Origin of the sequence: Chrysiogenes arsenatis DSM 11915 (genome assembly GCF_000469585.1) — a bacterium.
In the GTDB taxonomy this organism is placed as follows: domain Bacteria; phylum Chrysiogenota; class Chrysiogenetes; order Chrysiogenales; family Chrysiogenaceae; genus Chrysiogenes; species Chrysiogenes arsenatis.
In genome coordinates, this window is sequence record NZ_AWNK01000008.1 from 1 (window position 1) to 57403 (window position 57403).

Below are 57403 nucleotides of genomic sequence, written 5' to 3' on the forward strand. Positions count from 1 at the left end.
CCATAGGTCATAAAAGGTTTTTCAATGAGTGGCAGTAAGCCCTGAATATGTTCGTCGTCAAAAGATGTTGAAGCGCAAAGATTATGTTGGCAAACAGGCAAAACGACTTAAAGACGGTTCACTCAACCCGAACTATGTCGAGGGCAAGCATTACCCGATCATTCTGGGAGGGGAATAAGATGTCTGAAGAACAGAAACCAAAACCGAAATTCACCCCCGAACAGCTTGAAGAGCTGAAAAAAGCTGCTGCTGCCAAGAAAGCGGCCGCTGCCGCCAGTGGCGAAGCTGCTCCTGCTTCTGCAAGTGCTTCTGAAGCGCCTGCCGAAGCAGCGACTCCCGCGCCAAAGCCGGAAGCTCCAGCATGGCTGGCTGGCTTTATGCAAGGATTTGACGGGACAGAATATCAAGGAACGGATGCCAATCAGTGGCATATCGTCACCATCACGCCCGACCAAGTGGTTGCTTTCTGCACCAATCTAAAAGCCGGTGGCTTCGACTTCCTCGACTGCCTTTCCGGTGTTGAGTACAAAGAGTGCTTTGGCACCGTGCTCCATATCCACCGTATTGCCAATAAGTGGCAGCTCTGTGTGCAATACCGCACGGCAAACAAGAATGAGCCAGTGACATTGCCTTCCGTCAGCGCCATCTGGCCAACGGCTGATTGGCACGAGCGCGAATCGTTCGACCTTATGGGAATCCGCTACGCTGGTCACCCTGACCTGCGCCGCATCCTCTTGCCGGACGATACCGTAGGGCACACGCTCCGCAAAGACTTTGTTCCGAATACCGACGGGAGTTTGAAAGTATGACCACAACACCCTGTGCAACACCTTTGCCCCCGCAGGTCATCAAACACGACTACGAAAGTGACATAATGACCTTGGCCATGGGGCCACACCACCCTTCGACCCACGGCGTTCTGCAAATTATGCTGAAGCTTGATGGTGAAATTGTGGTGGAAGCAGAGCCGGTTATTGGCTTTCTGCACCGCTCTATGGAAAGAATGGGTCAGGAGCGTCCGTGGATTCAATACATCGCGGCACTGAACCGTTTCGACTACCTGGCAACCATCCACTCCGAAATGCCGTACTGCGTCGCCACCGAGCGCATCGCTGGCCTCGAAGTTCCCGAACGGGCACAGTGGATTCGTACCCTGATGATGGAACTCAACCGTATCCACTCGCACCTGCTGTGGGTCGGCACATTCCTACTCGACATGGGTGCAACGACGATTGTTATGTATGCACTCCGCGAGCGCGAACTGATTCTCGATATCTTCGAAGAAATCACCGGCATGCGGATGATGAATAACTACACCCGCATTGGCGGCGTCCGTTACGACATCACGCCGAAGTCTGTCGAAATGATTCGCGCCTTTATCAAGAGCTTCCCGCAAGCACTGAAAGATATGGACGCCATTATTACCGGCAACCCAATTGTCCGTACGCGTCTCATTGACAAAGGGGTGCTAACGCGTCAACAGGCATTGGATTTCGGCGCTGTCGGCATTGCGTCACGCGGTTCCGGAGTCGACTTCGACCTGCGCCGTGACCGTCCCGACTTTGCCTACGATAAGCTTTCCTTCAAAGTTCCTGTGTACGATTCAGGCGACAACTTTGCCCGCTACATGGTACGGATGGTGGAAATGGAAGAATCACTCAAGATGGCGGAACAGTGTATTGACCTGATGCCCGAAGGGCCAGTGCAGTGCAAAACCAAAATCGGGCCCATGTGGAAAGCTCCGGCCGGCGAAGCCTACGCTGAAGTCGAGTCGGCACGCGGCATTCTCGGCACATATGTTGTTTCAGACGGCGGTGCCACACCGATGCGGACGAAACTACGTGGTGCATCTTTCACCAACCTTCATGCCTTCGCGCAAACGCTGGTTGGCATTAACATTTCGGAAGTCGTCATCCTCCTCGGATCGTATGACGTTGTTCTTCCTGAAATCGACAGGTAGGAGTAGGGCATGTTTTTTACCTTTACACAAGCATGGCCCCTCTGGGCGCAACAACTGTTTTACGCCATTGTTCCGGTCGTTCTGATGATCGCGGTGGTTATGACTTCGGTTATCCTCTTTGTTTGGTATGAGCGCCGTTGGTTGGGAGTCTTGCAGCATCGCTTTGGACCAAACCGCGTCGGGCCGTTCGGACTGCTCCAATTGATTGCCGATGCCGTCAAAATGATGACCAAAGAGGACATCATGAACCGCGAGGTTCACAAAGTACTCTTTACGATGGCTCCGATCATTACGATGAGTTCCGCCTTGATCGCGTGGGCGGTTATTCCGTTCGGCGAAAACATGATTATCAGTAATATCGAAACAGGGATTTTCTTCCTTTTCGCCATTGCCGGCATGGGAACGTTTGCCACGATTATCGCCGGTTATGCCAGCGCCAACAAGTGGAGTACCCTTGGGGCGATGCGCGGCGTTGGTCAAGCAATCAGTTACGAAATCCCCCTGCTCTTTTCGGTCGTGCCAATCTTCCTGATTGCCGGATCGTTCAACCTGCAAGACATCGTGTTGCAGCAGCAAGGGTTCTGGAATATCTGGAAGCAGCCATTAGCGTTCCTGCTGTTCTATATCTGTATGACTGCCGAAGTAAACCGGACGCCATTCGACCTTCCTGAATCGGAAAGTGAATTGGTTTCTGGATTTAACACGGAGTATTCAGGGTTTAAGTTTGGTGGCTTTTTTATGGGCGAGTACATCGCTTCTGTCACCATGTGTGCCCTGCTGACGCTGCTCTTCTTTGGTGGCTGGTACTTACCGTTTGCCAATATCGAAGTGATTAACGCACTTCACACTGGCACCATCGGCTACCTTATCAACCCCATTGTGTTCCTGGCGAAGACCTATTTCTTCTTTGGTATTACCGTATGGGTGCGGGCAACACTGCCACGGGTAACGATCGGGATGCTCCTGAGCTTTGCCTGGAAAGGGCTGATTCCGCTGACGATTTTGAACATTTTTGTTACCGGCTTAGTCCTGTACATTCTAAGGTAGGATAACTATGGCTCATCATGATGAACATGCAACGATAGAAGCGCCCGCAGCCAAAACTGGCGAATGTGTTTCGATGATCAATACGGTGTTCGCAGGTGCCAAGGCGATTGCGACCGGAATGAAAACGGTACTCAAGTACGCTGGTGGCCCCCGCCCAACACGCGAATATCCCGAAGTTGTCCGTCCGCTCGCCGAGCGCTCGCGTGGACGTCTCTACTTTATCGAAGAAAAGTGCATTGCCTGCAATATGTGCGTCAAGGCGTGCCCGATCGACGTTATCCATCTCGAATCGCACCGCGAAGACCGTGAAGTGGATGGCAAAGTCAAAAAAGTTCCCGTCATCGACAAGTACACCGTCGATATCGGCGAATGTATCTCTTGCGGTTTGTGTGCCGAACACTGTCCAACCGACGCGGTTTTCCAAGCGCATGAGTACGAAACGGCCTACTACTACAAAGAGCTTTTTGTAATGAATAAGGATGAACTGGCTATGACATTTCCAGAGTTCATCGCTAAGAAAAACCGGGAAATGAAGGGGAAGTAGACGTATGGGTGACTTTATCTATCATCTCGTGTTTTATCTCCTGGCAGCATCTATGTTTGCCAGCGCGCTTGCGATGATTTTTGTCCGCAACATTGTCGCCAGTGTTGTCTGTCTGGTCGGAGCGTTCTTGGGTGTGGCCGGATTCTTTTTCCTGCTCAACGCCGAGTTTATTGGTGTCGTCCAAATCATGGTTTATGCCGGAGCACTGTCGCTTTTGATCGTGTTTGCGATCATGCTGACCGATCCGAAAGATCACGAAACCGAGCGGCCAAAACTGAACAACATCCTTGCTGGCCTCGTAGTCAGTGGTGCCTTGTTCCTGATTATGGTCTGCGCCATTTCGACGGCTGAATGGAAGATTTCTGATGCGGCTCCGCTGCTAGAGCGCACCGCAGTTTACATTGGTGTTCAGTACTTCACCGATTACATTGTGCCGTTCTACCTTGCCGCGATTATCCTTTCGATGGCACTGACTGGCGCTATTGTTCTGGCGAAGAAGGATGAGGAGGGGGATAAATGTTAAGTGTAACTCTGAATCATTTCCTCTACGTCGCAACAGCGATTTTTTGCCTTGGGATTTTTGGTATTATCGTGAGCCGCAATGCGGTCAAAGTGCTCCTTTCGATCGAAGTGATGTTAGCCGGGGTCAACATGGCGTTTATTGCTTTTTCGCGCTATGTCACGCCAGATACGCTGGAAGGGCAGATGATTACCATTTTCATCCTGACGGTCGCCGCTGCAGAAGCCGCGGTGGGGCTGGCTATCCTCTTGGTCGTGTATCGCAACTACCGGACGGTAGACATGTCCAAATTCAATTTGCTGAAGTGGTGAGGTACCTATGATTGAATTTGCCATATCGAATGCGTGGCTCATTGGCGTCATGCCGATCCTTGCTGGGTGTATTGCCCTGTTACTGGTTCGTCCGTGGCCAAAGCTGGCGCACACTGTGGTCATCATCCCGTCGGCCTTTGGCTGGGCGCTCGCCACTTTAGTTTTGGCCGGAGCGTTTCTGGGCTATGACCTTTCTTCTTCACAGTGGAGTTATCGCCTGCTGACTACCGGCGATTTTGATCTGAACTTTGGCATTGCTGTCGATAACCTGACGGCCATGATGCTCTTTATCGTTATGACAGTCAGTACGCTGGTGCAGCTGTTTTCTACCAAGTACATTGAAGGCGACAGCGGCTATTCCCGCTTCTTTGCATTCCTTGGCTTGTTTACTTCGTCGATGCTCGGACTGATTCTGGTTGACAACCTCCTTGGTCTCTTCATCTTCTGGGAGCTTGTCGGGGTCTCCTCCTTCCTGCTGATTGGTCACTGGTTCCAAAAACCATCGGCAGCAGCCGCGTCGAAAAAGGCCTTCATCACCAACCGCGTCGGGGACTTTGGTTTCCTGATCGGGATTATGATTATCTTTGCCGTGACTGGCACGTTAGATTTTGCTGAACTTCGCGAGGCCATTGTCGTGGGCGATCTTTCCGGCTGGATTTTGACAGCGGCGGGGATTGGGATATTCTGCGGTGCTATCGGGAAATCGGCTCAGTGGCCATTACACGTGTGGTTACCTGATGCGATGGAAGGTCCAACCCCAGTATCAGCGTTGATCCACGCGGCCACGATGGTTGCCGCCGGGGTCTACATGGTTGGGAAAATCTACTTCCTGTTCGAAGCTTCGGCCACCACACTCCAGTTCATTGCGTGGATCGGTATCATTACCGCCTTCCTTGCTGCTTGTATTGCTGTTGTGCAGTACGATATTAAAAAGGCACTGGCCTACTCTACGGTATCGCAGCTTGGCTTTATGATGTTTGCCCTTGGCATGGGGCCAATCGGGTACGCCGCCGCACTCTTTCACTTGATGGCGCACGCCTTCTTTAAAGGGATGATGTTCCTTGATAGTGGTTCGGTCATCCACGGCTGTCACCACGAACAGGATATGCGCTACATGGGCGGTCTGCGCAAAACCATGCCGTTTACCTCCATCATCATGTTGATCGGCTGTTTGGCGATTGCTGGTATTCCTCCATTCGTCGGCTTCTTCAGTAAAGATGAAGTATTGGCGGCCGCCTTCGCGATGAACCCATTGATCTATGTCATGGGGACACTCACCGCAGGTCTGACGGCCTTCTATATGTTCCGGATGTACTTCATGACTTTCCACGGCGAATACCGTGGCCACGCCCATCCGCATGAGTCTCCTTGGCAAATGACAGTACCACTGGCGATTCTTGGCTTCTTCACCGTCGTTGCGGGCTTGCCAGCGCTGCCACACTTCTGGGGTGGACACAGCATGATTGCTGACTTCCTGCACTACATGCCGGTCAGTGGCGAGCCGGTTACGCTCCACCTGAATGTGCCAGTTATGATTATCGCAACGCTCACCAGCGTGGTCAGCATTGTGGTGGCCTACTTGATGTACGTTAAGGGGACGATTTGCCCTGAGAAGATGAAGCAGCGCTTCAGCTACCTGCACAATTTGTTGACGTACAAGTTCTACTACGACGAAATGTACGGCGCATTGAGCAAGTATGTCGTGCTGGGCATCGGTAAAGCGAGCTGGTGGTTCGACCGCACTATCATTGATGGCGCGGTAAACCTGATCGGCAGCGTTACCTACTGGTGTGGCGGTCGCGTGCGCCTGCTGCAGACCGGCTCAATTCAGACTTACGTTTCAGTACTCGTACTTGCCGTAGCGGTTATCGCCGCTGTACTGCTGGTATAGGAGGGGAAAGCGAATGTTTATCAATCCAACCGAACTCAATACCCTGACGCTGACGGCTTTGATGGTCATCCCGATCATCGGCGCGCTGATCATTGCGTTGCAGGGAAAATCGGAAAACACCAAAGCCCCTCACTACATTGCGGCGGCCACCACGTTTACCGTTTTCGTCCTTTCCGTGGTCATGGCATTTTCTTACTGGCCGTATGCTGGTGGCGAGAATCAGTACCTTTTCCGTGATACTTGGAACTGGATCCCATTCCTGAACACCAGCTATGACGTAGCCGTCGACGGCCTTTCGCTACCGATGGTTGTCCTCACTACGTTCCTGATCTTTATCTGTTCACTCGCTTCGTGGAACATCGCCGACAAACGTCCGAAGCTCTACTTTGCGCTGTTCCTCTTCCTTGAAACGGCTTTGATCGGCGTATTTACTTCGGTTGATATGCTGCTCTTCTTTGTTTTCTGGGAATTAGAACTGATCCCGATGTACTTCCTGATTGGTATTTGGGGTGGCCCACGCCGCGAATATGCATCGTATAAGTTCATCCTGTACACCGTGCTCGCTTCTGCGGGGATGTTCATTTCGCTGCTGGCGATCTACTTCTACGCTGGCGCATACAGCTTTGACTACATCACCGTATCGCAAAGCGGTATTCTGCGCGATCTGAGCATGTTCGTTCAGGTTCTGCTCTTCCTTGGCTTCTTCCTCTGCTTTGCGGTCAAACTGCCGGTGGTGCCACTGCACACATGGTTGCCAGACGCACACGTTGAAGCACCAACGCCGGTATCAGTACTGCTGGCTGGTGTCCTGCTGAAAATGGGCGCCTATGGACTGTTCCGCTTCAACTTCGGCTTATTCCCTGAAGCGACACAATATCTGGCAACGCTCCTTGCCGTGCTCGGTGTGATCAATATTGTCTATGGTGCCTTCCTTGCTTTAGCGCAAACCGATATGAAAAAGGTTATCGCCTACAGTTCGGTTTCGCACATGGGCTTTGTCCTGCTCGGCCTTGCAAGCTTGAATCACATGGCGTTTAACGGTGGGATTCTGCAAATGTTTGCTCACGGCACCATCACTGCGATGATGTTCCTTATGGTCGGCGTGGTGTACGATCGCGCCCATACGCGCGAAATCGCGAAACTTGGCGGCTTGGCACAGCAAATGCCAATGGCTTCTGCCCTGTTTCTGGTTACGGCGTTTGCGGCAGTCGGTGTCCCTGGTTTCAACGGCTTTGTGGCAGAAGTGCTGATTTATGTTGGCGCCTTCCAAAGCTTCCCGATCCTCACGATCATTGCTGTGTTGGGGATTATCCTTGGTGCCGCGTATATGCTCTGGCTGCAAGAGCGGGTCTTCTTTGGGCCACGCAAAGCAGTGTGGAATGGGTTGTCTGATATGAATGGGTTAGAAAAATTTAATATGATCGCCTGCCTCATTGTCGTTTTGATTACCGGCATTCTGCCGTTCCTCATCATGGACATTATCAACCCGGCGACAGTTCAGCTCCTCGGGCTGTTAGGTTAGGAAGGGGGACACTATGACACATCACACCGATCTCGTAATTATCTTCCCTGAACTGCTCGTTGTGGCGGCAATCTTTATTGCCACCGTTGCCGACCTGTTCATCAATAGACAGAATAAGTTAGCTGTCGGCTACATGGTACTGCTCGGCATGGTGGGCGCACTCGTCACCCTGATTGGGCTCAGAGAGTATTCGACAGCGTTTAACTTTGCCGGCATGTTTGAGCACACCGGCTATTCATGGTGGTTCCGCATCATGATTTTGTCCGGCGGTATTCTGACGCTTATGATGTCATTTATTTACGCCCAAGAACGTCACACCAAACAGGGTGAATACTACTACCTGATTGCCATTGCCACCCTTGGCGGGATGGTACTGGCTGGTTCTGGCAACGTGGTTTCTCTCTTCCTTGGGCTGGAAATGCTGAGTATTACCTCGTATGTTCTCGTTGGTATGCAGCGCGGCAAGCCAATAGCGGCCGAAGCATCGTTTAAATACATGCTCTACGGCGCGATTTCTTCCGCCGTGATGCTGTTTGGCTTTGCTCTGATTTTTGGTATGACAGGCACCCTGAACATTGCCGAAGCAGGCGCTTCGCTTGGACTGCTCCTCGAAGGGCATTCCAGCATGGCAGCAACACTGGCGATGATTATGGTTCTGGGCGGACTGGGCTACAAACTGGCCGTTGTTCCGTTCCACCAATGGTCGCCGGACGTGTACCACGGGGCATCGTATCCCGTAACCGCGTTCCTGTCAGTCGTCTCCAAAATTGCCGGTTTTGCGATCGTCATCCGTCTGGTTGACTACGTCTTCATGGGTTACGGCCTCGAAGTCATTGCCAGCCAATGGGCACTGGCCTTCGCCTTTATGGCAGCGGCCAGCATGATTATTGGTAATATGGCGGCGCTTGTACAAAGCAACGTGAAACGGATGCTGGCTTACTCCAGTATTTCACATGCGGGATATGTCTTGGTTGGTATCGTCGCCTTTATGGCCACAAATGACCTCCCTGCCGGAGTGGCGTTCCTTGATGGCGCAACGGCGACGGTATTCTACCTCTTCGGTTACCTCTTTATGAACATCGGTGCCTTTGCTGGTCTGATGCACTTTAGCCGGATGGTTGGAAGCGCTGAAACGGCGGATCTAGCCGGTCTGGCGAAAAAGAGCCCACTGGTGGCTTTTGTCACCGCGTCTTGTCTAGTCAGCTTGGCTGGGTTGCCGCCCTTTATCGGCTTCCTTGCGAAGTTCTACCTCTTCGGTTCTGCGGTACAAAGTGGCTATGTCTGGCTCGCCATCATCGGTCTGATCATGAGTATCGTGTCGCTTTACTACTATGCGCGCGTTATCAAAACATTGTACTTCGATGAACAAACTTCTGAAATTCGCAATGCCACGACTTCGGGGTCTGGCGTATCCGCCGCTCTTGGGTTTAGTTTTGCGGGGATGTTGCTCTCGATGTTCTTTGCCGAGCCGATCATCAACATTATCCGTTGGTCGATGGAGCGGTTGTAAGCATCTTGAATTCTTGATACCATTGACAAAGCCCCGGAGTGTATGCTTCGGGGCTTTGCTGTAAATACGCAAGGGGGAACGACGATGCAAAGAAAAATGAACTCCCAGGGTGAACTGTACGACGAACTGCGAGCACTCCTGGCCAATGACCGCGAAAAGCTCATTCTGGCACACTACCCTGATGGCATTTACCTGGAAACCGCTGCCGAAGCGACGGTGGATCAGTATGCCCTTCCACTCAGCGAATACACCAATCGACAAATTGTTCTGGCGTATCCATTGATGCAGCAAAATCTCTCCCTCGCAGAGATTCGTGCGAGGATCACTCATGAGTAGCATGGACCAGCCACGCTGCGCCGTGGCACAGGAATACGGTGTCGACGTTTGGAGGCTTGCCATGGAAACGCTGGGCAACGAACGCGAAGTCTACCTAAAAGGGCTTGATTGGTGGAATGAATTTGCTACCGAACATGGATTTGGCTATGTCAACGAAGAGAACGAGTTTGTCCGCACCAAACCAATGCCATAGGAGGAACGAACACATGAGCGCATCATTAGTCGGCAAGAAAGCCTTTATCACAGGTGCCAGCAGCGGGATTGGGCTGGCCTGCGCCCATGCGCTTGCGAAGGCCGGCGCCAAGCTGCTACTCTGCGCGCGCAATCAAACCAAGCTTGAAATGGTCGCGGCTGAACTCGCCAAACAGTATGGCACGCAATCGTTTGTGCTGCCACTTGACGTCTGTCGTCGCAGCGACGTTGCCACAGCGCTAGAAAGCCTTCCGGCAGAATGGCAAGCGCCGGATATCCTCATCAACAATGCGGGACTCGCACTTGGGTTAGAAAAGCTGCATGAAAACAGCATCGACGATTGGGAAACCATGATCGACACCAACATCAAGGGGGTGCTCTATCTACTGCGCGGTTTGGTTCCGGGCATGATCGGGCGTGAAGCCGCCACGGTCATCAACGTTGGTTCGACGGCTGGTCGCGGCGCGTACCCCAATGGTGCCGTCTACTGTGCCTGTAAAGCCGCGCTGCGCATTATCACCGATGGCCTGCGCATGGATACCATTGATACGCCCCTTAGAGTCAGTATTGTCGAACCGGGGATGACGGAAACCAACTTCAGCAATGTCCGCTTTCACGGCGACACCGAGCGTGCCAAACAGGTCTATACGGGGCTGAAACCACTCACGCCAGAAGATGTTGCCGAAGCGGTGCTGTTTATGGCCACCCGCCCGGCGCACGTGCAGATTCACGATATCATGATGTCGCCCACGCATCAGGCGAGTGGCGGGATGATTTATCGCGTGACCAAATAAAAAAAGGCGACCGGTAGGTCGCCTTTTTTAACTATCCTAACCGTTCTTTGACCGCGGCGACTTTGCCTTCCAGCGCTCCGGTAACACCAACTTTATCGTCGATCTTAATGGAAGTGGAAACGCGCCCAGAATACTGCCGCATGTTCATGTGACACGTTTGTATCAGGGCAAAAACCGCTTCCGGCTCCCCTTCTACAATCGTCCCCATCGCGTGCAGTTCATACTTCAGCCCGCTCTGGCGGATGATTTCCAGCGATTTCGCCACGTATTCAGAAAGTTGTTTCCCCCCTTTATCGAGGGGGGTAATCGAAAATTCCGCTAACATCACAACACCTATTCGATATGGGTCGTTTTGATGTGGAGTTCGCGCAGTTGCTTGTCGTCAACCAAGCTTGGCGCGTCGGTCAGGACGCAGGTTGCTTTCTGCGTTTTTGGGAATGCAATCACGTCGCGGATGGAGTTGGTGCCAGAAAGGATCATCGCTACGCGGTCGACCCCAAAAGCAATCCCGCCATGCGGTGGCGTACCAAAGCTGAGAGCATCAAGCAGGAATCCAAACTTGGCACGCGCTTCTTCTTCGCCGATGCCAAGCAGGCTAAACATGGCCGACTGCACTTCTTCGCGGTGAATACGGATGGAGCCGCCACCAATTTCAAAGCCGTTCAAAACAAGATCGTACGCTTTAGCACGGCACGCGCCCGGATCGGTTGCCAGCAGTGGCACGTCTTCGTCCATCGGGGAGGTGAACGGATGGTGCATGGCGTTCCAACGCTTAGCATCTTCGTCATATTCGAGCAGTGGGAATTCGGTGACCCACAAGAAATTGTATTTGCTATTGTCGATCAGATCGAGGCGCTGTGCCAGCAGAGAACGGAGGCGGTTCAATGAATCGGCTACTACTTTTTTGGTGTCGGCCATAAAGAATATGCAGTCGCCGACGTTCGCGCCACAACGCTCAACGATCGCTTTCAACGTCGCTTCGCCCAAGAATTTAGTAATTGGGCTTTGGTATTCGCCGTTTTCTTTCACTTTAATGTAAGCCAGACCTTTGGCACCAAAGACGGTCAATTCCTTCGTCATATCGTCGATATCTTTGCGGCTCAGTTCGCCACATCCAATACCGTTGATCGCTTTGACCTGTCCGCCATTATCAAGTGCATTTCTAAACACCTGAAAGCCAGAATAATCGAGATCAGAAAGGTTGATCAATTCTAATCCGTAGCGCGTATCCGGCTTATCGCACCCAAAACGATCCATAACTTCGGCATAGCTTAAACGCTGGAATGGCGTGGGGATCTCAACACCAGCCACCTGCTTCCAAAGGTAGGCAAACAACCCTTCAATCAGTTCCATCAACTGCTCGCGGTCGATGAAGCTCATCTCCATATCCAGCTGAGTAAACTCTGGCTGACGGTCAGCGCGAAGGTCTTCGTCGCGGAAACACTTGACGATCTGGAAATACTTGTCGTAACCGGAAATCATCAAAAGCTGTTTGAATAACTGCGGCGATTGCGGCAGCGCAAAGAATCGACCAGGGTTGACGCGCGAAGGAACCAGATAATCACGCGCCCCTTCCGGCGTTGATTTCGTGAGTACCGGCGTTTCAATATCAAGGAACCCTTTATCGTAGAGATATTCGCGCATTGCGCGCGTTAAACGGTGACGGTTGATAATATGTTTTTGAATTTCCGGGCGACGCAGGTCGATATAGCGATATTTGAGGCGGACGTTTTCGTTTACTTCCTGATAGTCGTCGATCATAAAAGGAGGTGTTTTGGACGGGTTTAAAATTCGCAGTTCGGTGATGATAACTTCAATTTCGCCCGTTTTCAGTTTTTCGTTGACGGTGCCTTCGGGGCGGGGGCGAACCTTACCAACAGCCGCCAGCACGAATTCAGAACGTACTTGTTCACCCTTCGTATGCGCCTCTGCGACAACCGTTGGATCAAGTACAATCTGCGTCAAGCCATCGCGGTCGCGCAGGTCGATAAAAATCAGTCCGCCGTGGTCGCGGCGACGGTGCGCCCAACCCATCAGGGTTACTTGCTCCCCGATATTGGCGGCCGTGAGTGTGCCACAAGAATGTGTCCGCAGAAGCCCTTGCATGATTTCCATAAGTCGTCTGGTCTCCTTCTCTATAGTCTTAAAACGAAAAAGCAATACGGTTAGTCGCTCACTTCGAGCGCAATAATTTCGTCGAGCGTCGCGGTTTGCTGTTCCCCGCTGGCCATACTTTTCAGGGTGTATGTCTGTGCATTGTACTCGTTTTCTCCGATCAGCACCACTCCCCTTGCGTTCAGGCGATCCCCTTTTTTAAAGATCGCTTTCACGCTCCGGCTTTGCGGATCAATTTCGCAATTTTTGCCGATACGGCGCAAGGCACACTGTAAGCGCAGCGCATGTGCCGCATAGGCGTTGTCAGTATAGCCGATGAAGTAATCAGGCGCCGGCGTACTGGCCGTAATCCCCAGTTCTTTTGCGAGCAAAATCAACCGTTCCAGCCCAAACGCAAACCCAACACCGGGAGTGGCTGGACCACCAATCGTTTCGACCAAACCATCATAGCGGCCACCGCCACCGATGGCATTTTGTGAGCCGAGTTTATCGGTGGTGAATTCAAAAGCCGTGCGCACGTAGTAATCAAGCCCACGTACCATCAGGCTGTTGCGCTGAAAGGGGACGCCAGCAATTTCCAGATAGTGTTGCAGGGCGCTGTAATGGTCGGCACAAGCGGGGCAGCGGTGATCGTCAATGCGCGGCGCATCTTTCACCTGTTCGCGACATCCTGTCGCTTTACAGTCCAGCGATCGCAGTGGATTTTTATCGAGGCGCGATACGCAATTTTCGCACAGGTGGGCAATGCGCTCTTTGAGGTAGGCGGTGAGGGCATCACGATAACCCGGACGGCATTCTGGGCAGCCAATATTGTTGATCTCGACTGCCACCGCTTCGTGAATACCGATAGCACGCAAAAGCTCGTAGCCCAGCGCAACCACTTCAGCATCAACCAACGCTGAGGTTTCGCCGAACACTTCCACGCCAAGCTGATGAAACTGACGATAACGCCCTTTTTGTGGTCGCTCATAGCGGAACATTGGCCCCGTGTACCACAACTTGACGGGTGAAGAAGCCGTATGCAAATTGTGTTCGACAAAAGCACGCACCACTCCTGCCGTCCCTTCCGGGCGCAGTGTCAGCGATTCGTCACCCTTATCCTGAAAGGTATACATTTCCTTACCGACAATATCGGTCGCTTCGCCGATGCCACGGCAGAAAAGTTCCGTTTTTTCGACGATGGGTGTGCGAACCTCGCTATAATTCCAGCGCGCCAGAATCGCACGCATGTTGGCTTCGATATCGCCCCATAACGGGGAATCTTCTGGAAGCAAGTCGCTAAAGCCGCGAATCGCTTTAATGTTGTTGTTTGACATGAGTGGTATCCTTTTAAGTAATATGCACAAATGCATGCAGTTTTGAGTCTTTACTGACCGCGAGATTTCTCGCTTTGCTCGAAATGACACGATATCTATGTCATAGTCATCCTACTCTTGCATGCTTGTCATCTCGAACAGAGTGAGAGATCTCAGCCTTTGCTGTCCACAGCGTATCCAAACCCCTACGCCGAGCACCCTTTCCACTTCTCTTCCATCCAAGTGTTAATCGACTGACGCCGACTCTTCCACGCGTCGGCTTCCAGACGCTCATGGCTGAAGTCTTTGAAGAGCTGGGTCATCAGTTGTTCAACGCGGTTCAGCCAATGCAGCCGTTCAATGAACACCTCGTCGGCATGCTCTTTGAGGATCACCGGGAAGCGCAGCCCACCAATTTGCAGCGTCGCCCCTTTAATGTGAAATGTCGCGACCAGCTCTTCCGTGAACTCCACGCGCACTTTGCATTCCTTCACTTTTTTGCCATCCCACAGCGCCATCGCCGCTTCCGGACTAATAGAAGGATCGCCCTTTGCGAGGCGTGATTCGCGGCTATCGCCCGACTGGTTTTCCAGCAAAATATAGTCATCAATCCAGATATGGATGATCTCGTCCTCAAAGCGGTAGCGCCCTTCGAGAATTTCGCTTTTATGCCACAGCCAGATCAAAAATTCTTTGCCGATAAAATCACTGGCCATGGTTTGCTCCAAACGTTTCGGGGGTAATGTGTTCCAGCGCCCAACTCATCGACGACGTTAGATCGGCATGCTGCATGCGCCATTCGGGGGACATCAAGTGGATAGGGCGCTCAAAAGTCTTCTTGAAAAACTCACTAAACAGATCATTCGCTGCTAAGGCTGTCGCCCCGAAAAAAACCCGTCCCGCCGGAATATCATAGAGGACATCCCACACCTGCGAGCTGGGAAACTGCTGACGGAGCAACGTGCGTCGCACTTGCTCTTTCACAAAAATTTTATCATCGCGAGTCAGTTTTTCTTTCCCTGTTTCTTGTAAGTACTCCTGCTCTTTGTCAGGCAACATCGCCTTGAGCACTTTGGCGGGAACGGTTTTTTTATCAAGCCGGAGTGAAACCAGCAGATGATCGTTGGTAGGAAAGACTTTATCCATCGTAAAATGGTGGTGGAGAAAATTGTGCGGTGAAACCCAACCCAGCGTACTTTCAGCGAACTCAATCTCTTCAAACGGAATAAAGCGGTTTTTCAGCAGCGCCTCAAACATCTGTTCCATGTAGTTAATGCTTAAATCGCCCTCTACCTGGTAGGTGGTATACGTCAGTGAGCCGTGTAAAAATCCCATAATTATGACTTCCAATAGAGTTTTCAGTTTTTTGGGTGCAGCGGGAAAATTACCACAAAAGGAGGGTGAAGATGAAGCGAAATGAGAAAAGCCGCTTGCACCACTCCAGCGGATATCTTACAAAAGCCCATTATCCCACAGGAGGTTCACATGAACTATGCCCTCGACCGCAATTCCACACTGTTTATGGTTATCGACATTCAAGGCCGTCTGGCACAAATCATCAACAACCGCCAAGAAATCATCAAAAATACCACCATTATGATTCAGGGCTGCCACATCCTTGGCGTTCCCGTCTGCTACACCGAACAGTACCCCAAAGGACTGGGCGCGACAGATCCTTTTGTGGCGGAATACTTTCAACCCGACGATGCCCGCTTTGAAAAGATCACTTTCCCCGCCTTGACAGAAGAAGTGGCGGCCTACCTTCAGGAAAAAAACATCCGCAACATCGTCATTGCAGGGATGGAAACCCACATCTGCGTTTTCCAAACCGTGCGCGCTTTGCTGGACGCTGGTTACGGGGTTTTCTTGCTGAAAGACGCTGTTGGTAGCCGTACACCAGAAAATTTTGAGCGTGGCGCTGATTTGGCGAAACACATGGGAGCGGTGGTTACGAGCACTGAAACCGTGCTCTTCGACTTACTTGGCGTCGCAGGCACCCCTGAGTTCAAAGCCATTTCGCAACTCGTCAAGTAATCCGTGCTACCGCTCTTTGATTCTCACGCTCATCTTGGGCGGGTGACGCACTATGATGAGCACTATACTCAAATACCGGTGGTTATCCCCGGCGTGGCCGCGGAAGACACCCGTTTACTGCGCGCTCAATTTCCCTGCGCCCGCTTTGCGACCGGAGTCCATCCGCTTTGGATTGGCAAGGAGTCGTGCCACTTTGCCGACGTGGAAACACTACTCGGCAGTGGCGGCTTCTGCGCCATTGGTGAATGTGGCTTCGACCGACGAGCCGCTGCAAGCTGGGAGATACAGAAGCAGTATTTTTCCCAGCAGATTGCGCTTGCCATTACGTACGATCTGCCTGTTATCGTTCATCTTGTGGGGGGACTGGAAATATTTCTGCGGTGCCACCAAGCACAACCCTTTCGCGGCGTGCTTCACAGTTGCACCCTCGCGCAGGTTCCCCGTTCACTGATCGATGCGCCGGATATCTACTTTGGCTTCAGTGCTCGCCTACCGCAAAACAGCCGAGCCAATCAACTTTTTATGACACTCCCGCTGGAGCGGGTTTTACTGGAAAGTGATGCCGACGAAACGGTACCAGCAACATTACCCATACTCGAGGCAGCCTGCCAACGACTCGCCACCTTGCGCAGTGAAACCGCAGAGCACGTTGCCAACGTGACCTCCCGCAATGCCTATCAACTTTTTGGTGATTGTTCAAAAACTACGCGGTCTTCTTACCCGTGAGCCCGGTGCAACTCCGTGTCGGCACGGTGCTCTTGTAGATCCAGGGCAATTCCGTCAACCTTGCGTTCAAGCGAATCAAAGCGAACCTCTAAGCCATCAAAGCGAGTTTCTAAGCTATCAATGCGCTTCTCCAAACCATCGATCCGTTTTTCTAAACGGATCTCAACATTGTCGATGTGATCCTTCATCGCCTTGAACTGAAAATCTACCAGATCAAACCGCTCATCTGTTTTTTTACTTAGCGCCTGAATCGCGGCATACAGTGCCGAATGCCCTTCTAACACTAAAGAGAACTTTCCGTTAATATCTTCCAGTAAAATTTCCAGATGGTCCTTTTCCATTCGTCACCTCCTGTCCGCCATCAAAGACCACACAAAAACAGCGAAAAAATGAAACTAAAAAGCTAAAATACATGAATTAAATGCAAATGTTACTATATACATGAGTTTCGCTACGCTACAGCCTTCCGCTCGCGCCACATTCCCAGCAGCAGTATCGCCGCTCCCACACTAATCGCGATATCAGCTACGTTGAATGCTGGCCAGTGGTAGCTGCCCCAGAAAAAATCCAGAAAATCAATAACGTAGCTGTGCAACACACGATCGATCAAGTTGCCCCACGCACCACCAAAGATACACACAGCTCCTAAGCGCCCCCAATATTCTGCGCTGGTACGATAGAGATACACGCACACCGCCGTAGCAATCAGCGCTACGGCAACAAAAAACGGGACGCGTATCGATGCATCCCATCCCGCAAACATCCCAAACGCCGCGCCATCGTTATAGACGAGGGTGAAATGAAAAAAATCCTGCAAGACGGGGATCGATTCGCCCAGCGCTAAGTGACTATCAAACCAGTATTTTGTCAGTTGATCAAGGGCGATTAGCACCGCCCCCCAGCCAAAAAATCGACTCATGATTGCAATACTGCCGCACAGCGTGGGCAGAGTTCCACCTGCTGGGCACCGGTTTCTTCGGAATACATCCAACAACGGCTACACTTTTCCCCTTTGGCATGAGTGACGGCGACACGCAGGCCGTTTTCCAGCGGCTCAGTGTTGAGTGCCGGATCAATGGCAATCTGCGAAATAATAAAGACATCGCGTAACTCGGCCAGTGTAAACATCTGGAGAATTTCGTTCGTCGCCAGATCTTTGCCGCATAATGTAACCGCCGCCTCCAGCGAATGGCCGATGACTTTTTCTACCCGCGCGACTTCCAGCGCCTTCATTACATCGCCACGGATTTTCATCAGCTTTTCCCACTTCTGAATAAGCGCCTCGCCCCCCGCTACCGCAGGAGTGGCAGGAAAATCGAGCAGATGCACTGATGTCGCTTTCTGGTCGCCCGGCATAAATCCGTAAATTTCTTCGGCAGTAAAACACAGAATCGGAGCAAGGAGCCTTGTCATACTATCAAGCATCAGATAAAGGACGCTTTGCGCACTGCGCCGTTCGGGCGAATCGGCCTTGGAAGCGTAGAGACGGTCTTTAATAACATCAAGGTACTGCACTGAAAGATCGACACTGCACAGGTTATTGAAGGCGTGATAAATGACGTGGAATTCGTAGCGCGAATAGGCCGAAAGCACTTTCTTTTCGACATTGATGTACCGTGCCAGCGCAAAACGGTCGAACTCCACCATCACTTCCGGTGCCACCAGATCCGTGGCAGGGTTAAAGTCGTAGAGATTCCCCAGCATATAGCGAGCGGTATTGCGGATACGGCGGTACGATTCGGCGAGACGGTTCATGATTTCATCGGAAATGCGCAGATCGTCACGGTAATCTTCGGCAGCAACCCAGAGGCGGAGGATATCGGCACCGAACTTTTTAATAATCTGATCCGGCGCAACCACGTTCCCAACCGATTTGGACATCTTGCGCCCCTTACCATCGAGCACGAAGCCATGCGTCAGCACCGATTTGTACGGCGCCGCGCCGCGTGTTGCCACGGCGGTGAGCAGAGAAGAATGGAACCAACCGCGATGCTGGTCGCTCCCTTCAAGATATAAATCCGCCGGCCATCCTAAACCGCGCCGTTCCATAACCGCTGCATGACTCACACCAGAATCAAACCAGACATCAAGAATATCTTTTTCCTTGCGGAAGCTATCGTGACCGCAATGCGGGCAAGTGGTTCCATCTGCGATAAAATCGCTGGCCGGGCGGTCGTACCACGCATCAACCCCATCGGCTTCAATCGCGGCAGCCGCTTTTTCAAACACCGTCATATCGCTGAGCGGCTCTTCGCACGAGGCGCAGTAGAGCACCGTAATCGGCACACCCCAGAGCCGCTGACGCGACACGCACCAGTCGGGACGGTTGGCAATCATGTTATAAATCCGCTCCTGTCCCCAAGCTGGAATCCACTGCACGTGATCACGAATTTGCGAGAGGGCGTTTTTGCGTAAATCGCCTGTTTCCATAGAAATAAACCACTGTGGTGTGGCGCGGTAAATGACCGGATTTTTGCAGCGCCAGCAATGCGGATATGAGTGCTGCAATTTCGCGCTGCCCAGCAAATAGCCAAGCTCGCTCAGTTTTTCGATAATCAAAGGATTGGCTTTATTGATGTGCATCCCAGCAAAATGGAGCACATCATTTTTCAGAATGCCGTGGTCATCAACCGGATTGTACGGCTCTAAGCCATACCGCATACCGGCAATATAATCTTCCATACCATGTCCTGGCGCGGTATGAACGGCTCCCGTACCGGCTTCCAGTGTGACGTGATCGCCAAGAAGAATCAACGAGGTGCGCTCAGCAAACGGATGATGGCACTCGCGTTTTTCCAACGCCGCTCCTGCAAAACGGGCAACCTCGCGGTATTCAGCAATGCCCCAAATTCCCATCAACTTTTCTACCAACTCTGCAGCGACGATGAGAATTCTGCCACCTACTTCGATGGCGGCGTATTCCAGATCCGGATTCAGCGCCACACCGAGGTTAGCGGGCAGCGTCCACGGTGTTGTCGTCCAAATAACAATGGCGGTTGGGGTGTGCGCCGAGGAAGGAACAAGATCGGTAATGTCAGACGCAACGGGGAACGCCACGTAAATGGAGTGTGACGTGTGATCGTCGTACTCTACCTCAGCTTCGGCCAGCGCCGTCACGCAGTCAGGGCACCAGTAAATTGGCTTCAGCCCTTTATAAAGCGATCCATTGGCCATGAATTTCCCCAGTTCGCGCACAATATCGGCTTCGTACTGGTAGTTCATGGTGAGATAGGGGTTTTCCCATTCGCCCAAGATGCCGAGCCGCTTGAATTCCGTCCGCTGAATGTCGATAAACTTCGTGGCGTGTTCGCGGCACAGCTTCCGTTTTTCAGCGGGAGGCGTCTCATTTTTCTTCTTCCCCAGTGCCTTATCAACCCCAAGCTCAATCGGAAGCCCGTGGCAATCCCAGCCCGGCACATACGGAACATGGAATCCTTCCATAGTTTTTTGGCGAATGATGATATCTTTCAGGGTTTTATTAAGAGCGTGGCCGATATGCGTGTTCCCGTTGGCGTAGGGCGGACCGTCGTGCAGCACAAAAGAGGGTTTGCCGGTGCGGTTCTTCAAAACCGAATTGTACAAATCAACCTGATCCCATTGTTCAAGAATCCCCGGCTCTTTGGCAGGCAAATTGCCGCGCATTTGAAAGTCGGTAACCGGAAGATTAAGCGTGTCTTTAAGTTCCATGAAAGGCGTGCTCCTTTATGTATGCGGGTCGGCATATGAGTTTACTAGCATAGACAAAATTGAGTTCTTGAGTATAGAGAGGCTGACCCGTATTGACAACTACAGAATCGACAACGCATCACCCTAGCATGTCTCGACGGTAATCCCCCGAACAATGTCACACAAGACACTACCGCGCACGAATCGAATCGCCTTTGCCGCTTGCCCTCGAAATACCTTTTTGCGTATAGTGCCACTGACTGTTGTATGGTTGAACAGTGTATTGATGAGCTTTACCCAAGGAGGCCTCTATGCCGTTTATTGAAGATGTTTACGCCCGCGAAATTCTTGACTCCCGTGGCAATCCCACTATTGAAGTTGAAGTTGTCCTGGAAAATGGCGTCATGGGACGCGCCGCTGTTCCGAGTGGTGCCAGCACTGGCTCACGCGAAGCAGTTGAGCTGCGCGATGGCGATGGTGATCGTTACCTTGGCAAAGGGGTAGAAAATGCCGCTGAAAATGTAAATACGGTGATTGCAGAAGCACTGACCGGGATTGATGTACGCGAACAGGCGTTTATCGATAACCTGATGCGCGATCTTGACGGCACCGCGAACAAGAGCAAACTCGGCGCAAACGCCATTCTTGGCGTCAGCATGGCCTGCGCCCGTGCCGCTGCCGAATACTGCGGCATGCCGCTTTATCGGTATATTGGTGGCATGAACTCACGCACACTTCCGGTGCCTATGATGAACATCCTGAACGGTGGCGCTCACGCCGATAACAACGTCGACATTCAGGAATTTATGGTTATGCCAGTTGGCGCACCGAATTTCCGCGAAGGGCTGCGTATGGGAACCGAAATTTTCCATGCTCTGAAAGCAGTGCTCAAAGCACGCGGCCTCAGCACGTCGGTTGGCGATGAAGGCGGCTTTGCGCCAAACCTTGCCAGCAACGAAGAAGCGCTGCAAGTGATCATGGAAGCGATCAAAAAAGCCGGCTACACGGCAGGCGAAGATGTTTTTCTGGCGCTTGATTCTGCCGCCAGCGAATTCTACAAAGATGGTATGTACCACCTGAGCGGCGAAGGTCGCGTGCTTTCTTCGGCTCAAATGGTCGATTTCTATGCCGACCTTGTTGACAAGTATCCTATTATTTCAATTGAAGATGGCCTTGATGAGTCGGATTGGGATGGCTGGAAAGTGCTGACCGACCGCTTAAAAAGCAAAATTCAACTGGTCGGCGACGATTTATTCGTCACCAACACCGAAATCCTTGCCGAAGGGATCAGCAAAGGGATTGGCAACTCTATCCTGATTAAAGTCAACCAAATCGGTACGCTGACCGAAACACTGGATGCCATCGAAATGGCAAAACGCGCTGGGTATACCTGCGTTATTTCGCACCGCAGTGGCGAAACCGAAGATAGCTTTATTGCGGATCTGGCAGTTGCGACCAACGCCGGACAGATTAAAACCGGCTCGGCTTCACGTTCTGACCGCATTGCGAAGTACAATCAATTGCTCCGCATTGAAGAGGAGCTTGACGAAGAGGCGCTGTATCTTGGCTGTGGGGCGTTCTATAATCTCCGCTAAAACCTTGCGCACCCCCTGCCGTTTGCAAACGGCGGGGGGGGGCTGTCGTAGTATTGGAGAGCACATCATGGCAACATCGACACACTACCTCTTGAGTGATGAAAATGATTTCACCGCCACTATCACGACCACCTTCACCCCTTTTTTTCCTTTTGCACTCGCTGGAACAACGGAAATTCGTCACGACTATTTCGACACCTTTGATTGGCGTCTTTTTCGCGCTGGGTATTCGCTGTACGCCGAAAATTCGGCACAGGGCTTTCGTTTCACTCTGCAACGGCTGCAAGGCAAAGAGGTGGCCACAGCCATCTCTTCTGGAGTGGTTTTTCCACAATTTGCCAGCCAATTCCCCGCAGGAACACTTCAACGCAAACTGCAGAAAATCATTGCCAACCGTATTTTGCTTCCGCTTCTCTCTTTGCAGGGAACGGCGCAACAGTGGACGATTGGCGAATGCACAAAACACCCGATCCAGCTTCATGCTATCCATGCGGCATGGCACCTCCCTTCGGCCAGCGAAACACCCGGAAACCCCTTTACGCTCCTTTCGCTTCACTGTCCCGCAGGAGCCAAAAAATCGTTTACGGAACAGGTTCGCGCACTTTTTGATAGCCTGCGCAATGCCACGGTTCTTCCCGAAAATCTCCTCCTGAGCGGGCTGGAATGGTGCCAAGTGTCGGTGCAAAATATCTCGCCTGATATCACTTTCGGCAACGACCCGACCGCTCCAGCCTCCGCAATGGTCGTCCGCACCTTTCAACAACTGCAGCATGTCATGGTGCTGAATGAGCCGGGCATTGAGCAGGGATTGGATACCGAATTTTTACATGATTTTCGTGTGGCGCTCCGGCGTACCCGCTCACTGATAAAAGTATTTGCTGATCTCTTTCCACCAGACCAACTCGGCCAATTCAATCCTCAATGGCGCTGGCTGACGCGCCGCACAGGATTTTTACGCGATATCGACGTTTTCCTTGAAGCCTTTGAAACATATCGCCAAACGGTGCCATCGACACTTGCCGAAGAGCTTCTTCCCTTCCGTGCACTTCTGTGGCAGCGCCGTGATAAAGCGCACTCCATTCTGTGTCGCGCCCTGCGTTCACGCCGCTACCACACATTGATGGAGGGTTGGCGCACAATGCTGGCAGCACAAACACCTGAATCAGACGAAACCATCGCGGCGGTGAGCATTACTCGTCTTGAACAGAGCTACCGCCGTTTACGCCATAAAGGGAAGCTTTACCATGCCGAACCAACGGCAACGTCACTTCACGCTCTACGCCTTGCTGGGAAAAAACTCCGTTACTTGCTGGAATTTACCCTGCCGGTGTATGGCCCGCAGCATCTAGCACCACTCGTGAAAGCACTCAAACAACTTCAAAATGGGTTGGGAGCACTGAACGACCTTGCCGTACACGAACGGCTCATCATTGCAACCGCGCGCCAGATGGAGCTTACCAGACAAGGAAATCGAACCACTTTTATGGCGTTAGGATATATCATGGCTACCCTCGATGGCCTGAATGCCGCAGAACGAGAGCGCATTGATACCCTCTGGAAAAAACTCGCCACGCGCGATGTCCATCGACAATTCCAGCTATTGCTGGCAGAATATAGCCCATCAACTGCCCCTGACTTTGTACAGGAAACAACACCTTCGGAAGGATCTCATGGATAAATTTACCGAAGCTTTGGAAGCGCTTCGACATGGCGACATCGAAAAAGCGCACCATATTTTTGACGACCTTTTGCGTGAAGACCCAAACAACGAACCCGTTCTGCGCAACCTTGCCGGTATTTTCGCACGGATAGGCAAACAGCAGGAAGCCCTTCACTATTTCTTGCGCGCCCATGCTTTACGCCCCGACGACCCGTATCTCTGGGTTGGCATCGGACTGGCGTATGCCCAGCTCGGCGACCGAGAAAAGGCGATGGAATACCTACAAAAAACAGAAAAAAATATCGTCCCTGAAGAGCTGCAACAGGTTGTTGCGACAACTCTGCTGCATCTGCTGGGTTCAACCGCCACGGCAGAACTGCAAGCTGACGCAATCACCCATATGACCAGTGCTTTGCTCCGTCTGGGAAAGCTTTCGCCACGCGAACTGCAACAGATTGCCCGCGATATGATTGCAATCGGCCAGCAAGGGATCGGCGTCAACGACACCGCACGGCGCTACCGCATTCCATCGCTGGAAGGGGATTTTAGCGGACTCGAAGCTCTCTGTTATCTCTACGTTTCCGTCCGCATGGCCTTTCCCGCGGTTGCCATCGGCCTTGATCTTTCAAAAGAATTTGAACTCGCCAAAGGGATGCTTTTTGCGCCGCCCGATCAGGCACAACTCCCCGACGAACACGACCTCTAACCGCCATCAATTGAGACTTTCAGGAGTTTAGCATGACCGCATCACCTCAGGGAGCCAACTGGAATCTGAACGACCTTTACCTTGCGCCGGACGATCCCGCCGTCGCCCGTGACGAAGCCGACGTAAAAACCCAAGCCACCCGACTGCGTGAACGCTATCGCGGCACCATCGCCACGCTGACTCCAGAGCAGCTTTGGGAATGTTTACAGCAGATAGAAAACGTGAATATGACGTTAGGGCGTTTAGGTGCGTACGCGTTTCTCCGCTTCTCCGTGGCGACGGGCGACGAAAAGCGCTCGGCATTCATGGCGCGCATCAACGAATTGTCAACTGCCGTTACCAACGACCTGCTCTTTTTCGAACTCGAATGGGCTGCCCTTGATGACGAAACGGCACACGGCTTCCTAGCGCAATCCGAACACTTGCGTCATTATCAAGCCTTTTTGGGACGCATCCGTACCTATCGCCAACACCTGCTCAGCGAGCCAGAAGAAAGAGTTGCCGCTAAACTTGCCATCACCGGGTCACAGTCTTTCAATAAGTTATTTGAAAAAATTCAGGCCAAAATGACCTACGGTGCGGAAAACAAAAGTCAGGAGGAAGCACTCAGCGGACTCTATGCGCCAGAACGCGAAGTGCGTCAGGCATCGCAAGAGATGTTTACTGCCGGATTGCAAAGCAACTTACATATCATGACCCATATTTACAATGCGATGGCGACCGAAAAAATGGTCATCGATGAAATGCGCCAGTATCCCCATTGGTTGCGCTACCGCAATCTGAGTAATGAACTGGAAGATGAGGCTGTCGAATCGCTGGTCAGTGCTATCACCAGCCGCTACGACATTGTTGCCAACTACTACACACTCAAGCGTCACATTCTGGGTGGCGAAACCCTCTATGACTATGACCGTTACGCACCGATCAGCACAACCACGCCAACCTACGACTGGGACTATGCTGTCCAAGCCGTCTGCGAAGCCTTTGCCAGTTTTTCTCCCCGTTTAGCGGGTATTGCGCAAGAATTCTTCGACAAAAACTGGATCGATTCCAAAGCTGTGCCCGGCAAACGGAGTGGCGCCTACGCCCATCCGGTCACACCGGACACGCATCCCTACCTTTTTAGCAATTTTACGGGTCGTTTGCGCGATATTGAAACGCTTGCCCATGAAATGGGGCATGGCGTGCACCAATACCTTGCGCGCAAACAAGGGTATTTTGGTTCTAACACGCCGTTGGTGCTGGCCGAAACTGCGTCTGTCTTTGCGGAAATGGTGCTCTTCAAACGCGAGTATGCCAAGTTAAGCGATCCACGCCAAAAGCTCGGTATTGTGTGCGGCAAATTGGAATCCATGATTGCAACAGTATTCCGCCAAACCGCGATGAATCGCTTTGAGCATGAACTCCATACCGCGCGGCGCGCTTCGGGCGAACTCTCATCCGAAACGATTTCCGACCTTTGGTACCAAACGCAGCAAGCCATGTTTGGCGAGAGTGTTACCTTAACCGATAACTACCGTATCTGGTGGTCGTATATTCCACATTTCCTGAATGCTCCGGGCTATGTCTACTCCTATGCCTTTGGCGAACTGCTGGTTCTGGCACTCTATGGCCGCTATCAACAGGTAGGCGAACCGTTTATTGACGACTACATCGCATTACTGGAATGCGGAGGAACACTCCCACCTGCCGTCGCCCTGCGCCGCATTGGAATCGACATTGACGATCCTGCGTTCTGGCAACAGGGACTTGCCGCGATTGAAGAGCTTGTCAATGAAGCGTGGGTGTTATATAAGGGGCTCGCTGAATAGTTTACGGCACGACTCCGAATTCACGCATATATTCACAGCTCGATAGAAATGTAAGGAGCGCATTTTCATGAAAACAATTGAAGGAAACCTGATCGCGCAAAATATCCGCGTCGCTATTGTGGCCTCTCGCTTCAACTCTTTTATTACTCAAAGCCTTATTGGTGGTGCAATTGATTTCTTGGAGCGTCATGGTCACGATACCCAAACGACCGAAGTTGTCTGGGTTCCAGGAGCCTTTGAAATTCCATTAGCCGCTCAAAAGCTTGCCGCCACAGGGCGCTACGAAGGGATCATCTGCCTTGGCGCCGTGATTCGCGGTGGGACACCACACTTTGACTATGTAGCGTCGGAAGTGACCAAAGGGATTGCCCACGTTTCACTCCAACATGGTATTCCCGTCGCATTCGGCGTGCTGACTACCGACAGCATTGAGCAAGCCATCGAACGTGCCGGAACGAAGGCTGGCAATAAAGGTGCTGATGCTGCCTCTTCGGTCGTCGAAATGATCAATTTACTCGCCCAGATCTAGTTTCTGAAGGATATAGTTTGCCATTAACTCGCCGCACCCAGCGCGAAAGCGCCTTAAAGATACACTATGCTTTGATACAGACCATCGGCACCTATCGCGAAGACACGATGGAGCTGACGGCCAACCAGTACCATCTTGAGTTAACTGATTTTGTACGGCAATTAGTCAAGGTTTCCTGTGAACGGCACGATGAGCTGAAAACAGTGGTATGGTCGCTGGCGAAAGATCCGGAAATGATCGCCGGACTTGATTTATTGATTATGATTCAGGGGATGTGCGAACTGGAACTCGAACATTCTCCCCCGAAAACGATCATAAACGAGTATATTGAACTGGCAAAACTCTACGGCGCGGATAACGCGTTTAAGTTTGTCAACGTCATACTCAACGCGTTTAAAGATCGCGCACCACATGACTGAAAAAATTTACCGCTGTCGCCTCCATTCACCGGAAATAATCTACGTGAATAACATTCTCGAAGGGCATGAAGGGCTTGGTATTATCCACACGACAGATGAAAAAACCGGAAGTGTCGTTTTTTACACCACTTCAGACACAGAACACGAACTGGCAGCACTGTTGCAATCACTCCAAGCTGAAGGGGTTGACATCGAACTTTTAGACGTTTTAGAACAGTCAACGCTGCTGTAAAGCAGGAAGGGTACTCCCATGGAACCGTTAGAAAAACAAAAGCTCCATAAACTGCTACGCGACATTATCGGATCAGTGAACTCCATCCAATCCCATCACCGCCAAGAGATGGAACGAATTGATAAAAAAATAGAAATTATTATGTTCATTTTGCGCCAACTCGGTGGCTCGGAACGGGTCGAGCGGATGGTGCGCGATGCAAAATTCCAACTCGGGGAATTCAACCTTGGCTCCGCCTTTCACACGGAAATGGAACGTGAATTTCAACGTCTTGAGCGTTGGGTGAACGATGTCTGCGTCCTTGAAGGGATATATCAGACTGATGCTCAATCGTCCGACGATGGGAATTCCAACTCCCCTAAAGGAGAATGACCCTGTGCTACTGATCGGGCAGCTTTTTGTCGTTCTCCTGCTTTTGCTTTGTGTCGCCATACTCATCATCGGGCTTCCCGGTGATGTTTTTTTGTTTGGAATCATGGTGATCTATGCGCTCAGCACGGGAATGGAAACGGTAACATGGAGCAATCTAATCGTACTCGCGTTGGCAGCAGCCGTATCGCAAGGTGGTGAATTTTGGCTTGGATACCGTGTAACGGAAAAAAGCGGGGCGAGTAAAGGGGCGAATATTGCGTCCATCATCCTTGCTATTCTTCTGGGCATTGTGTTTGCGCCGCTCTTTTTTGGCCTTGGCGCACTTCTCGGCGCTCTTTTGGGCGCGTGGCTCGGCGCGTTCGGCTATGAATTTTTCACGACACGAGATATCCGCCAGAGCCTCCGTTCGGGATATGGCGCGTTGACGGGTAAAGTGCTCGGTTTTACACTGAAAATTGGCATCACTGTTTTTATGCTGGTGTATTCAATACAAAATATATTCTGGAGTTAGCCTGTGAGATCGACCATTCGTGACAATATTCGACGCTTTGGCATTGAGAACTGGGGAGCCGACTATTTTGCGGTCAATACGCGTGGCGAAGTGGTCGTGCGCAACGGCGATGATTCCATTGCACTGGTCGACGTTTTGCGCGAAGCCGAAGCGCAGGGGCTTTCGGCTCCCATGATCATGCGCTTCCCTTTTCTGGTGCGCGAACAAATTGAAAAATTCCACAACGCCTTTCGCAATGCCAAGCGAGAGTTTAATTATAAGGGGAAGCATCAGGCGCTTTTTCCAATTAAGGTAAACCAAAATCGTCACTTTATTGAGCGTCTGCTCCATTACGGACAAGAATTTTCGTATGGGCTGGAAGCAGGGACAAAAGCCGAACTTTTTGCCGTACTTGTTTCTGATGTGCCGGAAACGGCACTCATTACCTGCAATGGATTCAAAGATCGGGAATTTCTTGACTTGGCCGTACTTGGCAAGCAAATGGGCAAAGATATTTGTGTGATTATCGAAGGGATAGAAGAACTGACGGGATTGATTGAAATCTATCGCCGTGCAGAAATTATCCCATCCATCGGTTTCCGCATTAAACTTTCCACCCGTGGTTCAGGAAAATGGGAAGCGTCGAGTGGCGACAATGCCAAATTCGGCCTGACGTCAACCGAAATTTTGATCGCACTCGATATTCTGCGCGAACACAATCTCATGGATACGCTCAATCTTTTGCATTTTCACATCGGCTCGCAAATCACCAATGTCCGCACCATGAAGCGGGCGATTAAAGAAGCAGGCATCATCTTCGCCGAAGTCGTCAAGCTTGGCGTCAATATCGAATACCTTAATATCGGCGGCGGCATTGGTGTCGATTATTCTGGCAGCCGTTCGACCAACATGGCCAGTGCCGAGTATAGTGTGGCGGAATTTGCCAACGACGTTGTTTTTACCATCAGCGACGTGTGCGAAAAATTCAAGCTGAAACAGCCGGGAATTGTCACCGAGTCCGGGCGGGTCATTGCCGCCTACCACTCGGTAGTCGTCACCGACTTAGTCGAAATTATGGGCGCCGAGTTTGACCTCTCGCACTACCGCGAAACGGAAACGATGGTAAAACCAGTCGCCGAACTCACCTACACGCTGAACCACATGAACGAACGCAACTACGTGGAGTATTATCACGATGCGATTGAGTTAAAAGAAGAGTTGAAGACGATGTTTACGATGGGATTTTGTTCGCTGGTAGACAAATCTAACGGGGAAATTCTCTTTCAGGAGATCGTCGAAAAGACCATCGAAATTGCCTTTTCTGTTGGGGAAAATTTTGAGCGTGATCCCTTTATGCGGAAATATCTCGCAGAAAAATATCTACTCAATTTTTCGGTTTTCAACTCGGTGCCAGACTCCTGGGCCGTCGGTCAACTCTTTCCGATCATGCCACTCAAGCACCTTGAACGGCCATGCGATAACCTTGGTGTCGTCACCGACATCACGTGTGACTCTGACGGGACGATTTTCCGGTATCAGTCGGAACATGGCGAAAGTGAGTACTTGCCGCTCCATGACGAAATGGACGATTATCCGATTGGCATTTTCCTTACCGGAGCCTATCAAGAGGTATTAGCCAATAAGCACAACTTGCTGGGGCAGATGAGCGAAATTTCGGTCGATATCAATAGCGACGGGAAACTGTCGGTGGTATCAACGGCGCACGGCGATTCCATAAAAGATGTGCTTAATTCAATGTACTATGACGATGCCTTTATCCATTCTCAAGCCAAAAAATGCTTTAAGAAAGTGGACAACCCTAAGCTACACCGCCGCTTTATGTCATACCTGAATAGCTATACCTACATGAAACGGGAGCATAAGCGTGAAGAGTAAACAACTTCCTATCGCTGCTGGTTTCCTTGCGGGAGTTCTCCTCCTCGCAAGCGGCGTGCAGGCCAGCGAGCAGCACTGGAATAGTACGCAAAATCCGGTGGGAATTTCGTGCGCAACCTGCCACTTTGATGGCTACGACTTACTGGTGCGGGGCGAATACCCGCACCATAACCCGCTTGCAGGGCGGCATATGACGCTACTCGATTCGATCCGACACTGCCGCCAAGTGAGCCTCAAAATCGACACTCCCGACAACACCGTGGACTACGCACTCTTTCAATTTATCACGACGCTCAAAGAGTATTACGACCTGAGTCGCTCTTTGGCGAATGAGCCGTAGCAAGCTCGGCAACAAAAAGTCCGGCAGCATGCCGCAGCGCGGAAAATTCATCCACCAGCGCGTCGTGCTGCTCAACAAGCTCTTGCGGAGTTAAACTACCACCAGCGCGCAGCAACGCGTCAAGGTGAGCGGCACGTTTATAAATGCGCATCGCACCGAATGTTCCCCCAACACCTTTTAAACCGTGGGCGACACGGCGCAACTCGTCCCACTCATCGGCATTCCCCATTAAGGGCAACATGCTTTCGATTTTCCCCTCAATATCGACCAGAAAACGTCCAATAAGCTCACGACAGTATTCACTATCGCCATCACACAGCTCTTCCATTTGCGAACGGTCAAAAACCAAAACAGCGTCATCCAGTGCCGCTGTCATGACGCCAGCATGAGGAGCCGAATGAGCTTCTTCTTTACTATGTGCGGAACGACGACCGACCCAGTAGGAAAGAACCAGTACGAGCTTATCGCGTTGAAGCGGCTTGGAAAGATAATCATCCATCCCGGCAGCTAAACACTTTTTATCATCCCCATCAAGTGTGTTGGCGGTGAGCGCGATAATCGGCACGGTATGATTGCCAAACGGCAGCTCCATCGAGCGAACTTTCTGGGTGGCTTCAAATCCATCCATCCGCGGCATCTGGATATCCATCAAAACGAGATCATAGGGGGCACTTTGAAGCGCACTGAGTGCTTCAAGACCATCGCCCGCGATCACTACTTCATGGCCATTTTTGACTAAGAGCCGCTCAGTTATTTCTTGATTGATCAGGTTATCTTCTACCAATAGAATGCGGCCACTGCGAGGCTCAGAGGTTTGCGTCACTTTTGTCTGGATAACATTTTCGGTAGACGCCCAGCCGTCGTGGGGCAAGAAGAGTGCGGTCTCCAAAAATGCCAACAACCCTCTGGCTTTGACAGGACGGAGTAAATTCGGCCAATGACTTTTTTTAGGTGCCAGATGACTGAGTTGTTGCAGCGAGAGCAATACCACAGGAACACACGGAGCCATCGCATCATTATTGACAAGCTTTTTGGCAAAGGTATCATCAAACTCTTTTGGGAAAAGTTCATAATCAATAAAAATAAACGTCATAACCGCAGGGACGCTCTGCTCGCGTTGCTGGCAAAAGGCAGCAACATCGGCACAGCGCGCTGCCGTACAAATAACTGGAATATCGACCCGCTGTAGCAGTTGAGTCAGCGCGCGCCGTTCGCTGCTATCAGGCATAACAATAATGGCATTCTGCGACGAAGTGATCCGTTGCTTCAATGCACTAAAGGGGTCAGCAGCGGGGTACGCTGCCGGCGCAAAGGGGAGAGACACGCGGAATACGGAGCCAACACCAAGCGAACTTTCCACCGCTATCGTGCCATCCATAAGCTCTACAAGCTGTTTACATATCGCCAGCCCCAGACCTGTGCCGCCATATTTCCGAGTTGTGCTGATATCAACCTGATTGAAGGGACGGAAAAGCTCGCGCAGCTTTTCCTCTGGTATACCGATCCCTGTATCACGAACATTGATATCGACAAATGCTCTCCCTTCATGATGGCGCGTCGTCACTTCCACCGTCACCTCACCGGTGTGGGTAAACTTGAGCCCATTGCCGACCAGATTCATGAGTATCTGTCGCACACGAAGGCGATCGGCGCGTGCCATCCAAGGGACATTCGGATCAAACATCGCACAGAGAGAAATCCCTTTTTGGTGGGCACGAACGACCAAAAGATCGATCACCTCTTCGACCAGCTCGAAAAGCGAGAAGTCGGATTCGTCGAGAAGAATACAGCCGGCTTCGGCTTTAGAGAAATCGAGAATATCATTGATCACATCAAGCAGCGCGTTGCCGCTCTTGCGAATCGTTTGCACCATATGCGTTTGATGTTCGTTGAGTGGCGTATCAAGCAAAAGCTCAGACATGCCGAGAATTCCGTTCATCGGCGTGCGAATTTCATGGCTCATATTAGCAATAAATTCACTCTTCGCAAGATTCGCCGATTCTGCCTTCAGCGCCAAATCACTCGCCAGTTTGATCGCTTTCGCCAAGCGAAGATTCAGCAACTCCAGTTGACTCTGCGAAGCAGGATTGTGTTGTTCTGACATACAGGGATCCTTTATTGTACCGGTGCCCACTCGCAATTCGCGATACCATTCGTTATCGCATGCCGTGCAAGCCCTGCTCCCGCTTGTTCATACATATTAAAAACAACCACGCCGAGTGTGTGCAACTCTTCCACTTCTTCGGAAAATTTTGCAATTGCCGCTACCTTACAGTGAAAATTCAAATTTCGCAGCTGATGCGCGGCATACACGTTCCCATGGTGACTAGGCATTGCCAGAACTACCAGCTCTGGAACCGAATTATGGCGTATTTTCGTCCAAAAGTCAGTATCCGTTGCATCGCCAAGCAACACATTTCTGCCATGCTGGCGATGGAAATCAACCCGCTCAGGAGCGTGTTCAATGCCAACAGCCTCTCCATTATACCACGGTGCCAACTCATCGTACGCTCCAGAACCAACCCGCCCCATCCCGATAACGAGTACACGAGCGCTGCCAACATCAATCGGCGCATCATTGGGATGCACCTTCCTGCTTTCAAGCCGCTTCAGCCAAGGGCGCGCCGTCTGATATAATTTTTCGGAATAGGTGTTAAGAGGTGCCGAAAAAGCAAAGCTCAAACTTACGGTGATGGCCATAATCAAAAGCCATTCAGTTGGCAATAGCCCTTGGTGCACCGCAATTCCAGCAACAATCAAACCAAATTCGGAATAATTCGTGAGACTGAGTGTCGACAACATGGTTGAACGGGCGCGTAAGCCAAAACGGCTGATAATAACGTGATAGAGTCCTGATTTAAGCGGAAGTAATATACAGAGCACGATAGCAACCAGTAACATTTCCAGCGTAGGCAAACCCGACATACCGATAGAAAGGAAAAACCCGACTAGCATCAATTCTTTAAAACCAAACAAAGCTTTTGAAATTTCCGACGCTTTCGGGTGCGACGCAATCAACACCCCTAACACCAATGCCCCTAAATCGGGCTTTAACCCTACCAGATGAAACCCTTCGGCACCAACACCCAGCGCGATGAATAAACCGCAGAGCATGAGCAATTCGCCATGTCCCGCCATATCCATCAACTTGAAAAGCAAGGGACGCAACAATGGAAGGAGTAAGACGCTCAGTGCCCAAGGCGAAGGGACTTTTCCCTCAGAAATTGAAAGAAAAACCACCGCGAAAATATCCTGCATAACCAGAATGCCAATAGCGATTTTGCCATAAAAGGCACTCATATCGCCTTTTTCTTCCAGCACTTTGACAACAAAGACTGTGCTCAAAAAAGAAAGGGCGAACGCAAGCAAGAGGAGTGTCGCCCACGAAACCTGCAATAATGGGGTGTCAAACCAATACTGACCAAGCCATAGCAATCCAAAATAGAGCGCCGTTGAGAAGAAAAGATGGTACGTGGCGCTCGCCCAGATTTCGGCTTTAAGCAACCCTTTTACATCGAGCTTTAATCCAATGGAAAACAGTAACAGGGTCACGCCAAGACCCGCTATGAAATCCAGCCCATTGGGGGGCAAAAGCCCTGCCATATTGTATGCAAAACCCGCCAGCAAAAAACCGACCATCGGTGGCAAGCCAATCCGACTAAGGATTAACCCGAATCCAAACGCGAAGCTTACGAGAATAACTAACATGGTATATCTTCGGCGGTGTGGCGATCATCAATCAAAAAACCCTTCTCAGCGGCGTCATTCAAGAGAGCAAGAGCATATTCCCATAATTCAGAAGAAGAGTTGGCAATAACTTGATTTACCTGTTTGGCCTGCGTGAAGCGGATACCATGTTCGCGCCAGCTTTTTCCATCAGTATGATAATTATGCAAAAGCGGCATCAAACGATCAAGCGCACGGGCAAAGCGCGCTTCGGGAGTTTTACCGGTTTCAAACTCAACCCATAGCGCGCGCAACTCGTCGCGCTGGTCTTCCGGCAGCAGTCCGAAGATACGTGTCGCTGCCGCCTGCTCCTTTGCCGCTTTTTCGACCGTTCCCGCCACATCGTAAATAAACGTATCGCCAGCATCAATTTCAACAATATCGTGAAAAAGCATCATTCGCGCGACCGCACAAATATCTGTCCCAGCCGGAGCATGCTCCGCCAGAATCCACGACATCAAAGAGACATGCCAGCTATGTTCAGCTGAGTTTTCAAAACGGCTCGTATCCATAAGATATGAGCGGCGTAAAATACTTTTGAGTGCATCGATTTCGCGCAGAAACGCAATACGTTTCTCTAAACGCGCCAAAGAACTTTCCGACCGTATCGCCGCTGACAGCGTGGCGTGTCCGCTCGTCATTCCAACCTCCCTGCGTGACGCATCACGCCTCTTTTGCATCTTCCGCTAAAACATTTTGCTTGAGCAACGCACATTTCCCCTCAAGGGCTCCGTTCTCTTCGATAATCAGGATACGGTAGGCAATTTCACCTTCTATTAATCCGCCACCTTTGATGACAACTTGATTGGCGCGAACCATACCAGTGACTTTTCCTGAGACGATCACTTTGTCAGCATGGAAGTTTCCCTCGACACAACCACCGGCAATCACGCTGATCGACTGCTTCGCGTAGATGTCCCCTTTGAACTTTCCATCTATCAACACATCACTTTCTGCATGAATTTCCCCAGTAATCGAATCGCGATTGCCGATTATTGTGGGGGTGACGTCTCGCTTAACTTCTTTTTCAGTTGAGAATATCGCCATTTGACCTCCGGGTATGAAAAAAATCTATGAACGTTTGCCAGATTTCCTTGGAGAAAGCGGCTTGGATTCGTGTGGCTCCCCTGATACAGCACTTCGTAGTGAAGGTGGCTCCCTGTCGTTCTGCCAGTTGCGCCCATCAACCCAACGGTATCGAAACGGTTCACCTCATCGCCAATCTCAACAAATATCTCACTTAAATGCGCGTAACGCGTCATAAAACCAAAATTATGATCAATTTCCAGAAAATTACCCGCAATAGGGTTATATCCTTTACCCACAACCACCCCGTTAGCCGTCGTCCGTACTGGCGTACCAACAACATTGGCGATATCATAGGCGTTATGAAACGATGCTTGCTTCGTTACCGGATGGATCCGCACACCATAATCACTGGTAACCCGCCCTTCAGCTGGCCAAGAAAGCGGAATGTCGGCAATAATTTGTTTGCGCAGGGTTACTTCGTTATCAAGGTTATCTATCGCCTGATAAATATCATCTACTGTTAAATCACGTGCCTTACGGATCGAAAGCTGGTGGTCAAGTCGCAGCTCACCTTCAATAGCATAGACTCGCTCGGCAAGGCGCTGAAGCTGTGAACGGGCGAAAGCTAGTTCGCGCTCCATTCCGCGCACACCCTCTTCGCCATTTTCGGTAAAGCGCCGATTATCGGCTCCTTTCAGTAAAAAATTCTCATTGAGGACAACATATTTGGAAAGCTCTTCCTTGTACTGTTCATTGATATTGCGATTTTCTCGCAACGCGAGTTGCGCCATTTCAAGCGAAGTTTGCTGCTTATCATTCACTTCTTGAAGTGACTCAAGGGCATGACTCAGAAAGTCAATTTGTCCACGAAGTTGCGCTGCGGTATCTTCACTATTCCAGTAAAAACGGGCAAACATTATCGCAAGAGCCGTTGCAAAGACTAAATAGAGAAAAACGCCAAAAATAACCCACGAAAAACGACGCCACGAAAGATAGTCACCCTTCCCCGATTCTGTATTAATCAAGAGGTAGCGTTCATCAAAGCGACGTCGCTTGATTCGCGCAAGATTTTGGCTGTGTCGTCTGACCGAGTGTTCTGTACTTTGTGTATGCATAAACCCCAAAACATCATGAGAAATTGATAGAAGGCGACCACATTTATAACCGATGTATACCGAAATAGGAAGGATCGAATGGCAGAAGCAGAATCTATTTGCGACGCCGTGCAAGCTCATGGAGCACGATAGCCGTCGCCACCGCTCCGTTGAGCGATTCGACACCGGGAGCCATGGCAATCGCAACCGATGCGGCACGCGCGACCTCGGGCAACCCTTCCCCTTCAATGCCCGGCAAAACAATACAGGGCGAAGGGAATTGAGCCTGTGACAGCGCCACCCCTTCCGCCGAGAGTGACACGATCATAGTCGGCTCTTGAGCGACAAACTCCTGCAATGTTGGCCCCTGCCAGAAACGAACCCGCATCACCATGCCACTTGAGGCACGAAACGATTTTTGTAGCCACGGATTCGCGGCCTCAGCCAAGAGAATAATATCACGAATCCCAAAAGCCACCGCACTACGGATAGCCATCCCGACATTCTCTGGATCCTGAAACGGAAGCGCCAGCGCATCACCAGCAAAGCATTCCCGCCATGCACCTGAGATCACCGGCAGCGGTGACACCGCAGAAGTACGCACCAATGCCAATGGAGCATTTGTCCCAAAGAGATCAAGCTCCTGAAATAACTCCCGCGAGAGCCAGATGACTTTTCTGTCCTGCCACGCGGCAGGAACGTCCATTGCAGAAGTCGCGATAATACCCTCCACCTGCTGCGGAAAATCACGCAGCAACTCCGCAACGATTTTCGTCCCCGGACACAATGCCAGAGAGTGCTTTTTTATCCCTTTGGACGTGAGCAAACGCGAGAGCATTTTGTACGTTTCATTCGAACGACTTGTGATATTCTCCATACAACCCCTGATAGATCATAGAAAATTGCCCGCGATTTTCGCGTGCGTGACTCCGATTAGAAAACCTCCGGGGGAATACGTCAAGGAAAAGAAATGCACCAGCTCCCATTGCCCACTGTGCTCCACGAAGACAATCATACGATCGTCGTCTATAAACCCAGCGGCATCCCGCTACAACCGGATCAAACGCACGATCTGTCGCTGTACGATATCGTCAAAAACTACCTCAAGCACACCTATCAAAAACAAGGCGATGCCTTTGTTGGGATCGTGCAACGGCTCGACCGCCCTGTCTCTGGTGTTGTCCTGTTCGCCAAAACATCCAAAGGAGCCAGCCGCCTCTGCGAACAAATCCGGCTCCGCCATATTTCCAAGCAATACCAAGCTATCGTGCTCGGCCACCCGAGTCCCCCGTCAGCCACGTTGCACCATACGTTACTTTCCACCGACAGCCACACAAAAGTTGCCGCACAAGGCAAACCCGCCAGCCTGCATTACACCACGATGGCAACCAACCAGACACAAAGCCTACTTCACATTGAACTCCACACGGGGCGAAAGCATCAAATCCGCTGCCAACTGGCCGCTATTGGGCACCCCATCGTGGGCGATCTGCGCTACGGCGCACCACAACCGTGCGCGGATCGTTCTATTGCACTCTGCGCGTGGCAGCTCATGTTCACGCATCCAACCACGAAACAACCTATCAACGTGACCCTTCCACCAGAGCTCCAGCTCCACTTGCCGTAAGCCTGTTGCTCGAAGTAAAAATCAAGATATTTTCATCAAAAAGAAAATAGGCATTGACGCGCTTCTCGAAGTTTGCTAAAAATCCCCCCGTTGCTTTTCTAGCGCCATGAGCGCCAAGCGAAAAGCGATATTCCCTGGTAGCTCAGTCGGTAGAGCAGGTGACTGTTAATCACCCTGTCGCTGGTTCGAATCCGGCCCGGGGAGCCATTACAAAGCAAGCGGTTGACCGGAAACGGTGAACCGCTTTTTTGTATTCCCTCACTGGCAACTGCGTCACTCCCCGTCAAACTCCCAGCTCATCAACTGCGCATCCCCACCATCTCGGTAGTACTTTTTGCGCACACCATCGTCTGTAAACCCACAACGGCGGTACAGCGCCAACGCAGCTTTATTGTTGACGTTTACATCGAGCAATAGCCTATGAATACCACGACGACAGCACACTTCACGAATGTGGTTCATCAAGAGACTCGCAACACCCATACGGCTGTACGACGGATGCACCGCAATGTTATTCAGTTCGGCTTCAGGGGCAATCAGCGAGACAAAAGCATATGCAATCAGCTCTTCGCCCACAAATACGCCGGGGGCGTACGTCACCGACTTTTCCCATTCACCAACAAATGCTTCAAGACTCCATGGGTGAGAAAAGCGTGCTGTTTCAATACTTACAACAGCAGGGAGATGTTCGCGCTTGACCAATCCCACGCGTAGCGAACTCATTTTCCCCTCTCTTCCCGTGCTACTTCCGCTTCAGACTTGCGCATATACAACAGCTCAATGTGGCTGAGCGGTGTTTCTGGATAGTCTGGCGTGAGCTGTATGCATCGACCAGCCCAAAAACCAAGTGGTGGCAACGGAAGGTATTTTACTCTTTTGGCCTGCGTAAAGGTATCGCGATACCGCTCTGGGATCTCGCCAAGCACGTAGGTGTCCGTCGGGATTTTTCCCAGTACCGCTTCAGGCGAAAGGAGACAATCATTTTCCAGTTCAGGAATATTCAAGCCACGACAGTGAAGTTCCCCTTTTCTGGCATCACTCAACACGAGCAACGGAAGCGGAAAATCCCGATAGGCAAACAATAGCGCTGCCAAACGGGAAATGCAGTAGATTTTCAATGGAGAGTTGAACGCCAACCCCTTAACAAACGAACCACCTACTCGCAATCCCGTAAAACTCCCCGGGCCATTCACAAACACGATACCGCGAAGCGCTGCCTGTTGGCACTCCAGCGTTTCCAGCAAAGCATCTATCGCTGATGGGAGCAACAGGGAATGCGTTTGCCCGCCATGCACTTCAAGCGCCGCGTAGGGCGCACCATCACCACCCAAAATCCCTGCTGAAAATGATCCTCCAGAGGTATCAAGCACAAGTAACACGTATTTCACCTTCTAAAAACGTTTTGCCATCACTTCCCAAAGCGTTCCCACGGCTTGCGATACACCGGCTGTTGAGGAATGTCTTTGCCAAAAAAATACTTACGGATCACAAGAAACAGCGTCATAGGCCAGAACGCACCGCTGGTAATCGCAAAAACGCACGCCATACCACTGCTCACCTGCTTTTTTTTCAGCGCATAGACCAGCATAAGCAGGGCACAAATGAGCGCAATAACAAGATAGCCAAGCAAAATATACTCGACCGTACTGGCATAACGAGACATATCAACCGATGGATCCATATTTTTTCTCCTTACATAGGGACACTACGGGGCAAAAAGCCGCATAATAGTTGCAATAACATCGTGATAACGGCCAAAAACAGCCTCTAAAAAATATCGTATGGATGGCAAAAGAATTACCAACACCACAATACCCAGGAAAATCTGGATCGGAATCCCCACCGTCAACAGGTTGATTTGCGGTGCCATCTTCCCGATAATCCCCATCGTCGCATGCTTGATCATAATAATCACCATAATCGGTGCAGAAATCTGAAATCCAAGCACAAAAATCTGTCGCACCAGTTCGCCAAAAACTATGCTAAGCGGCCCGAGCCTCTCAAGGGAAAGCTCCCCCAATGGTAAGGTGCGGTAGCTTTCAAACAAGCCAAAGAGCACCCAATGGTGCGCATTGAACTCCAGAAAAAGTATCATAGCAAAGATATTGAGTATCTGACCAATGATAGGCACCTGAATATTCGTCGTGGGATCAAGCACGTTCGACATACTCAGCCCGACCTGAAAACCGATAATATGCCCCGCAAACATCACAATAGCGAAAACAAAACGACCCGCAAAACCTATCGCAGCGCCCAGCAACACTTCTTTCAAAATGATAAATAACAACGTCAGGAGATCCGGCGCAATCACCACACTTTCCCGTGGAATGGAACTGAACGTCAGAATGACCAGCAACAGGCTTAATCCTGTTTTGACCGTTGCGGGCACTTGCTCGCTCCCAATAACCGGCACCGCGGCCAAAAGCGCAAACGTGCGAATCAGAGCCAGCACAAAGATATAAATCTCTTCAATACTCAGCAGGGCGGGATCGAACAAGCGGCGTTACCTTATGAGATCTGGGATGTTCGTGTAGTGGGTAATAGTAAATGCCGTCAGCATATTGATCATCCACGGCAACGCATACGCCAGACCGAGAATAACGACAACAATCTTTGGGATAAACGTCAGGGTCATTTCCTGAATCTGTGTAGCCGCCTGAAAGATAGAGATAATTACCCCGGTAACCAATCCTAAAACCAACATTGGCGAGGCAATGAGCAGCGCAAGCGTGAGGGAGTGGATCAGTAAATCGGTTACGTACTCTGGACTCATGTCATCGCTCCACAAAGCTGCGTACAATGCTCGACATTACCAGATTCCACCCATCAACCAGTACAAATAAAATCAGTTTGAATGGCAACGAAATCATCGCGGGAGGGAGCATCATCATCCCCATACTCATCAGCGTACTCGCTACGACCATGTCGATAATCAAGAAAGGGATAAAAATCATAAATCCCATTTCAAACGCGGTTTTCAGTTCGCTGATCACAAACGCTGGAACAATCGTAAAGAAATCAACTTCGCTCTTATTGCGAGGTCGTTCCGCGCCACTAAAATGCACAAACAGCGCTAAATCTTTTTCGCGCGTATGCTTGAGCATGAATTCGCTCATCGGCTTGGAGGCATTTTCCAGCGCTTGCTGAGTCGTAATTTCATTCGCCAGATACGGTTGCAGCGCCACGCGATTTACTTCCGTAAATGTTGGCGTCATAATATAAAATGTCAAAAAAAGCGCCATGCCAACGATAATCTGGTTTGGTGGCTGCTGCATCGTCCCCAACGCCTGGCGTAAAAACCCAAGCACAATAATAATACGGACAAATGACGTCATGAGCATCAAAATCGCCGGTGCCAGCGTCAGGATCGTCAGCATGAGAAGGATTTGTAATGTCACCGAAACACGATCAGGATCAGACGACGATTCGATCCCAAAGTTGATGACCGGCAGTGGTACAGGGTCAACCGCAAAAGCCACCAGTGGCACAAAGAACAGCAGCAGCCCAGCGAAAACAAGCCTACAGAGTACCACGGCGGTCATCCTTATCAGTCGTACTGCGTATGCCATCCATCCGCTGCCGAATCATCTCTGCAACACCACTGGGGTTATTGCGCGTAACCGCTTTGCGTAAGTAAGAAGAGAAGTTGACGTGCACACGCTGCTCATAGTGCTGAATTTGCGCCAGCTCTTTTTCGTCGCTCACTTCACGAACGAGGCACGCACCAGTATCCCATTCCAGAAAAACCATATAGCGATCAAACATTTCGATAATAAGGAGATTTTTCTTATTTCCGACCGGAGTGCGACCAACGACCCGAATCCCCGACATGGCCAGCGGTGAGCCTGCTTGCCCGAGCTTACGCAGAAAAAGCGTCAGCCCGGCAAAGAGCAGTAAGACAATCCCGAGCGCCGCGAACATCCGCCAACTCCCCTCAAAGAGGGCAAGTTCTTCGTTCGGCGCTGCCAACGGAAGATAATCACTCACCTGATTGGCACTCAAAGGAGCCATGCGGATTTCAAGTGCCTGACTGCTGGCCAGTGGACTGATGGCAACGCTCACCTGATCAAGCGAACGCTTGAGAGCGAGGGTGACACGCACACCACCAGCGGGGTCATCGGCAAAGGTAAGTGCCGAAAAGAAAATATCATCGACTTCATAACGCGCGCCGAGCACCGCCGCACGTCGATGAGACTCAAGATGAATTTCCACTGTCTGCGTATGTGCATCTTGTTGCGCCGTGTAGTTCCCAATTGCTCCATCAACCTCAAGCCACACTTGGGAAATATCCTGTTCGCGCGTGTACTTTACTCCGACAACATCGGCCAATACCCAAGAAGGGATCAAGCAACACAGCAACAGCAACCACCACAACCCAAAGAAGCGGTGCTGACTCATGCGCGGTAAGCTCCTTCAAGGAGTTTTTCGAGAATCAAATCATCGTCAATAATGTCGGTGACACGAATAGCAAAGTTATCTTCAATAACCACCACTTCAGCGGTTGCCAGCAAGCGGTGATTTACCATCACATCCACCGATTCGCCCGCCGTTTTTCGCAACTCGACGATCGAGCCTTCTTTAAGGTCAAGAATCTCACGCAAACTCAGCGAACGCCGCCCAAGCTCTACATCAAGAGCAAAACGGATGTCGCCGTACCACTGTAACTTACGGGCAACCTCTTCGTTTTCCTGCTGAGAAAGCTGAAATGACTTGCGGGGTACGGCCACTACTGCACCACAAATTCGGTAAAATAGACGCGGCGAATACTACCGCTTGTCAAAAACGCATTGACCCGAGCAACGATTTCCGAACGCAGACGAAGCTTCCCCTGCGAAGTCGAGATATCTTCATAGGTTTTACTCGATAGAATCGTCAGAATAGCATCGCGCAACTGCGGCATCCGCCGGTCTAGCTCCGCTGTCATCTTTGGATTATCAAGCTCCATCTGCATCGTTACCTTTAAGTAACGCTTCCCAAGCGGGTTGGCCAAGTTGACAATAAACGTGTCAATAGGAAATGTTTGGCCAATCTCCATTGACTCTGTTGGTACCGTCTTTCTGAGTGCCGCTGCAGGATCCTCTTCTGGCGCAGGCTTACTCGAAAACAGAAAGAAATAGGCCGCAGCTCCACCACCCACAAGCAATAGCACGACAACAATAATGATGATGAGCATTTTTTTCGATTTTTTCGGCTTCTCTCCGCCTTCTTTTTCCTCTTTTTCTTCGTCTGCCATGACAGAATCCTCCTTGTGTTTACTATCGGCGTGCCGAATTACGGATATTATTGATCCAAAAGTTGGCGCAACTGCCGCACATCGTCGGCATCTTTGCGATCAGAACCCAGAAAATAGACCTCAACGCGCCGATTTTTGGTTCGATTCGCTTCGGTGATATTCGGTACTGCGGGCTTGAACTCGCCATATCCCGCGGCACTAAAGAGACGCGGATCTAAATTGCGCCCCTGAACAAAATACTTCACGACATTCACGCCACGCGCCGTCGAAAGTTCCCAGTTAGACGCATAGGTCGAACGCACCTGCACGTTGTCAGTGTGCCCTTCTACGCGAATTTTCCGTTTGGAATTATTAATAATCCCCGCAAGGCGATCAAGCACGGGGAATGCCGCCGGTTTGAGATCGGCACTGCCGCGATCGAACAGTAGCCCTTCGGCAAGGGTAACTTTTACCCCTTCGTTTTCCATATCCTTTTCAACCTGAAGTTCATCCTGCAAGCCAGTCACTTCAGCCAACTCTTTAATGGCGTTGATGGTTTCTTCCATCTCAATTTCTTCAATATCCTGAATCATGGCTGTTACGATGATGGGTTGTTTGGAAACTTCGGTATTTCGCCCTGCCTCAAGTACGCCAAGGGCTGACTTCAGGGAGCCAAGCGATTCCACGATTTTAATTTTATCCAGTGTCGCCATAGAAAGCAGGAGTACGAAAAAGCAGAGTAAGAGACTCATAAGATCGCCAAACGTCGCAAGCCATGCGGGAGCACCAGGGACGCATTCGGGACATTTGCACTTCTTTTTTCCCATTATTCAAACTGACTCTTTCGTTGTGCCGGAGCAAGGTAGGAGTTGAGCTTCTGTTCCACAATTCGCGGGTTGTCACCCGCCTGAATCGACATAATACCGTTAATAACAATTGTTTTAATCAACGCTTCTTCGCCTGTCCGTTCTTTCAACTTCCCCGCTAGCGGCAGGGCAAACATATTGGCAAGCATCGCACCGTACATCGTCGTTAAAAGAGCAACCGCCATGGACGGCCCGATAGACGATGGGTCATCCATCGACTGCAGCATCGCAACCAGCCCAACAAGCGTCCCAATCATCCCCATCGCTGGAGCGTACGTTCCCATACACTCCAGTATGCCAACACCTGACTTGTGACGGCTGGCAATATATTCGAGTTCCGTTTCAAGGATAGTATTCACCAATTCAGGGTCAGTTCCATCAACTGCGAGCTTAATCCCGTTTTTCAGGAAATTATCTTCTACTTCCTCAGCAGCCGTTTCCAGCGCCAAAATCCCATCGCGACGGGCGCGCGTGGCGAAATCAACCATCCGCGCAATGACGGCTGAAGGATCTTCACCCTTATAGAAAAAAGAGTTTTTAATAACCGACATCACGCTCGTTACTTGCGCCAGCGGATAGGCCATCAACGTCACGCCCATTGTCCCGCCAAAAACAATCAACACTGAAGGGATATCAATGTAAATTCCTATCCGGCCACCAAGCACCATCGCCATAATAACGAGTGCGTACGCGACCACAAGCCCTACGAGCGTTGCTATATCCACAGATTCCCTCCCGTGTACTGAACAGGCTTACAAAATTGTTCAAGCGATTTTTTAGCAAAGAACCCGTCTATCGTCAATCAGAATACCGTTTTGTACAAATCCCAGCGAAAGCGACACGTTATTGTTCAGGACAAAGAGCAAAAATGACAGAAAAACTACATGCGCGGTTTGCTCGCATTTTGCTGCAGGTTACGCGCCCAAATAAAACTTTCGAGTTGCACGCGGTTAATCGCTTCAGGGTTTAGCCCAAGATCGGCACTCAACGTGCGCACAACATCAAGCCGCTCTTCTTCTAGTGCCTCATTCAGATCAAGCAGCTTCCCGATAACCCCGTCCCGCTTGAGCACTGCCGATTCGATTTCTTTATCAATCGAGATAGACTGAAAGATTTTTTCGAGTGAATGCCCCAAAATAACATCGGCCAACGAAAGGAATCCCGCAAAAAACGCCTTTTCGGCAACACCCGGCAACCTCTTACCGGAGATATTGCCTGCCAGAAGCTCCATACAACGCGCACGCATCAGGCAAATCTGAAGCACCGGATGCACATCTTTGTAGAGCTTTTTCGGCCCCGCATGCAACATAAGCATCAGCCAACTGGCGAGTTGCTTACGGCCAATCAAAGCGAGCGCTTGCCGAATCGATGAAATATTCTGGCGAATGGAAAATACCGCTGAGTTGATAAAACGCAAAAGGCTATAATTAAGTTCTGGACTGGTCACAAAAAACTTTTCCAGCTTGCGGATATCAATATCCTCCGCAAGTTCTTTAAGAATACGAATCAGATCCAGCTTTGCCGGCTCAATGCCCCCAGCCTGCAAAACGGTAGGACGGGCAATAAAATATCCCTGGAAGTAGTCACACCCCAGCCCCGCGCAAAAATCAAACTCTTCGTGCGTCTCTATTTTTTCGGCAAGAACTTTAAAGCCGAGCGTTTTTAGTTTGGGAATCCCTGCTATCAACTGTTCGCGCGTGTTTTTTCGCACATCAACTTTAATAATCGAAAGATGACCCATCACCGGAGCGAATCGCTCGTGGAAATCATCTTCTAGAATACAATCGTCGAGCGCAAAGCTAAAGCCAGCATCAGCATACTGCCGCACTAAATCTGCCGTCATGGACGTCATCGGCGTATTTTCCAAAATTTCGAGGATAAACTGATCGTGGGGGAGAATTTCGACACAACCCTCAGCCAGCACCTCGTGATTGACGTTGATAAACCCGACTTTATCGCCAATCGTTTCCTGCATACCCAGGTTAACAATGGAGTTGACCAGCACACGCGCCGTAGCGGCCAAGTCGTCCCAGATTTCACCGGCAGCATTGTTTTCGGTCGAGCGAAACAGCAACTCATAGCCATACACATCCTGTTGCCGGTCTACGATTTGCTGAATACCAAGGTAAAGGTGATCATCCATGTGTTTGACGTCCTTCTCAGTGCGCTATATTTTCGCAAAACACGCATTACAATCGCGCCGACAATACCAGAAATCCTTCTCAGTGAGATAGTATATTTTTTGATTCCCCATTCGGCACCGGCCACAAAAATGCACCACGCTCGAAAAATGCCCGCACCTGTTCAATGCTTTGGGACGACTTACGCACCACTGACTCTTCGGTATTGAACGCATTATGCGGCGTAAAAATAACCTGTTGTCGCTTTTGCAAAGCCAACGTTGCCACAACCGACGCATCCGTCGACACCTTCCCGCCCCGCAGACAACCCGCCAAAGCACTTTCGGCATCGTACACATCAAGCGCTATACCACCGAGGATTCCACGTTCATGCGCTGCCAATAAAGCCGCCGGTGGCGATAATTCGCCGCGAGAAATATTGACAAAAACGGCTCCCGGTCGGCACTGGCGCCAAAAATCATCAGAAAAATACCCCTGATTCTCTTGAGTCAGATTCATAGCACAAACCAGAATATCCGCCTGCGCCGCCGCATACTCCGGCGCGACATACTCCACATCGTCGTGCCGCTGTACAATATCAACCCCCAGCACCCGCATATCCAGCCCACGACCAATCCTGAGCACTTCGTACCCGATATTGCCTACCCCGAACACGGCCAACGTTTTTCCCGCAGTTTCACGCCCCGTCAACCCATCACGGTAAAACGTATGGAACTGCGCTTGCTGGCGTGGCAAAAGACGCAACAGCGCCATCCACAACAGCATCGCCTGCTCCGCCACCGCACGATGGCAATAAAGCGGCAAATAGCCAGCTGGCACTGCCACACCACTCTCCTGACGATAGCGCAAGACATGATCATACCCCGTAGAGCGGGTCAAAATGCCCTGTAGCCCTTGTGCCCACCCAAGCGGAATCTGCGACTGAGTGCGTACACTGATAAGCGCCGCCGGAGCCACCGCGTGACCAATTTCCTGCGGCGTCGCCGCCGTAAAACCCGCGCAGATCGTATCTGGCAAAAAAGAATGCAGGGCAGATTCCTCTTCTGCAAATGCTTCGTAAAAGTATACATCGAACATGTTCATACCTCGTAAGTCGTGCAAAATATTTAGTAAAAACAGTCATAAAGCATGGAATTTTTTTTGGAAAGTGAATTTATTCTAGTGACATTCTATTTTTTATCTGCTACATACCAGCAATCCGATGCTCAGCCTTTTCAGATCGGTCTGCCTTTGTAGACAGTTCAAGACGAAAGATCAGCGCGGGAATTTTTTTTAGGAGACGATGTTTTATGAAGTCTATTTATGTTGGAAACTTGCCTTTTAGCGCGTATGAAGAAGACATTCGTGAACTGTTTGCAGAATTTGGCGAAGTACTCTCTGTTAAGTTAATCAGCGATCGCGAAACTGGCCGTCCGCGCGGTTTTGGTTTTGTCGAAATGGAAGATGACGATGCTAAGAATGCCGTTGCTGCACTTGATGGCGCTAACTTCGGTGGCCGCGCACTCAAAGTAAACGAAGCTCGTGAGCGTGAGCCACGTCCACGTCGCAACAACTGGTAAGCTGCTAACGCACTAACCAAAGCCCTGAGGGATTTCCCTCAGGGCTTTTTTATTTACGTTATGATGGAGTCAATTCATGCAATGGAAAGCCCTTCTTTTCCCGACCCATAATCGCACTTTTTACGGACAGCACTATGCACGAATGTTCTTCCGCGCCCTTCACCTCTGGACAGTAGCGATATCCGTTGGCGCTTACCTCTACGAAGTACCGTATGAATCGTGGTACTGGTTTCACCAACTCTGCATCGTCAGCGGATTCGCCTTGATGGGGCTGGAAATCTGGACTAATGGTTCATATCTTGTACAAATTCGCTGCCATCTGATTGTGATCAAGGTCGCATTTCTCTCGTTCCTTCACCCGTGGTATCCCGCACCACTCTGGTTTCTCGGAGCCATTTTCCTTGCATCGGTGTTTATCTCGCACGCCCCCGGCAACGTCCGCCACTACTCACTGTGGCATCGCAAACGGATGGATTTTTTGAGCTAATTACTTGTACATAGTGATCAGCGAAATGACAATAAAGAGCGCAATCGCAACACGGAACATCGTTCGTAACGGATACTTGCGCGGATACAACATCCACAGCGCAATAAGAAAAACCAAAATACCTAATTTCATTCGCACATCCAACACAACAAAAAGGGGGGCGTTATGGACTTCACCACATTGATCACCCAGAGCACTCTCCTCGGCCAAACCGAGTGGCACAACATCCAAACCCATATCTCATCGGTCTTCATCGGTCAAGACAAAGTGATCAAAATCAAAAAGCCCGTCGACTTCGGCTTTGTGAACTACCAAACGCTGGAAGCGCGCAAACACTTCTGTCAACTTGAAGTGACCCTGAATTCACGCCTGAGCAGCGGCATCTACCTCGAAGCGACACCACTCCAATGGGACGGTGCCGCACTTTGCCTGCATAGCCCGCTCGCTCCAATTGTCGAGTGGGCAGTGATCATGGAGCGCATTCCCGACCAAGCGCTGCTGCAAAACGTCCTGCACACCGCGACTGCGCCGGGAGCGCTGATCGAACAAGTCGCCAGCCGCCTCACCACCTTTTACCGCACCCTGCCGCCCACACCATCGCTTGGCATCTACGGTACCACCGCCGAACTTTTCCCAAAAACCAGCGCCAACTTCGACGTTCTTGCCGCACACCGCGGAAGCGAAGTTGATCAAATCCTGCTCACAACCCTGCATGATACCACCGATGCTTTCTATCGGCGCTATGCCACCGCGCTCGACGAACGTGCCAGCAAAGGGAAAATTGTCGACGGCCACGGCGACCTACGCCTCGAACACCTATGCCAGCTTGGCGGCACCATTCATGCCATCGACGCACTCGAGTTCAGCATTCCGCTGCGCAGCGTCGATCCCATTTGCGACCTCGCCTTTCTTTCGATGGATCTCGCCTTTCACGGCTGGCACGAACTGGCACGCGTCCTAGAAGAACACAGCGCCAAACACCTGAACGAAGCCGCCGCCGCACCCACTCTGTTTGCATTTTATAAAGTGTACCGCGCACTCGTTCGCGCCAAAGTGGAAAGCCTGACAATGCAAAGCCTCGCCGCCGACACCACCGCCTACCAGCACGCTGCCACGCGCCTGCAACGCTATATCGAACTGGCCGCCACCTACATTCGTGCGTGGCCGTTATGATTCTCGCCTTCTGTGGACTTTCCGGTAGTGGCAAAAGCTACCTCGCCGCCCACATCGCCGCGCATACCGGCCTGCCACATCTGCGCTCCGACGTGATCCGCAAAGAACTTGCTGGAATCGCCCCTGACGCTTCCAGCCGTAGCACACTCGGCAGCGGCATCTATACCAACGATCTGACCCAAGAAACCTACACGACCCTGATTGCGCGAGCCTGCGCCCTGCCCAATGCCATCATCGACGCCACCTTCAGCCGCCGCGCGTGGCGCGAACAACTCTACCGCAGCGGCATTCCCTATCTACTGATCCACTGCTGGGCGCCAGAAGCTGTCTGCCTCACGCGGATTACTGCACGACTCGCTCAAGGAAACGACCCTTCCGAAGCCACCCCCGCGGTGTACTTCGCACAACGGCTGACGTGGGAAGGTTTTACAGATGATGAATCCTTTTTCGCGGTCGATACGACGCAACCACAGAGCCAACTAACGCAGTCTATACTGCTTCATTCTACTGATTCTTGGGATTCGTTGTTTCACAGTCTGAAGAAATTTTTCCCCTGATTGTATACCGAAAATCCCGTCTATCATTCCCTGAATCGCCAGCTCATCACCCCACGCCCACCGGATCTACCACAATTTTCAGCCGAAGTGCGCGCGGCAGGGTTTTCCCCCGCAGTTCATCCAACAGCAAGGCCAGCGCGCGATGCGTCGAGGCTTTAAAGAGCACTTTCCACTGATAGCGCTGCCGCACCTGCTCTACCATAAACGGCGTTGGCCCCAGCACTTCAACGCCCAGCGTGTTGCCCCGCGCCACTTCGGCCAGTGTTTCTATCGCCCGCCGCACCTCATCTTGGCGCGTTCCGCTGATTCCCAGTAGCGCCATCCGGCCAAACGGCGGATAACCAAAATCGCGCCGAAAATCGACTTCTGCTTGATAAAAGATGGACTGATCAGCCGCCAGCACAGCCTGCATCGCGGGGAGTTCAGCGTATTCGCTCTGAATCACAACACGACCATTGGCACCATCCTGCCGTCCGGCGCGACCGGAAACTTGCGTCAAAAGTTGAAAAACCCGCTCGCCAGCCCGAAAGTCGGGAATATTTACGAGTGCATCGACGCCGAGCACCACCACCATATCAACATCGGGAAAGTGATGCCCCTTGGCAATCATCTGCGTTCCCACCAAAAGCCGCGCTTCACCCGCCGCAAAGGAACGGATCAAGGCCTCAGCGCGCGTGCGGGTTCCGGCACTGTCGGAGTCAATCCGAATCACACCGTACGTACCGAACGCCTGTTCCAGATATTCTTCCAGCCGCTCTGTCCCCATCCCCATCATCACAAACTCGCGGCTACCGCACTCGCTACAGGGATGGCCGAGAGCGAAAGAGGATTCGCAATAGTGACACATCACTTTTCCCAACGCTTTGTGGTACGTCAGGCTGACATCGCAGTGGGGGCATTTCAGCGTCGTGCGGCACTGCTGGCAAATAGCGTAGGGGGAAAACCCTCGTCGGTTCAAAAACACAATCGCCTGCTTGCCACCAGCAAGCGTCTGCGTCAAATCTTTTTCGATATCACTCCCCAGCGGCGATGCCTCACGCGCCGCGACTGGCGGGATAATTTCGACCTGCGGCAGCGTCCCCGCAAAGCGGGTTGCCAAATGGCACAAAAGATATTTTCCTTTTTCGGCGTTCAGGTAACTCTCCAGCGACGGCGTGGCCGACCCCAAAATAACCCGCGCCCCTTCGATCTGCCCCCGCACCAGCGCGGCATCACGCGCATGATACACCGGTGATTCGCTCTGAAAATAGGAGTTGTCGTGTTCTTCATCGACAATAATCAACTTTAGGTGTGGCATTGGCGCAAACAGCGCACTGCGCGCCCCAACAACAATCGAAATTTCCCCCGTCGTCATTTGCAGAAAGTAACGGTAGCGCTCCGCCTCGCCAATCTGCGAGTGAATCACCGCTACCCGCTCGCCAAAAACCGCTAGCAACTTATCGCGCAGCAGCGGCGTCAGGTTGATTTCCGGTACGAGATAGATGACAGAGCCACCTTCCGCCAGCACAGTATCCATCAGGGAAAAGTAGATTTCGGTTTTGCCGCTGCCGGTAATGCCGTGGAGCAGCACGGGGCGATCCGTCGCCAGTGCCGCCTGCCAAGCGGTGCGCTGCACATCGCTCAGGCGTGCCGCATAGTTTTGCGCCCGGTAAGCCGTTTGCGCGGCGGCACGCGGCACGGTGCGGATAATTTCCCGCTCTACCATTTTGCGCCGCAGAGCGGCCGGGATTTCGTCGATAAAGCGGATCGCCCCCTGCGCAATCTGTTCGGCAATCCGTTTCATCTCTTTGGCGCGAGGGGAAATCGCGCCGATGTGATGCAGCGCCACCCGCTCGGGCAAGAGGGTCTGCCGCAGTGGTGGAATCATGGCTTCCAGATAGCCCGCGACGTCGTGCAAATAATAGTTGGAGAGCCATTCGGCGAGTGCGACCTGCGCCGGATGCAACGTCAGATGGGGATATGCTTCGTGGATGGCTTTTAATTTCGTCGCAAATTCCGGCGGTGCGGTGTCGCTGCTGGCAAGCACCACACCCACCCGTTCACCACGCCCCAGCGGAACGCGCACTACCGCGCCACGTTCCAGCAACAGATTGCGCGGTGCCGTGTAGGTCAGCGGTGCGCCAATGCCAACTAAAGCCACCTGAAGGTAGTGCATCAGAGCGTAAGAATCTGCGGAAAGGTATCAATCGTAAAAGTTGGCGATGGCGTAATTTCATGCAGCTTGCCGTATCCATAAGTCACCAAAACACTGTCAACTCCGGCACCAGCCGCAGCCTGAATATCATTGATACTATCACCTACCATCAGCGATTCTGACGCAACGATATTCACCTTATTGAGGGCACGACGGATAATTTCGGGGTCTGGTTTGCGGAAACGAAACGTATCGCCACCGTAGATCAGGTGAAAAAGGTGGTGCATGTGATTGCGCCGCAAGATTGGATGGGTAAACTCTTCGGGCTTATTGGTCACCACGGCCAACGCCACGCCCGATTCGTGCAGCGTTTCCAGCGTTTCCAGCACGCCATCATAGAGCAGCGTCCGCGCATTACAATTGTCGGCGTAGTATTCATGAAAAATCTTGCGTAAATAGAGCACCACATCAGCATATTCTGGGAACGCCCGACGCAGCAGCACCGTCAGCCCATCGCCAACAAAATCGCGCACCTGTTCCATAGTAAATCGTTTCGGATAATCAATTTTAATCGCAGTATAATTGAGCGAGTCAGTAAGATCGGGAAGCGAATCGACCAGAGTTCCATCAAGATCAAACAGGTAAAAGGCGTATGACATGGGCTTCTCCAGAGGTGTGTTCGTCAGAGAATACTCTGTTTCATCAAGGCGAATCAAGAAAGAAGACACACCCGTTACGAATGAAAAATGTTCCCAATACCATCGTCCTACGTTATGATTCAGGTTACTTCCAAACACGCCATTGCTATCAACATACTAGAGGTACCATGCTACGCATTTACAACACCCAAACGCGCCAAAAAGAGCTTTTTACTCCAATTACCCCTCATCAAGTCCGCATGTACGTCTGCGGCGTCACCGTGTACGACTACTGCCACGTTGGACACGCCCGCAGTGCCGTGGCCTTCGACATTATCCGTAAATACTTTGAATATTGCGGCTACACCGTAACGTTCGCCAAAAACTACACCGATATTGACGATAAAATCATCCGTCGTGCGCTCGAAAATAATGAACCGTGGCAAGCGCTCGCCGCCCGCTTTATTGCGGAACACGACACCGACATGGCCTCCCTCTTTGTCGCTCCGCCCACCATTACGCCAAAAGCGACCGAGCACATTGACGAAATGATCGCCATGATCCAAAACCTCATCGACCAAGGCTACGCCTACCCAGCCGGTGGCGACGTCTACTTCCGCATCAGCCGCTTTCCCGAATATGGCAAACTGAGTCAGAAAAATCTGGAAGAGTTGCAAAGCGGTGCGCGCATCGAAGTCAACACGCTCAAAGAATCGCCGCTTGATTTCGTCCTCTGGAAAGGGGCGAAAGAAGGAGAACCATCGTGGGACGCCCCCTTTGGCGCTGGTCGCCCCGGCTGGCACATCGAATGTTCAGCGATGGGGAAAAAACACCTGGGCGATACCTTTGACATCCACGGCGGCGGCAAGGATCTCGTTTTTCCGCATCACGAAAACGAAATCGCGCAGTCAGAATGCGCCAACCACGCACCGTTCGCCAACTATTGGATTCACAACGGATTTGTCAACATTAACGACGAAAAAATGTCCAAATCGCTCGGCAACTTCTTCACCATCCGCGATATCCTCAAAAGCTGCGATGCCGAAGTGCTCCGCTTCTTCCTTGCCCAAACCCACTACCGCAGTCCAGTTGACTTCTGCGACACCAACCTTGCCACTGCCGAAAGCGGGCTAGAGCGGCTCTACCGCTTTGTGGAAGCATGCGAAACCAACGAGCCAGCGAGTGGCAATGCCGTCCGGCCAGAACTCCAGGCGACTCTCGCGACCCTGAAAACTTCATTTGAAGCCGCGATGGACGACGACTTTAATACCGCGCTGGCCATCGCCGCCCTTTTCGACGCCGCGCGCGATGGCAACCGTCTGGCACCGTGGAACACCGCCGAGCAACACGCTTTGCTGGCGGCCTTTAAAGCCTGCGGTAACGTGCTGGGTATTTTCCAGCAACCCGCCACCGCATGGTTCCGCCACCGCTCGCAAGCCACACTCAGCGAAACTCAAATCGAAGCCCTGATAGCCCAGCGCAACGCCGCCCGCGCCGCCAAGGATTTTGCTACCTCTGATGCGCTACGCGACCAACTTTTGCAAGGTGGCGTTCAAATTAAAGACAGCAAAGAAGGGACGACGTGGAGCTACGTGACAAGTTGACCGCATATGGGGAAACAGGATACGCCAGCACTCGCTCCTGAAAGGAGGTCTTGCCATGGATCACTCACACCAAAAATACCTTGCCGTGCACCGCTTCCACTGGATGCTCTTTGCCGTAGGCTTGCTGATTCTTGGTGGATTTGTGGCGTTTTCACTCTACGGCGACTACCAAACGCTGACAAAACAAGAACAGGATCGCCTAGAGACGCAGGCACGAGTGATTGACGAAAACATTATACGTCAGCTCGACTCAGTCAACCGTGCCCTCGCCGGAATCCGTAACGACCTCCCACTTTGGCAAGGCGATGAAGGAAAAGCCGTTGGGATACGACGCCTGTACGCCATGAGCGACGCCATGCCCGGCATTCGCACCTTCCTGATAATGGATGGCGAAGGAACCGTAACACTTTCAAACCGGCCGATTGTAGTAGGGCAAAATTTCAGCTACCGCGAATACTTTCAACTCCCGAAACACAACCCTAATCCGCAAACCCTTTTTATCGGGCCACCCTTTAGTACGTTCCCCAGTCAAGTCCTTGGAATGAACCTTGTGCGGATGATACCAGACGCCCAAGGACATTTTAATGGTATTGTCGGCGCAACGCTTGATCCTGATTATTTCAGCATTCTTTTGCGTTCTATCATTTATAGTAATGATATGTGGAGTGCTGTCATACACGGAAACGGCTCACTTTTCCTCGCATATCCCGAGTCGTATAAATCGTTTGCTGACTCAAACTCCATTTTCAACTTCCATCGCGAACACGCATCAGAAGCCACGTTTCAGCGCCGTACTATTGATACCGGCGATGCAGAATACATGATTGCCATGCGCACCGTGCAGCCACCCTCTTTGCAAATGGACACACCACTTATTGTGGCGGTAGGGCGCAGCGTGAGCAGTATTTACGCCTCTTGGTATCGTGAAGCTACCTATCGCGTTGGCCTGCTCGGCTTTATCGCGCTGATCGGATTCCTTGGATTATGGCAATACCACCAACGGCTGCGCGTTCACACCGCCCTGATTCAAGATTCACTGCGACGCGACCGTGAAAACGCCGAACGGCTCCGGCTCGCGACGGAAGCTTCTCAGCTTGGCGTGTGGGAATACAACCTAGTATCGAATAAATTAACCTGGGATCGCGCCATGTTTGACCTCTATGGCATTGCCCCAACCAATAACGTCTCGTTTGATACGTGGAAAACAGCGCTACTTCCAGAAGATTTCGAACGGGAAAGTGCTCTCTTTCAAGCAGCAATTGAGCAGCGAAGCCGCTATATGTCTCAATACTATATTCGCCGTCAGGATACAGGTGCCATACGCTTAATTCGTGTGGCAGCCGAGGTACACTGTAGCAGTGATGGCCATCCGCACAAGCTGATCGGCACCAACAAAGATGTTACCGAGCGCGAAGAAGCCCGTGAAGCATTGCGACTGGCGACCGAACGCGCCGAACATGCGAGCCGTGCGAAGAGTGAATTTTTGGCCAACATGAGTCACGAAATCCGCACCCCGATGAATGCGGTGCTGGGACTGCTGACGCTGCTACAACAAACACCACTCACTGGCCAGCAACGCGACTACGTCGCCAAGATTAACTCCGCATCTCGTTCACTGCTTGGAATTCTCAACGACATTCTTGACTTTTCACGGGTTGAAGCGGGAAAACTCCAGCTCGAATCGCTCCCCTTTCACCTCAGTCACGTGTTTCATAACCTTGCTATTATTACCCATAACCTTGCCGAGCAGAAACAGATCGCCGTAGAGTATTATATCGATCCCGCCATCCCCGCCACACTAGCAGGCGATCCACTCCGCCTGCAGCAGGTGTTGCTCAACCTCACTGGCAATGCGGTGAAATTCACCAATAAAGGCTCCGTGCGCGTCAGTGCCTTGCTGGTCACAGCCGATGAATCGGGCAACACCATCCGCTTTAGTGTGCGCGACACGGGCATAGGTATTGCGGCAGCGAAACTCGCCACTATTTTCGAAAGCTTTACTCAGGCAGAAACCTCAACCGCCAGACGTTTTGGCGGTTCGGGACTGGGACTTGCGATCAGTCAACGCATCGTCGCCCTCATGGGCGGTGAACTTCACGCCGCCAGCGAAGAGGGGCAAGGGAGTGATTTTTCCTTTACACTCACGCTGCCAAGTGCCACCGCCAGTGCCGCAACGCCAACCATCAGTCAGCAGTTTTCATCTCCCTCCGTGCCACTGCAACGGCAACGCCTAAACGGATTGCGCATTCTCTTGGTTGAAGATAACCTCATGAACCAAGAAGTCGCGTTCGAACTTCTGAGTCACGAAGGGGCGATTGTCACCATCGCAAGTGATGGCAACGAAGGGGTCAATCTTGCCACAAGCGCCAGCATACCATTCGACGTTGTTTTAATGGATATTCAAATGCCAGAGATGGATGGATACACGGCAACGCACCTGATCCGTGCTCATGCGTCGTGCGCTGCCCTGCCGATCTTGGCCATGACGGCTAACGTACTGGAATCTGACCGCACTGCGGCACTGGCAGCCGGCATGAATGACCATATCCCCAAACCCATCGATCTGGATACTTTGGTAGCAAAACTTCAGGCCTATGGCACAACGCTTGCCAGCACGCCAGCGCAACCATCGGACGTTGCCACGCGGCACATCACGGCCGAAATCCCCGAGGGTTTTCAGATTCCAGAAGCACTCGCGCGACTAGGCAATGACATCGCCCTGTGGGTAAGTATTGCGCGCAAGTTCCGCGCCCACGCCACCGAAATTCTGCAAAACAGTAAGCGTGCCCTTCAGCGCGGAGAGTGGGAAATCGCAACCCGCGGCGTGCATACCCTCAAAGGGGTGGCCGCATCACTCGGTGCCATCTCACTTTCTGATGCCGCGCGAGAAACGGAAACGATCCTGCGTCGCGAACGCGGTGATTTAGTGGATGCACTGGTAGGATTACAACAGGTAGCCGCGCTGTTACCGGAAACGGCGGACACGCTAGAGCGAGTGGCACAAGAATTGGAAAATCAGGCAGACACATAGGTCTGCCCCTAC

Annotated in this window: 62 protein-coding genes and 1 tRNA gene; 33 read left to right on the top strand and 30 right to left on the bottom strand. The window is 51.5% G+C overall.

Annotation, left to right across the window (positions count from 1 at the left end):
• Positions 1-179: 179 nt before the first annotated feature.
• The 12 genes from P304_RS16165 (at position 180) to P304_RS0107150 (ending at position 10627) form a co-directional block, all read left to right on the top strand.
• Positions 180-809 (top strand): NADH-quinone oxidoreductase subunit C, encoded by a 630-nt coding sequence (locus tag P304_RS16165; RefSeq protein WP_051321448.1) that lies wholly within the window; start codon positions 180-182, stop codon positions 807-809.
• The gene (locus P304_RS0107100; RefSeq protein ID WP_051321505.1) at positions 806-1960 is read left to right on the top strand and encodes an NADH-quinone oxidoreductase subunit D; all 1155 of its coding nucleotides are present in this window, start codon (positions 806-808) and stop codon (positions 1958-1960) included. Before P304_RS16165 ends, P304_RS0107100 begins: the two co-directional genes overlap by 4 nt.
• 9 nt (positions 1961-1969) lie before the next feature.
• The gene (gene nuoH / locus P304_RS0107105) at positions 1970-3007 is read left to right on the top strand and encodes an NADH-quinone oxidoreductase subunit NuoH (protein WP_027389975.1); all 1038 of its coding nucleotides are present in this window, start codon (positions 1970-1972) and stop codon (positions 3005-3007) included.
• A 7-nt stretch (positions 3008-3014) separates the two neighbouring features.
• Complete coding sequence (locus tag P304_RS16170) at positions 3015-3551, top strand: 4Fe-4S binding protein (RefSeq protein WP_051321506.1); 537 nt, start codon at positions 3015-3017, stop codon at positions 3549-3551.
• Between the two features lie 4 nt (positions 3552-3555).
• A complete protein-coding gene (locus tag P304_RS14545) occupies positions 3556-4074 on the top strand; it encodes an NADH-quinone oxidoreductase subunit J family protein (protein WP_051321507.1) in 519 nt (172 codons plus the stop codon).
• Complete coding sequence (nuoK, locus tag P304_RS0107120) at positions 4068-4382, top strand: NADH-quinone oxidoreductase subunit NuoK (RefSeq protein WP_027389976.1); 315 nt, start codon at positions 4068-4070, stop codon at positions 4380-4382. The genes P304_RS14545 and nuoK overlap by 7 nt, the downstream gene beginning before the upstream one ends.
• Positions 4383-4389: 7 nt before the next feature.
• On the top strand, positions 4390-6273 hold the full coding sequence (nuoL, locus tag P304_RS14550; RefSeq protein WP_034764675.1) for an NADH-quinone oxidoreductase subunit L: 1884 nt from the start codon (positions 4390-4392) through the stop codon (positions 6271-6273).
• Positions 6274-6286: 13 nt separating this feature from the next.
• Complete coding sequence (locus tag P304_RS0107130; protein WP_027389977.1) at positions 6287-7795, top strand: complex I subunit 4 family protein; 1509 nt, start codon at positions 6287-6289, stop codon at positions 7793-7795.
• 13 nt (positions 7796-7808) lie between these two features.
• The gene (locus P304_RS14555) at positions 7809-9305 is read left to right on the top strand and encodes an NADH-quinone oxidoreductase subunit N (RefSeq protein WP_051321508.1); all 1497 of its coding nucleotides are present in this window, start codon (positions 7809-7811) and stop codon (positions 9303-9305) included.
• 84 nt (positions 9306-9389) lie between these two features.
• The gene (locus tag P304_RS0107140; protein ID WP_027389978.1) at positions 9390-9641 is read left to right on the top strand and encodes a hypothetical protein; all 252 of its coding nucleotides are present in this window, start codon (positions 9390-9392) and stop codon (positions 9639-9641) included.
• Positions 9634-9834 (top strand): hypothetical protein, encoded by a 201-nt coding sequence (locus P304_RS0107145; protein ID WP_027389979.1) that lies wholly within the window; start codon positions 9634-9636, stop codon positions 9832-9834. Before P304_RS0107140 ends, P304_RS0107145 begins: the two co-directional genes overlap by 8 nt.
• Positions 9835-9847: 13 nt before the next feature.
• Entirely contained in the window at positions 9848-10627 is a 780-nt protein-coding gene (locus tag P304_RS0107150; protein ID WP_027389980.1) for an SDR family NAD(P)-dependent oxidoreductase, read from the top strand.
• A 31-nt stretch (positions 10628-10658) separates the two neighbouring features.
• Here the strand turns inward: P304_RS0107150 and P304_RS0107155 are convergent, their stop codons facing one another.
• The 5 genes from P304_RS0107155 to rdgC all read right to left on the bottom strand — a co-directional run bounded on the left by P304_RS0107155 (position 10659) and on the right by rdgC (position 15372).
• Complete coding sequence (locus tag P304_RS0107155; RefSeq protein WP_027389981.1) at positions 10659-10952, bottom strand: MTH1187 family thiamine-binding protein; 294 nt, start codon at positions 10950-10952, stop codon at positions 10659-10661.
• An 8-nt stretch (positions 10953-10960) separates the two neighbouring features.
• Positions 10961-12742: an aspartate--tRNA ligase gene (gene aspS, locus P304_RS0107160; protein ID WP_027389982.1), complete on the bottom strand. Its 1782-nt coding sequence runs from the start codon at positions 12740-12742 to the stop codon at positions 10961-10963.
• Positions 12743-12792: 50 nt separating this feature from the next.
• Positions 12793-14058 carry a histidine--tRNA ligase gene (hisS, locus tag P304_RS0107165; protein ID WP_027389983.1) on the bottom strand — a complete coding sequence of 422 codons (1266 nt, stop codon included), beginning with the start codon at positions 14056-14058 and terminating at the stop codon, positions 12793-12795.
• A gap of 185 nt (positions 14059-14243) precedes the next feature.
• Positions 14244-14753 (bottom strand): hypothetical protein, encoded by a 510-nt coding sequence (locus P304_RS0107170; RefSeq protein WP_027389984.1) that lies wholly within the window; start codon positions 14751-14753, stop codon positions 14244-14246.
• Positions 14743-15372, bottom strand: coding sequence for a recombination-associated protein RdgC (gene rdgC, locus P304_RS0107175; protein ID WP_027389985.1), 630 nt, complete (start codon positions 15370-15372; stop codon positions 14743-14745). The genes P304_RS0107170 and rdgC overlap by 11 nt, the downstream gene beginning before the upstream one ends.
• Before the next feature lie 150 nt (positions 15373-15522).
• Here rdgC and P304_RS0107180 point away from each other — a divergent pair, with 150 nt between their 5' ends.
• Both P304_RS0107180 and P304_RS0107185 read left to right on the top strand, forming a co-directional pair.
• Entirely contained in the window at positions 15523-16071 is a 549-nt protein-coding gene (locus P304_RS0107180; protein WP_027389986.1) for an isochorismatase family protein, read from the top strand.
• Positions 16072-16074: 3 nt separating this feature from the next.
• Positions 16075-16797, top strand: a complete 723-nt coding sequence (locus tag P304_RS0107185; protein ID WP_027389987.1) for a TatD family hydrolase — start codon at positions 16075-16077, stop codon at positions 16795-16797.
• Here P304_RS0107185 and P304_RS0107190 read toward each other — a convergent pair.
• The 3 genes from P304_RS0107190 to ileS form a co-directional block, all read right to left on the bottom strand.
• The gene (locus P304_RS0107190) at positions 16788-17138 is read right to left on the bottom strand and encodes a hypothetical protein (RefSeq protein ID WP_027389988.1); all 351 of its coding nucleotides are present in this window, start codon (positions 17136-17138) and stop codon (positions 16788-16790) included. The two genes, P304_RS0107185 and P304_RS0107190, sit on opposite strands and share 10 nt — an antisense overlap.
• 110 nt (positions 17139-17248) lie before the next feature.
• Positions 17249-17716: a signal peptidase II gene (gene lspA / locus P304_RS0107195; RefSeq protein ID WP_027389989.1), complete on the bottom strand. Its 468-nt coding sequence runs from the start codon at positions 17714-17716 to the stop codon at positions 17249-17251.
• Positions 17713-20484: an isoleucine--tRNA ligase gene (ileS, locus tag P304_RS0107200; RefSeq protein ID WP_027389990.1), complete on the bottom strand. Its 2772-nt coding sequence runs from the start codon at positions 20482-20484 to the stop codon at positions 17713-17715. Before ileS ends, lspA begins: the two co-directional genes overlap by 4 nt.
• A gap of 290 nt (positions 20485-20774) precedes the next feature.
• On the opposite strand from ileS, the gene eno reads away from it, so the two are divergent.
• The 11 genes from eno (at position 20775) to P304_RS16625 (ending at position 30513) form a co-directional block, all read left to right on the top strand.
• Positions 20775-22058, top strand: a complete 1284-nt coding sequence (gene eno / locus P304_RS0107205; RefSeq protein ID WP_027389991.1) for a phosphopyruvate hydratase — start codon at positions 20775-20777, stop codon at positions 22056-22058.
• 67 nt (positions 22059-22125) lie between these two features.
• Positions 22126-23736, top strand: coding sequence for a CHAD domain-containing protein (locus tag P304_RS0107210; protein WP_027389992.1), 1611 nt, complete (start codon positions 22126-22128; stop codon positions 23734-23736).
• Positions 23729-24424 carry a tetratricopeptide repeat protein gene (locus P304_RS0107215; RefSeq protein WP_027389993.1) on the top strand — a complete coding sequence of 232 codons (696 nt, stop codon included), beginning with the start codon at positions 23729-23731 and terminating at the stop codon, positions 24422-24424. The genes P304_RS0107210 and P304_RS0107215 overlap by 8 nt, the downstream gene beginning before the upstream one ends.
• A gap of 32 nt (positions 24425-24456) precedes the next feature.
• The gene (locus tag P304_RS0107220) at positions 24457-26235 is read left to right on the top strand and encodes a M3 family oligoendopeptidase (RefSeq protein WP_027389994.1); all 1779 of its coding nucleotides are present in this window, start codon (positions 24457-24459) and stop codon (positions 26233-26235) included.
• A 67-nt stretch (positions 26236-26302) separates the two neighbouring features.
• Positions 26303-26764: a 6,7-dimethyl-8-ribityllumazine synthase gene (ribH, locus tag P304_RS0107225; RefSeq protein WP_027389995.1), complete on the top strand. Its 462-nt coding sequence runs from the start codon at positions 26303-26305 to the stop codon at positions 26762-26764.
• Between the two features lie 17 nt (positions 26765-26781).
• Positions 26782-27183, top strand: coding sequence for a transcription antitermination factor NusB (locus P304_RS0107230; RefSeq protein ID WP_027389996.1), 402 nt, complete (start codon positions 26782-26784; stop codon positions 27181-27183).
• Positions 27176-27415: a DUF4911 domain-containing protein gene (locus P304_RS0107235; RefSeq protein WP_051321509.1), complete on the top strand. Its 240-nt coding sequence runs from the start codon at positions 27176-27178 to the stop codon at positions 27413-27415. The genes P304_RS0107230 and P304_RS0107235 overlap by 8 nt, the downstream gene beginning before the upstream one ends.
• A gap of 18 nt (positions 27416-27433) precedes the next feature.
• Positions 27434-27787: a hypothetical protein gene (locus P304_RS16905; protein WP_027389998.1), complete on the top strand. Its 354-nt coding sequence runs from the start codon at positions 27434-27436 to the stop codon at positions 27785-27787.
• A 4-nt stretch (positions 27788-27791) separates the two neighbouring features.
• A complete protein-coding gene (locus tag P304_RS16175; protein WP_051321510.1) occupies positions 27792-28298 on the top strand; it encodes a DUF456 family protein in 507 nt (168 codons plus the stop codon).
• A 3-nt stretch (positions 28299-28301) separates the two neighbouring features.
• Positions 28302-30173: a biosynthetic arginine decarboxylase gene (gene speA, locus P304_RS0107250; RefSeq protein ID WP_027389999.1), complete on the top strand. Its 1872-nt coding sequence runs from the start codon at positions 28302-28304 to the stop codon at positions 30171-30173.
• Positions 30163-30513: a hypothetical protein gene (locus tag P304_RS16625; protein WP_027390000.1), complete on the top strand. Its 351-nt coding sequence runs from the start codon at positions 30163-30165 to the stop codon at positions 30511-30513. Before speA ends, P304_RS16625 begins: the two co-directional genes overlap by 11 nt.
• On the opposite strand, the gene P304_RS14565 is transcribed toward P304_RS16625, so the two are convergent.
• From P304_RS14565 to P304_RS14575, 6 genes are all read right to left on the bottom strand, one after another.
• Positions 30467-32617, bottom strand: coding sequence for an ATP-binding protein (locus tag P304_RS14565; RefSeq protein WP_051321511.1), 2151 nt, complete (start codon positions 32615-32617; stop codon positions 30467-30469). The genes P304_RS16625 and P304_RS14565 overlap by 47 nt on opposite strands.
• An 11-nt stretch (positions 32618-32628) precedes the next feature.
• On the bottom strand, positions 32629-34221 hold the full coding sequence (locus P304_RS0107265) for a cation:proton antiporter family protein (protein WP_027390001.1): 1593 nt from the start codon (positions 34219-34221) through the stop codon (positions 32629-32631).
• Positions 34215-34880, bottom strand: coding sequence for an HD domain-containing protein (locus P304_RS0107270; protein WP_084417611.1), 666 nt, complete (start codon positions 34878-34880; stop codon positions 34215-34217). The genes P304_RS0107265 and P304_RS0107270 overlap by 7 nt, the downstream gene beginning before the upstream one ends.
• Positions 34881-34902: 22 nt before the next feature.
• Entirely contained in the window at positions 34903-35286 is a 384-nt protein-coding gene (locus P304_RS0107275; protein ID WP_027390003.1) for a bactofilin family protein, read from the bottom strand.
• Positions 35232-36383, bottom strand: coding sequence for a M23 family metallopeptidase (locus P304_RS16180; protein ID WP_051321512.1), 1152 nt, complete (start codon positions 36381-36383; stop codon positions 35232-35234). The genes P304_RS0107275 and P304_RS16180 overlap by 55 nt, the downstream gene beginning before the upstream one ends.
• 94 nt (positions 36384-36477) lie before the next feature.
• A complete protein-coding gene (locus tag P304_RS14575) occupies positions 36478-37239 on the bottom strand; it encodes a TrmH family RNA methyltransferase (RefSeq protein ID WP_051321513.1) in 762 nt (253 codons plus the stop codon).
• A 117-nt stretch (positions 37240-37356) separates the two neighbouring features.
• Here P304_RS14575 and P304_RS14580 point away from each other — a divergent pair, with 117 nt between their 5' ends.
• Together P304_RS14580 and P304_RS0107295 are read left to right on the top strand one after the other, a co-directional pair.
• Positions 37357-37989, top strand: coding sequence for an RluA family pseudouridine synthase (locus P304_RS14580; RefSeq protein WP_236613317.1), 633 nt, complete (start codon positions 37357-37359; stop codon positions 37987-37989).
• 131 nt (positions 37990-38120) lie between these two features.
• Positions 38121-38196, top strand: a tRNA-Asn gene (locus tag P304_RS0107295).
• Between the two features lie 66 nt (positions 38197-38262).
• Here P304_RS0107295 and rimI read toward each other — a convergent pair.
• From rimI to P304_RS0107360, 13 genes are all read right to left on the bottom strand, one after another.
• Complete coding sequence (rimI, locus tag P304_RS0107300; RefSeq protein WP_027390004.1) at positions 38263-38712, bottom strand: ribosomal protein S18-alanine N-acetyltransferase; 450 nt, start codon at positions 38710-38712, stop codon at positions 38263-38265.
• Complete coding sequence (gene tsaB / locus P304_RS0107305) at positions 38709-39368, bottom strand: tRNA (adenosine(37)-N6)-threonylcarbamoyltransferase complex dimerization subunit type 1 TsaB (protein ID WP_027390005.1); 660 nt, start codon at positions 39366-39368, stop codon at positions 38709-38711. Before tsaB ends, rimI begins: the two co-directional genes overlap by 4 nt.
• Before the next feature lie 29 nt (positions 39369-39397).
• Positions 39398-39670, bottom strand: coding sequence for a hypothetical protein (locus P304_RS0107310; protein WP_027390006.1), 273 nt, complete (start codon positions 39668-39670; stop codon positions 39398-39400).
• A 24-nt stretch (positions 39671-39694) separates the two neighbouring features.
• Positions 39695-40486 carry a flagellar biosynthetic protein FliR gene (gene fliR / locus P304_RS0107315; protein ID WP_027390007.1) on the bottom strand — a complete coding sequence of 264 codons (792 nt, stop codon included), beginning with the start codon at positions 40484-40486 and terminating at the stop codon, positions 39695-39697.
• A 6-nt stretch (positions 40487-40492) separates the two neighbouring features.
• A complete protein-coding gene (gene fliQ / locus P304_RS0107320) occupies positions 40493-40762 on the bottom strand; it encodes a flagellar biosynthesis protein FliQ (protein ID WP_027390008.1) in 270 nt (89 codons plus the stop codon).
• A 1-nt stretch (position 40763) separates the two neighbouring features.
• Positions 40764-41531, bottom strand: coding sequence for a flagellar type III secretion system pore protein FliP (gene fliP, locus P304_RS0107325; protein ID WP_034764685.1), 768 nt, complete (start codon positions 41529-41531; stop codon positions 40764-40766).
• Entirely contained in the window at positions 41509-42387 is an 879-nt protein-coding gene (locus P304_RS0107330; RefSeq protein ID WP_027390010.1) for a flagellar biosynthetic protein FliO, read from the bottom strand. Before P304_RS0107330 ends, fliP begins: the two co-directional genes overlap by 23 nt.
• Positions 42384-42716 (bottom strand): flagellar motor switch protein FliN, encoded by a 333-nt coding sequence (gene fliN / locus P304_RS14585; protein ID WP_201766930.1) that lies wholly within the window; start codon positions 42714-42716, stop codon positions 42384-42386. The genes P304_RS0107330 and fliN overlap by 4 nt, the downstream gene beginning before the upstream one ends.
• Positions 42716-43222, bottom strand: coding sequence for a flagellar basal body-associated FliL family protein (locus P304_RS0107340; protein WP_027390011.1), 507 nt, complete (start codon positions 43220-43222; stop codon positions 42716-42718). The genes fliN and P304_RS0107340 overlap by 1 nt, the downstream gene beginning before the upstream one ends.
• Positions 43223-43269: 47 nt before the next feature.
• On the bottom strand, positions 43270-44028 hold the full coding sequence (locus tag P304_RS0107345; protein ID WP_027390012.1) for an OmpA/MotB family protein: 759 nt from the start codon (positions 44026-44028) through the stop codon (positions 43270-43272).
• On the bottom strand, positions 44028-44792 hold the full coding sequence (locus P304_RS0107350; RefSeq protein WP_027390013.1) for a motility protein A: 765 nt from the start codon (positions 44790-44792) through the stop codon (positions 44028-44030). Before P304_RS0107350 ends, P304_RS0107345 begins: the two co-directional genes overlap by 1 nt.
• Positions 44793-44947: 155 nt before the next feature.
• The gene (locus P304_RS0107355) at positions 44948-46210 is read right to left on the bottom strand and encodes an EAL and HDOD domain-containing protein (RefSeq protein ID WP_027390014.1); all 1263 of its coding nucleotides are present in this window, start codon (positions 46208-46210) and stop codon (positions 44948-44950) included.
• Between the two features lie 79 nt (positions 46211-46289).
• On the bottom strand, positions 46290-47285 hold the full coding sequence (locus tag P304_RS0107360) for an NAD(P)-dependent oxidoreductase (protein WP_027390015.1): 996 nt from the start codon (positions 47283-47285) through the stop codon (positions 46290-46292).
• Between the two features lie 212 nt (positions 47286-47497).
• On the opposite strand from P304_RS0107360, the gene P304_RS0107365 reads away from it, so the two are divergent.
• Both P304_RS0107365 and P304_RS0107370 read left to right on the top strand, forming a co-directional pair.
• Positions 47498-47767, top strand: coding sequence for an RNA recognition motif domain-containing protein (locus P304_RS0107365; RefSeq protein ID WP_027390016.1), 270 nt, complete (start codon positions 47498-47500; stop codon positions 47765-47767).
• 76 nt (positions 47768-47843) lie between these two features.
• Positions 47844-48254: a hypothetical protein gene (locus P304_RS0107370; RefSeq protein WP_027390017.1), complete on the top strand. Its 411-nt coding sequence runs from the start codon at positions 47844-47846 to the stop codon at positions 48252-48254.
• On the opposite strand, the gene P304_RS17460 is transcribed toward P304_RS0107370, so the two are convergent.
• Positions 48255-48386 carry a hypothetical protein gene (locus tag P304_RS17460; RefSeq protein WP_269077603.1) on the bottom strand — a complete coding sequence of 44 codons (132 nt, stop codon included), beginning with the start codon at positions 48384-48386 and terminating at the stop codon, positions 48255-48257.
• A 33-nt stretch (positions 48387-48419) separates the two neighbouring features.
• Here P304_RS17460 and P304_RS0107380 point away from each other — a divergent pair, with 33 nt between their 5' ends.
• Together P304_RS0107380 and P304_RS0107385 are read left to right on the top strand one after the other, a co-directional pair.
• Complete coding sequence (locus P304_RS0107380; protein WP_027390018.1) at positions 48420-49427, top strand: hypothetical protein; 1008 nt, start codon at positions 48420-48422, stop codon at positions 49425-49427.
• Entirely contained in the window at positions 49424-49984 is a 561-nt protein-coding gene (locus P304_RS0107385; RefSeq protein WP_027390019.1) for a P-loop nucleotide/nucleoside kinase family protein, read from the top strand. Before P304_RS0107380 ends, P304_RS0107385 begins: the two co-directional genes overlap by 4 nt.
• 46 nt (positions 49985-50030) lie before the next feature.
• On the opposite strand, the gene priA is transcribed toward P304_RS0107385, so the two are convergent.
• Both priA and P304_RS0107395 read right to left on the bottom strand, forming a co-directional pair.
• On the bottom strand, positions 50031-52139 hold the full coding sequence (gene priA, locus P304_RS14590) for a replication restart helicase PriA (protein WP_051321514.1): 2109 nt from the start codon (positions 52137-52139) through the stop codon (positions 50031-50033).
• A complete protein-coding gene (locus P304_RS0107395; protein WP_034764688.1) occupies positions 52139-52777 on the bottom strand; it encodes an HAD family hydrolase in 639 nt (212 codons plus the stop codon). Before P304_RS0107395 ends, priA begins: the two co-directional genes overlap by 1 nt.
• 167 nt (positions 52778-52944) lie before the next feature.
• Here P304_RS0107395 and cysS point away from each other — a divergent pair, with 167 nt between their 5' ends.
• Both cysS and P304_RS16185 read left to right on the top strand, forming a co-directional pair.
• On the top strand, positions 52945-54360 hold the full coding sequence (gene cysS, locus P304_RS0107400) for a cysteine--tRNA ligase (RefSeq protein WP_027390021.1): 1416 nt from the start codon (positions 52945-52947) through the stop codon (positions 54358-54360).
• Between the two features lie 55 nt (positions 54361-54415).
• Positions 54416-57391, top strand: a complete 2976-nt coding sequence (locus tag P304_RS16185) for an ATP-binding protein (RefSeq protein WP_051321515.1) — start codon at positions 54416-54418, stop codon at positions 57389-57391.
• The last annotated feature ends 12 nt before the right edge of the window (positions 57392-57403 follow it).

Bases quoted from the DNA above. Each gene is read 5' to 3' on its own strand.
- P304_RS16165 (WP_051321448.1), top strand. From the start codon at position 180: ATGTCTGAAGAACAGAAACCAAAACCGAAATTCACCCCCGAACAGCTT.
- P304_RS0107100 (WP_051321505.1), top strand. From the start codon at position 806: ATGACCACAACACCCTGTGCAACACCTTTGCCCCCGCAGGTCATCAAA.
- nuoH (WP_027389975.1), top strand. From the start codon at position 1,970: ATGTTTTTTACCTTTACACAAGCATGGCCCCTCTGGGCGCAACAACTG.
- P304_RS16170 (WP_051321506.1), top strand. From the start codon at position 3,015: ATGGCTCATCATGATGAACATGCAACGATAGAAGCGCCCGCAGCCAAA.
- P304_RS14545 (WP_051321507.1), top strand. From the start codon at position 3,556: ATGGGTGACTTTATCTATCATCTCGTGTTTTATCTCCTGGCAGCATCT.
- nuoK (WP_027389976.1), top strand. From the start codon at position 4,068: ATGTTAAGTGTAACTCTGAATCATTTCCTCTACGTCGCAACAGCGATT.
- nuoL (WP_034764675.1), top strand. From the start codon at position 4,390: ATGATTGAATTTGCCATATCGAATGCGTGGCTCATTGGCGTCATGCCG.
- P304_RS0107130 (WP_027389977.1), top strand. From the start codon at position 6,287: ATGTTTATCAATCCAACCGAACTCAATACCCTGACGCTGACGGCTTTG.
- P304_RS14555 (WP_051321508.1), top strand. From the start codon at position 7,809: ATGACACATCACACCGATCTCGTAATTATCTTCCCTGAACTGCTCGTT.
- P304_RS0107140 (WP_027389978.1), top strand. From the start codon at position 9,390: ATGCAAAGAAAAATGAACTCCCAGGGTGAACTGTACGACGAACTGCGA.
- P304_RS0107145 (WP_027389979.1), top strand. From the start codon at position 9,634: ATGAGTAGCATGGACCAGCCACGCTGCGCCGTGGCACAGGAATACGGT.
- P304_RS0107150 (WP_027389980.1), top strand. From the start codon at position 9,848: ATGAGCGCATCATTAGTCGGCAAGAAAGCCTTTATCACAGGTGCCAGC.
- P304_RS0107155 (WP_027389981.1), bottom strand. From the start codon at position 10,952: ATGTTAGCGGAATTTTCGATTACCCCCCTCGATAAAGGGGGGAAACAA.
- aspS (WP_027389982.1), bottom strand. From the start codon at position 12,742: ATGGAAATCATGCAAGGGCTTCTGCGGACACATTCTTGTGGCACACTC.
- hisS (WP_027389983.1), bottom strand. From the start codon at position 14,058: ATGTCAAACAACAACATTAAAGCGATTCGCGGCTTTAGCGACTTGCTT.
- P304_RS0107170 (WP_027389984.1), bottom strand. From the start codon at position 14,753: ATGGCCAGTGATTTTATCGGCAAAGAATTTTTGATCTGGCTGTGGCAT.
- rdgC (WP_027389985.1), bottom strand. From the start codon at position 15,372: ATGGGATTTTTACACGGCTCACTGACGTATACCACCTACCAGGTAGAG.
- P304_RS0107180 (WP_027389986.1), top strand. From the start codon at position 15,523: ATGAACTATGCCCTCGACCGCAATTCCACACTGTTTATGGTTATCGAC.
- P304_RS0107190 (WP_027389988.1), bottom strand. From the start codon at position 17,138: ATGGAAAAGGACCATCTGGAAATTTTACTGGAAGATATTAACGGAAAG.
- lspA (WP_027389989.1), bottom strand. From the start codon at position 17,716: ATGAGTCGATTTTTTGGCTGGGGGGCGGTGCTAATCGCCCTTGATCAA.
- ileS (WP_027389990.1), bottom strand. From the start codon at position 20,484: ATGGAACTTAAAGACACGCTTAATCTTCCGGTTACCGACTTTCAAATG.
- eno (WP_027389991.1), top strand. From the start codon at position 20,775: ATGCCGTTTATTGAAGATGTTTACGCCCGCGAAATTCTTGACTCCCGT.
- P304_RS0107210 (WP_027389992.1), top strand. From the start codon at position 22,126: ATGGCAACATCGACACACTACCTCTTGAGTGATGAAAATGATTTCACC.
- P304_RS0107215 (WP_027389993.1), top strand. From the start codon at position 23,729: ATGGATAAATTTACCGAAGCTTTGGAAGCGCTTCGACATGGCGACATC.
- P304_RS0107220 (WP_027389994.1), top strand. From the start codon at position 24,457: ATGACCGCATCACCTCAGGGAGCCAACTGGAATCTGAACGACCTTTAC.
- ribH (WP_027389995.1), top strand. From the start codon at position 26,303: ATGAAAACAATTGAAGGAAACCTGATCGCGCAAAATATCCGCGTCGCT.
- P304_RS0107235 (WP_051321509.1), top strand. From the start codon at position 27,176: ATGACTGAAAAAATTTACCGCTGTCGCCTCCATTCACCGGAAATAATC.
- P304_RS16905 (WP_027389998.1), top strand. From the start codon at position 27,434: ATGGAACCGTTAGAAAAACAAAAGCTCCATAAACTGCTACGCGACATT.
- P304_RS14565 (WP_051321511.1), bottom strand. From the start codon at position 32,617: ATGTCAGAACAACACAATCCTGCTTCGCAGAGTCAACTGGAGTTGCTG.
- P304_RS0107265 (WP_027390001.1), bottom strand. From the start codon at position 34,221: ATGTTAGTTATTCTCGTAAGCTTCGCGTTTGGATTCGGGTTAATCCTT.
- P304_RS0107270 (WP_084417611.1), bottom strand. From the start codon at position 34,880: ATGACGAGCGGACACGCCACGCTGTCAGCGGCGATACGGTCGGAAAGT.
- P304_RS0107275 (WP_027390003.1), bottom strand. From the start codon at position 35,286: ATGGCGATATTCTCAACTGAAAAAGAAGTTAAGCGAGACGTCACCCCC.
- P304_RS16180 (WP_051321512.1), bottom strand. From the start codon at position 36,383: ATGCATACACAAAGTACAGAACACTCGGTCAGACGACACAGCCAAAAT.
- P304_RS14575 (WP_051321513.1), bottom strand. From the start codon at position 37,239: ATGGAGAATATCACAAGTCGTTCGAATGAAACGTACAAAATGCTCTCG.
- rimI (WP_027390004.1), bottom strand. From the start codon at position 38,712: ATGAGTTCGCTACGCGTGGGATTGGTCAAGCGCGAACATCTCCCTGCT.
- P304_RS0107310 (WP_027390006.1), bottom strand. From the start codon at position 39,670: ATGGATCCATCGGTTGATATGTCTCGTTATGCCAGTACGGTCGAGTAT.
- fliQ (WP_027390008.1), bottom strand. From the start codon at position 40,762: ATGAGTCCAGAGTACGTAACCGATTTACTGATCCACTCCCTCACGCTT.
- fliP (WP_034764685.1), bottom strand. From the start codon at position 41,531: ATGACCGCCGTGGTACTCTGTAGGCTTGTTTTCGCTGGGCTGCTGCTG.
- P304_RS0107330 (WP_027390010.1), bottom strand. From the start codon at position 42,387: ATGAGTCAGCACCGCTTCTTTGGGTTGTGGTGGTTGCTGTTGCTGTGT.
- P304_RS0107340 (WP_027390011.1), bottom strand. From the start codon at position 43,222: ATGGCAGACGAAGAAAAAGAGGAAAAAGAAGGCGGAGAGAAGCCGAAA.
- P304_RS0107345 (WP_027390012.1), bottom strand. From the start codon at position 44,028: ATGGGAAAAAAGAAGTGCAAATGTCCCGAATGCGTCCCTGGTGCTCCC.
- P304_RS0107355 (WP_027390014.1), bottom strand. From the start codon at position 46,210: ATGGATGATCACCTTTACCTTGGTATTCAGCAAATCGTAGACCGGCAA.
- P304_RS0107360 (WP_027390015.1), bottom strand. From the start codon at position 47,285: ATGTTCGATGTATACTTTTACGAAGCATTTGCAGAAGAGGAATCTGCC.
- P304_RS0107365 (WP_027390016.1), top strand. From the start codon at position 47,498: ATGAAGTCTATTTATGTTGGAAACTTGCCTTTTAGCGCGTATGAAGAA.
- P304_RS0107370 (WP_027390017.1), top strand. From the start codon at position 47,844: ATGCAATGGAAAGCCCTTCTTTTCCCGACCCATAATCGCACTTTTTAC.
- P304_RS17460 (WP_269077603.1), bottom strand. From the start codon at position 48,386: ATGAAATTAGGTATTTTGGTTTTTCTTATTGCGCTGTGGATGTTGTAT.
- P304_RS0107380 (WP_027390018.1), top strand. From the start codon at position 48,420: ATGGACTTCACCACATTGATCACCCAGAGCACTCTCCTCGGCCAAACC.
- P304_RS0107385 (WP_027390019.1), top strand. From the start codon at position 49,424: ATGATTCTCGCCTTCTGTGGACTTTCCGGTAGTGGCAAAAGCTACCTC.
- priA (WP_051321514.1), bottom strand. From the start codon at position 52,139: ATGCACTACCTTCAGGTGGCTTTAGTTGGCATTGGCGCACCGCTGACC.
- P304_RS0107395 (WP_034764688.1), bottom strand. From the start codon at position 52,777: ATGTCATACGCCTTTTACCTGTTTGATCTTGATGGAACTCTGGTCGAT.
- cysS (WP_027390021.1), top strand. From the start codon at position 52,945: ATGCTACGCATTTACAACACCCAAACGCGCCAAAAAGAGCTTTTTACT.
- P304_RS16185 (WP_051321515.1), top strand. From the start codon at position 54,416: ATGGATCACTCACACCAAAAATACCTTGCCGTGCACCGCTTCCACTGG.